Annotated in this window: 58 protein-coding genes, 2 other RNA genes, 3 pseudogenes, 1 riboswitch and 1 other annotated feature (1 of these 65 running past the window's edge); of the genes and pseudogenes, 44 read left to right on the top strand and 19 right to left on the bottom strand. The window is 40.9% G+C overall.

Translation table 11 applies throughout. From position 1 onward, the window contains the following. Nucleotides 1-227, bottom strand: the beginning of a protein-coding gene (gene mnmL, locus CU635_RS06625) for a tRNA modification radical SAM protein MnmL/YtqA (RefSeq protein WP_101576388.1). The gene continues 733 nt to the left of window position 1, outside the view; 227 of the gene's 960 nt are visible here — the first part of the coding sequence; it begins with the start codon at nucleotides 225-227; its stop codon lies off the left edge, out of view. A 313-nt stretch (nucleotides 228-540) separates the two neighbouring features. Between mnmL and CU635_RS06620 the strand changes: the two genes are divergently transcribed. From CU635_RS06620 to CU635_RS06615, 3 genes are read left to right on the top strand one after another with little or no spacing between them, the layout of a single operon-like run. Next, on the top strand, nucleotides 541-726 hold the full coding sequence (locus tag CU635_RS06620; protein ID WP_101576387.1) for a hypothetical protein: 186 nt from the start codon (nucleotides 541-543) through the stop codon (nucleotides 724-726). A gap of 54 nt (nucleotides 727-780) precedes the next feature. Further along, nucleotides 781-951: a hypothetical protein gene (locus CU635_RS23255; protein ID WP_180956477.1), complete on the top strand. Its 171-nt coding sequence runs from the start codon at nucleotides 781-783 to the stop codon at nucleotides 949-951. A gap of 54 nt (nucleotides 952-1,005) precedes the next feature. Continuing rightward, complete coding sequence (locus tag CU635_RS06615) at nucleotides 1,006-1,458, top strand: Hsp20/alpha crystallin family protein (RefSeq protein WP_101576386.1); 453 nt, start codon at nucleotides 1,006-1,008, stop codon at nucleotides 1,456-1,458. Nucleotides 1,459-1,551: 93 nt separating this feature from the next. On the opposite strand, the gene CU635_RS06610 is transcribed toward CU635_RS06615, so the two are convergent. After that, a complete protein-coding gene (locus tag CU635_RS06610) occupies nucleotides 1,552-1,818 on the bottom strand; it encodes an alpha/beta fold hydrolase (RefSeq protein WP_373270833.1) in 267 nt (88 codons plus the stop codon). Between the two features lie 346 nt (nucleotides 1,819-2,164). On the opposite strand from CU635_RS06610, the gene CU635_RS06605 reads away from it, so the two are divergent. The 8 genes from CU635_RS06605 (at nucleotide 2,165) to CU635_RS06570 (ending at nucleotide 13,329) form a co-directional block, all read left to right on the top strand. After that, a complete protein-coding gene (locus CU635_RS06605; protein ID WP_101576385.1) occupies nucleotides 2,165-3,352 on the top strand; it encodes an MDR family MFS transporter in 1,188 nt (395 codons plus the stop codon). A gap of 298 nt (nucleotides 3,353-3,650) precedes the next feature. Then, complete coding sequence (locus tag CU635_RS06600) at nucleotides 3,651-5,012, top strand: sigma-54 interaction domain-containing protein (protein ID WP_101576384.1); 1,362 nt, start codon at nucleotides 3,651-3,653, stop codon at nucleotides 5,010-5,012. Nucleotides 5,013-5,286: 274 nt separating this feature from the next. Beyond that, nucleotides 5,287-5,979, top strand: a complete 693-nt coding sequence (locus CU635_RS06595; protein WP_101576383.1) for a CoA transferase subunit A — start codon at nucleotides 5,287-5,289, stop codon at nucleotides 5,977-5,979. Nucleotides 5,980-5,992: 13 nt separating this feature from the next. Next, a complete protein-coding gene (locus CU635_RS06590; protein WP_101576382.1) occupies nucleotides 5,993-6,649 on the top strand; it encodes a 3-oxoacid CoA-transferase subunit B in 657 nt (218 codons plus the stop codon). Nucleotides 6,650-6,684: 35 nt separating this feature from the next. Then, nucleotides 6,685-8,004 (top strand): GntP family permease, encoded by a 1,320-nt coding sequence (locus CU635_RS06585; protein WP_101576381.1) that lies wholly within the window; start codon nucleotides 6,685-6,687, stop codon nucleotides 8,002-8,004. A 15-nt stretch (nucleotides 8,005-8,019) separates the two neighbouring features. Next, on the top strand, nucleotides 8,020-8,796 hold the full coding sequence (locus tag CU635_RS06580; RefSeq protein ID WP_101576380.1) for a 3-hydroxybutyrate dehydrogenase: 777 nt from the start codon (nucleotides 8,020-8,022) through the stop codon (nucleotides 8,794-8,796). Between the two features lie 538 nt (nucleotides 8,797-9,334). Next, nucleotides 9,335-9,558: a binding site (T-box leader), on the top strand. Nucleotides 9,559-9,632: 74 nt separating this feature from the next. Beyond that, on the top strand, nucleotides 9,633-12,050 hold the full coding sequence (gene leuS / locus CU635_RS06575; protein ID WP_101576379.1) for a leucine--tRNA ligase: 2,418 nt from the start codon (nucleotides 9,633-9,635) through the stop codon (nucleotides 12,048-12,050). A gap of 187 nt (nucleotides 12,051-12,237) precedes the next feature. After that, nucleotides 12,238-13,329 carry a metallophosphoesterase gene (locus CU635_RS06570; RefSeq protein WP_101576378.1) on the top strand — a complete coding sequence of 364 codons (1,092 nt, stop codon included), beginning with the start codon at nucleotides 12,238-12,240 and terminating at the stop codon, nucleotides 13,327-13,329. 66 nt (nucleotides 13,330-13,395) lie between these two features. On the opposite strand, the gene CU635_RS06565 is transcribed toward CU635_RS06570, so the two are convergent. Further along, the gene (locus tag CU635_RS06565) at nucleotides 13,396-14,907 is read right to left on the bottom strand and encodes an ATP-binding protein (protein ID WP_101576377.1); all 1,512 of its coding nucleotides are present in this window, start codon (nucleotides 14,905-14,907) and stop codon (nucleotides 13,396-13,398) included. A gap of 340 nt (nucleotides 14,908-15,247) precedes the next feature. Here CU635_RS06565 and CU635_RS06560 point away from each other — a divergent pair, with 340 nt between their 5' ends. The 7 genes from CU635_RS06560 to CU635_RS06530 all read left to right on the top strand — a co-directional run bounded on the left by CU635_RS06560 (nucleotide 15,248) and on the right by CU635_RS06530 (nucleotide 20,064). Then, the gene (locus CU635_RS06560) at nucleotides 15,248-15,670 is read left to right on the top strand and encodes a MarR family winged helix-turn-helix transcriptional regulator (RefSeq protein WP_101576376.1); all 423 of its coding nucleotides are present in this window, start codon (nucleotides 15,248-15,250) and stop codon (nucleotides 15,668-15,670) included. A gap of 3 nt (nucleotides 15,671-15,673) precedes the next feature. After that, entirely contained in the window at nucleotides 15,674-15,886 is a 213-nt protein-coding gene (locus tag CU635_RS06555; RefSeq protein WP_101576375.1) for a hypothetical protein, read from the top strand. A gap of 126 nt (nucleotides 15,887-16,012) precedes the next feature. Next, nucleotides 16,013-16,579: a signal peptidase I gene (gene lepB / locus CU635_RS06550; RefSeq protein ID WP_101576374.1), complete on the top strand. Its 567-nt coding sequence runs from the start codon at nucleotides 16,013-16,015 to the stop codon at nucleotides 16,577-16,579. A 201-nt stretch (nucleotides 16,580-16,780) separates the two neighbouring features. Then, complete coding sequence (locus CU635_RS06545; protein ID WP_101576373.1) at nucleotides 16,781-17,068, top strand: GRP family sugar transporter; 288 nt, start codon at nucleotides 16,781-16,783, stop codon at nucleotides 17,066-17,068. A 121-nt stretch (nucleotides 17,069-17,189) separates the two neighbouring features. Then, a complete protein-coding gene (desA, locus tag CU635_RS06540; protein WP_101576372.1) occupies nucleotides 17,190-18,209 on the top strand; it encodes a Delta(5) desaturase DesA in 1,020 nt (339 codons plus the stop codon). A gap of 122 nt (nucleotides 18,210-18,331) precedes the next feature. Continuing rightward, the gene (locus tag CU635_RS06535) at nucleotides 18,332-19,468 is read left to right on the top strand and encodes a sensor histidine kinase (protein WP_101576371.1); all 1,137 of its coding nucleotides are present in this window, start codon (nucleotides 18,332-18,334) and stop codon (nucleotides 19,466-19,468) included. Beyond that, nucleotides 19,465-20,064, top strand: a complete 600-nt coding sequence (locus CU635_RS06530; protein WP_101576370.1) for a response regulator transcription factor — start codon at nucleotides 19,465-19,467, stop codon at nucleotides 20,062-20,064. The genes CU635_RS06535 and CU635_RS06530 overlap by 4 nt, the downstream gene beginning before the upstream one ends. A 388-nt stretch (nucleotides 20,065-20,452) precedes the next feature. On the opposite strand, the gene CU635_RS06525 is transcribed toward CU635_RS06530, so the two are convergent. Further along, complete coding sequence (locus tag CU635_RS06525) at nucleotides 20,453-20,836, bottom strand: carboxymuconolactone decarboxylase family protein (RefSeq protein WP_180956478.1); 384 nt, start codon at nucleotides 20,834-20,836, stop codon at nucleotides 20,453-20,455. A 135-nt stretch (nucleotides 20,837-20,971) separates the two neighbouring features. On the opposite strand from CU635_RS06525, the gene CU635_RS06520 reads away from it, so the two are divergent. The 5 genes from CU635_RS06520 (at nucleotide 20,972) to CU635_RS06500 (ending at nucleotide 26,707) form a co-directional block, all read left to right on the top strand. Beyond that, complete coding sequence (locus tag CU635_RS06520) at nucleotides 20,972-21,343, top strand: MerR family transcriptional regulator (RefSeq protein ID WP_101576369.1); 372 nt, start codon at nucleotides 20,972-20,974, stop codon at nucleotides 21,341-21,343. 206 nt (nucleotides 21,344-21,549) lie between these two features. After that, a complete protein-coding gene (locus CU635_RS06515; protein WP_101576368.1) occupies nucleotides 21,550-24,966 on the top strand; it encodes a phosphodiester glycosidase family protein in 3,417 nt (1,138 codons plus the stop codon). Nucleotides 24,967-25,371: 405 nt separating this feature from the next. Beyond that, nucleotides 25,372-25,716 (top strand): cupin domain-containing protein, encoded by a 345-nt coding sequence (locus CU635_RS06510; protein ID WP_245917354.1) that lies wholly within the window; start codon nucleotides 25,372-25,374, stop codon nucleotides 25,714-25,716. Between the two features lie 46 nt (nucleotides 25,717-25,762). Beyond that, complete coding sequence (locus CU635_RS06505) at nucleotides 25,763-26,218, top strand: 2-thiouracil desulfurase family protein (protein WP_101576366.1); 456 nt, start codon at nucleotides 25,763-25,765, stop codon at nucleotides 26,216-26,218. Between the two features lie 48 nt (nucleotides 26,219-26,266). Beyond that, nucleotides 26,267-26,707 (top strand): NUDIX domain-containing protein, encoded by a 441-nt coding sequence (locus CU635_RS06500; RefSeq protein WP_101576365.1) that lies wholly within the window; start codon nucleotides 26,267-26,269, stop codon nucleotides 26,705-26,707. A gap of 106 nt (nucleotides 26,708-26,813) precedes the next feature. On the opposite strand, the gene CU635_RS06495 is transcribed toward CU635_RS06500, so the two are convergent. Next, on the bottom strand, nucleotides 26,814-27,152 hold the full coding sequence (locus CU635_RS06495; protein WP_219619909.1) for a MerR family transcriptional regulator: 339 nt from the start codon (nucleotides 27,150-27,152) through the stop codon (nucleotides 26,814-26,816). On the opposite strand from CU635_RS06495, the gene CU635_RS06490 reads away from it, so the two are divergent. From CU635_RS06490 to CU635_RS06475, 4 genes are all read left to right on the top strand, one after another. Next, nucleotides 27,145-27,357 carry a hypothetical protein gene (locus tag CU635_RS06490; RefSeq protein ID WP_101576364.1) on the top strand — a complete coding sequence of 71 codons (213 nt, stop codon included), beginning with the start codon at nucleotides 27,145-27,147 and terminating at the stop codon, nucleotides 27,355-27,357. The genes CU635_RS06495 and CU635_RS06490 overlap by 8 nt on opposite strands. Before the next feature lie 220 nt (nucleotides 27,358-27,577). Beyond that, nucleotides 27,578-28,468 carry a DMT family transporter gene (locus tag CU635_RS06485; RefSeq protein WP_101576363.1) on the top strand — a complete coding sequence of 297 codons (891 nt, stop codon included), beginning with the start codon at nucleotides 27,578-27,580 and terminating at the stop codon, nucleotides 28,466-28,468. Between the two features lie 261 nt (nucleotides 28,469-28,729). Next, nucleotides 28,730-29,101 (top strand): hypothetical protein, encoded by a 372-nt coding sequence (locus CU635_RS06480; RefSeq protein WP_101576362.1) that lies wholly within the window; start codon nucleotides 28,730-28,732, stop codon nucleotides 29,099-29,101. Continuing rightward, nucleotides 29,094-29,726, top strand: a complete 633-nt coding sequence (locus tag CU635_RS06475) for a Fic/DOC family protein (RefSeq protein WP_101576361.1) — start codon at nucleotides 29,094-29,096, stop codon at nucleotides 29,724-29,726. Before CU635_RS06480 ends, CU635_RS06475 begins: the two co-directional genes overlap by 8 nt. Nucleotides 29,727-29,884: 158 nt before the next feature. On the opposite strand, the gene CU635_RS06470 is transcribed toward CU635_RS06475, so the two are convergent. Further along, nucleotides 29,885-31,297 carry a glycoside hydrolase family 18 protein gene (locus tag CU635_RS06470; protein ID WP_101576360.1) on the bottom strand — a complete coding sequence of 471 codons (1,413 nt, stop codon included), beginning with the start codon at nucleotides 31,295-31,297 and terminating at the stop codon, nucleotides 29,885-29,887. A 291-nt stretch (nucleotides 31,298-31,588) separates the two neighbouring features. Between CU635_RS06470 and CU635_RS06465 the strand changes: the two genes are divergently transcribed. After that, nucleotides 31,589-32,980, top strand: coding sequence for an alkaline phosphatase (locus tag CU635_RS06465; RefSeq protein ID WP_101576359.1), 1,392 nt, complete (start codon nucleotides 31,589-31,591; stop codon nucleotides 32,978-32,980). An 80-nt stretch (nucleotides 32,981-33,060) separates the two neighbouring features. Beyond that, nucleotides 33,061-33,723, top strand: a complete 663-nt coding sequence (locus tag CU635_RS06460; protein ID WP_101576358.1) for a DUF4352 domain-containing protein — start codon at nucleotides 33,061-33,063, stop codon at nucleotides 33,721-33,723. A gap of 348 nt (nucleotides 33,724-34,071) precedes the next feature. On the opposite strand, the gene CU635_RS06455 is transcribed toward CU635_RS06460, so the two are convergent. Together CU635_RS06455 and CU635_RS06450 are read right to left on the bottom strand one after the other, a co-directional pair. Beyond that, nucleotides 34,072-34,434 carry an ArsR/SmtB family transcription factor gene (locus CU635_RS06455; protein ID WP_101576357.1) on the bottom strand — a complete coding sequence of 121 codons (363 nt, stop codon included), beginning with the start codon at nucleotides 34,432-34,434 and terminating at the stop codon, nucleotides 34,072-34,074. A 24-nt stretch (nucleotides 34,435-34,458) separates the two neighbouring features. Then, nucleotides 34,459-36,183, bottom strand: coding sequence for a SulP family inorganic anion transporter (locus CU635_RS06450; RefSeq protein ID WP_101576428.1), 1,725 nt, complete (start codon nucleotides 36,181-36,183; stop codon nucleotides 34,459-34,461). A 237-nt stretch (nucleotides 36,184-36,420) separates the two neighbouring features. Here CU635_RS06450 and CU635_RS23250 point away from each other — a divergent pair, with 237 nt between their 5' ends. Beyond that, nucleotides 36,421-36,564 carry a hypothetical protein gene (locus CU635_RS23250; protein ID WP_180955543.1) on the top strand — a complete coding sequence of 48 codons (144 nt, stop codon included), beginning with the start codon at nucleotides 36,421-36,423 and terminating at the stop codon, nucleotides 36,562-36,564. Between the two features lie 61 nt (nucleotides 36,565-36,625). On the opposite strand, the gene CU635_RS06445 is transcribed toward CU635_RS23250, so the two are convergent. Further along, complete coding sequence (locus CU635_RS06445; protein WP_101576356.1) at nucleotides 36,626-37,369, bottom strand: hypothetical protein; 744 nt, start codon at nucleotides 37,367-37,369, stop codon at nucleotides 36,626-36,628. A gap of 602 nt (nucleotides 37,370-37,971) precedes the next feature. Here CU635_RS06445 and CU635_RS06435 point away from each other — a divergent pair. Beyond that, a complete protein-coding gene (locus CU635_RS06435) occupies nucleotides 37,972-38,961 on the top strand; it encodes a sigma-70 family RNA polymerase sigma factor (RefSeq protein ID WP_101576354.1) in 990 nt (329 codons plus the stop codon). 66 nt (nucleotides 38,962-39,027) lie between these two features. Here CU635_RS06435 and CU635_RS06430 read toward each other — a convergent pair. After that, nucleotides 39,028-39,929: pseudogene (locus tag CU635_RS06430) on the bottom strand (LysR family transcriptional regulator). A gap of 142 nt (nucleotides 39,930-40,071) precedes the next feature. On the opposite strand from CU635_RS06430, the pseudogene CU635_RS06425 reads away from it, so the two are divergent. Further along, nucleotides 40,072-40,615, top strand: a pseudogene (locus tag CU635_RS06425) (flavodoxin family protein). Nucleotides 40,616-40,644: 29 nt separating this feature from the next. Then, entirely contained in the window at nucleotides 40,645-41,610 is a 966-nt protein-coding gene (locus CU635_RS06420) for a quinone oxidoreductase family protein (protein WP_101576353.1), read from the top strand. Between the two features lie 107 nt (nucleotides 41,611-41,717). On the opposite strand, the gene CU635_RS06415 is transcribed toward CU635_RS06420, so the two are convergent. Further along, the gene (locus CU635_RS06415; protein WP_101576352.1) at nucleotides 41,718-42,020 is read right to left on the bottom strand and encodes a spore coat protein; all 303 of its coding nucleotides are present in this window, start codon (nucleotides 42,018-42,020) and stop codon (nucleotides 41,718-41,720) included. A gap of 13 nt (nucleotides 42,021-42,033) precedes the next feature. Then, entirely contained in the window at nucleotides 42,034-42,222 is a 189-nt protein-coding gene (locus CU635_RS06410; protein WP_101576351.1) for a spore coat protein, read from the bottom strand. Nucleotides 42,223-42,424: 202 nt separating this feature from the next. Between CU635_RS06410 and CU635_RS06405 the strand changes: the two genes are divergently transcribed. After that, complete coding sequence (locus CU635_RS06405) at nucleotides 42,425-42,934, top strand: DUF1572 family protein (RefSeq protein WP_219620128.1); 510 nt, start codon at nucleotides 42,425-42,427, stop codon at nucleotides 42,932-42,934. Nucleotides 42,935-43,021: 87 nt separating this feature from the next. On the opposite strand, the gene CU635_RS06400 is transcribed toward CU635_RS06405, so the two are convergent. Next, the gene (locus CU635_RS06400) at nucleotides 43,022-43,537 is read right to left on the bottom strand and encodes a Dps family protein (protein ID WP_180955545.1); all 516 of its coding nucleotides are present in this window, start codon (nucleotides 43,535-43,537) and stop codon (nucleotides 43,022-43,024) included. Between the two features lie 153 nt (nucleotides 43,538-43,690). Here CU635_RS06400 and CU635_RS06395 point away from each other — a divergent pair, with 153 nt between their 5' ends. Next, nucleotides 43,691-43,870: a hypothetical protein gene (locus CU635_RS06395; RefSeq protein WP_101576349.1), complete on the top strand. Its 180-nt coding sequence runs from the start codon at nucleotides 43,691-43,693 to the stop codon at nucleotides 43,868-43,870. Between the two features lie 108 nt (nucleotides 43,871-43,978). Here the strand turns inward: CU635_RS06395 and ssrS (CU635_RS06390) are convergent. Beyond that, nucleotides 43,979-44,173, bottom strand: a non-coding RNA gene (gene ssrS, locus CU635_RS06390) — 6S RNA. 404 nt (nucleotides 44,174-44,577) lie between these two features. Between ssrS (CU635_RS06390) and sigH the strand changes: the two genes are divergently transcribed. From sigH to CU635_RS06370, 4 genes are all read left to right on the top strand, one after another. Then, complete coding sequence (gene sigH / locus CU635_RS06385; RefSeq protein WP_101576348.1) at nucleotides 44,578-45,231, top strand: RNA polymerase sporulation sigma factor SigH; 654 nt, start codon at nucleotides 44,578-44,580, stop codon at nucleotides 45,229-45,231. Nucleotides 45,232-45,369: 138 nt separating this feature from the next. Further along, on the top strand, nucleotides 45,370-45,987 hold the full coding sequence (locus CU635_RS06380) for an NUDIX hydrolase (RefSeq protein WP_101576426.1): 618 nt from the start codon (nucleotides 45,370-45,372) through the stop codon (nucleotides 45,985-45,987). Nucleotides 45,988-46,114: 127 nt separating this feature from the next. Further along, complete coding sequence (locus tag CU635_RS06375; RefSeq protein WP_101576347.1) at nucleotides 46,115-46,441, top strand: antibiotic biosynthesis monooxygenase family protein; 327 nt, start codon at nucleotides 46,115-46,117, stop codon at nucleotides 46,439-46,441. Nucleotides 46,442-46,559: 118 nt separating this feature from the next. Next, complete coding sequence (locus CU635_RS06370) at nucleotides 46,560-47,159, top strand: DUF502 domain-containing protein (RefSeq protein ID WP_101576346.1); 600 nt, start codon at nucleotides 46,560-46,562, stop codon at nucleotides 47,157-47,159. Nucleotides 47,160-47,226: 67 nt separating this feature from the next. Here the strand turns inward: CU635_RS06370 and CU635_RS06365 are convergent. Further along, a pseudogene (locus tag CU635_RS06365) lies at nucleotides 47,227-48,602 on the bottom strand (amino acid permease). 375 nt (nucleotides 48,603-48,977) lie between these two features. Here CU635_RS06365 and CU635_RS06360 point away from each other — a divergent pair. Then, on the top strand, nucleotides 48,978-49,202 hold the full coding sequence (locus CU635_RS06360; RefSeq protein ID WP_101576345.1) for an alpha/beta-type small acid-soluble spore protein: 225 nt from the start codon (nucleotides 48,978-48,980) through the stop codon (nucleotides 49,200-49,202). A gap of 256 nt (nucleotides 49,203-49,458) precedes the next feature. On the opposite strand, the gene ssrS (CU635_RS06355) is transcribed toward CU635_RS06360, so the two are convergent. Both ssrS (CU635_RS06355) and CU635_RS23245 read right to left on the bottom strand, forming a co-directional pair. Continuing rightward, a non-coding RNA gene (gene ssrS, locus CU635_RS06355) (6S RNA) lies at nucleotides 49,459-49,653 on the bottom strand. Between the two features lie 397 nt (nucleotides 49,654-50,050). Beyond that, complete coding sequence (locus CU635_RS23245; RefSeq protein WP_180955546.1) at nucleotides 50,051-50,218, bottom strand: hypothetical protein; 168 nt, start codon at nucleotides 50,216-50,218, stop codon at nucleotides 50,051-50,053. Between the two features lie 148 nt (nucleotides 50,219-50,366). Here CU635_RS23245 and CU635_RS06350 point away from each other — a divergent pair, with 148 nt between their 5' ends. The 4 genes from CU635_RS06350 to CU635_RS06325 all read left to right on the top strand — a co-directional run bounded on the left by CU635_RS06350 (nucleotide 50,367) and on the right by CU635_RS06325 (nucleotide 53,930). Next, the gene (locus CU635_RS06350; RefSeq protein WP_101576344.1) at nucleotides 50,367-51,104 is read left to right on the top strand and encodes a DUF2161 domain-containing phosphodiesterase; all 738 of its coding nucleotides are present in this window, start codon (nucleotides 50,367-50,369) and stop codon (nucleotides 51,102-51,104) included. A gap of 373 nt (nucleotides 51,105-51,477) precedes the next feature. Then, nucleotides 51,478-51,936 (top strand): phosphotransferase enzyme family protein, encoded by a 459-nt coding sequence (locus tag CU635_RS24320; RefSeq protein WP_101576342.1) that lies wholly within the window; start codon nucleotides 51,478-51,480, stop codon nucleotides 51,934-51,936. A 415-nt stretch (nucleotides 51,937-52,351) separates the two neighbouring features. Beyond that, nucleotides 52,352-52,567 carry a hypothetical protein gene (locus tag CU635_RS06335; RefSeq protein WP_101576341.1) on the top strand — a complete coding sequence of 72 codons (216 nt, stop codon included), beginning with the start codon at nucleotides 52,352-52,354 and terminating at the stop codon, nucleotides 52,565-52,567. An 880-nt stretch (nucleotides 52,568-53,447) separates the two neighbouring features. Beyond that, nucleotides 53,448-53,930 (top strand): hypothetical protein, encoded by a 483-nt coding sequence (locus CU635_RS06325; protein ID WP_101576340.1) that lies wholly within the window; start codon nucleotides 53,448-53,450, stop codon nucleotides 53,928-53,930. 107 nt (nucleotides 53,931-54,037) lie between these two features. On the opposite strand, the gene CU635_RS06320 is transcribed toward CU635_RS06325, so the two are convergent. Both CU635_RS06320 and CU635_RS06315 read right to left on the bottom strand, forming a co-directional pair. After that, nucleotides 54,038-56,308, bottom strand: a complete 2,271-nt coding sequence (locus CU635_RS06320; protein ID WP_101576339.1) for a YIP1 family protein — start codon at nucleotides 56,306-56,308, stop codon at nucleotides 54,038-54,040. A 12-nt stretch (nucleotides 56,309-56,320) separates the two neighbouring features. Beyond that, a complete protein-coding gene (locus CU635_RS06315) occupies nucleotides 56,321-57,082 on the bottom strand; it encodes a hypothetical protein (RefSeq protein WP_101576338.1) in 762 nt (253 codons plus the stop codon). A 497-nt stretch (nucleotides 57,083-57,579) separates the two neighbouring features. Beyond that, a riboswitch (cyclic di-GMP riboswitch) is annotated at nucleotides 57,580-57,662 on the top strand. Nucleotides 57,663-57,671 lie beyond the last annotated feature (9 nt).

Here is a 57,671-nt window from a genome sequence, read left to right as displayed (position 1 = left end):
TGTGTTTCAATATCCTCGGCCCTGTTTCCGGCAAAGTCACCGGAACCGGCTACACTGCAAAATGTGCAGCCTCCATGCGCAACCGTCCCGTCCCGATTCGGGCAATCAAAGCCAGCATCTAAAGCAACCTTGAAAACTTTATGTCCAAATGTTTGTCGTAAATGGTAATTCCAAGTATGGTAGCGTTTATCATCAGCTGAATAGAAAAATCGGCTATTCTGAATCAACCTTAGCTCAACCTCCGTCAAGTACAATATACATAAGAAAAATTGTAGCATGATGTCTTTCTTTATCCAAATGAAAATCCTGCTATTACGGAGTATTCTTCAAGATGGGACCGGCATAACAATGTTATGTAGCAGCTTAAAAACCGCTGAAAAACCAAGAAAATCTGAGAAATGAACCATTTTTATGGACAAAACGCGGAAAAATAAAAAGATAGACAGCATAATCGATTATTTTTGATGTTGAAAGCTGATTTGTCTTTTCTTATATTAAAAGTGTAAAAAGTTATTCCAATTCTGTTGGGAGGGGATAGGTATGACAGATGCGTGTATTTATTGCGGTAAAGAACTCGCTTTCTGGCAGAGAGACCGTCCTTACTGTACAACGTGCAGGGCAGCTGTGGAAGAGGCTTACATCGATTATCTATACATGAACGAATACGATTACGACCCCTATTTTTACGACAGAGATGATCTCAGAGAATATGAGGACAAGTTTTAAGTTGTAACAAAAACTGCTTATTTTTCATACGGATTCAAAAAGGAGGATTCAAAGATGGCTACAAAAGCAGGACGCAGACGCAGAGCAATCGAACGCTTCCTTCAAAAAGAATTTAAAAAGACGGGTCTCCAGGCAACCAGGACAATCAAGGTCGACAACAGAAACAATTTACCCGATCTGATGAAAAGAGCAGAATCAAGTGAAACACCAGTTAATCCTTTGTGATATCAATAAGGAAATCTACTTGTGAAAGATAGTTTCTTATCGGAGGCGATAACTATGTCGTTAATTCCATTTGAACCATTTCGGCATCTTAATAATATGAGAAGAGAATTAAATCACTTCTTCTCTTCCGATTTTCCTTCGCTTACAACTGGTTTCAATCATGACTTTGGCGTTCCGAAAATCGATGTGTATGAAACGGAACATGAAGTGGTTGCTACATGTGATATTCCGGGCCTGGAAAAGAAAGAAGATGTGAATATCAATATTGATACGAATGTTCTTTCGATTAGCGGCACAATAAGCCGGGAAAATGAAGTCAAGGAAGAGAATATCCACCGGAAAGAACGCTTTTCCGGACGCTTCCAGCGTACGATCAGTTTACCTTCCCGTGTTTCCACAGAAGGTGATGCGAAAGCAACGTACAAGAACGGTATCCTCGATATTCGCATGCCTAAATTAAATGACCAAAACGGAGATCAGAAAAAAATTGATGTTGAGTTCCATTAATTTTCCTATCGTAAAGGGCAAGCCAAAAAGTCACATTGGGTGACGTTTGGCTCGGCCCATTTTTTTGTTAATTTACATGCAAAATAAGGAGAATTATTGATTAAGCTTGAAAAGAAACTCATCGACCGTCTTGTTGAAAAGATCTGTCTCTTCAAGAAACGGGCAATGGCAGCTATTTTCAAAAATAATCAGCTCGGAATTCGCGATATGCTCATGTAAATACTCCCCGGCGGCAACAGGGATCAACTTTTCCTCTCTGCCAAAACAGAGGAGAACAGGTTTTTGTTTCGTTGCCAGCATCGGGCGGTAATTGACAATCGATTGGTCAAAGAGGATCGCGCTGGCGATTGATTCGGGCATCTTCGTGTTGTCCCTCATTACCTGGATGAAGGACACTTCCGAAGGTTAATCACCCAATGTTGTGCTTCATTACCTGGATGAAGGACTTTTCCTAAGGTAAATCAGCCAATGTTGTGCTTCATTACCTGGATGAAGCACATTTCCCAAGGTAAATTACACAGTTTTGTCGTTCATTACCTGGATGAAGGACATTTCCCAAGGTAAATCACCCAATGTTGTCCTTCATTACCTCGATGAAGGACATTGATATTTCAAAAATGGGTGCGAAAATGTATTGCTCAGTTTCCTAAAAAGCACTAGAATTATTCTGGTGTTCGAAATACTTTTATGAAAAGGAGCGTTTTTCATGCCGCGTCCATTATGGCTTCTTGTTATCGGAATGGCAGTGAATGTAACAGGCTCTTCTTTTTTATGGCCTTTAAATACCATCTATATTCATGACCATTTAGGCAAATCCCTGTCGGTTGCCGGAATTGTGCTGATGCTTAACGCAGCAGCAAGTGTGGTCGGGAATTTATACGGCGGCAGCCTTTTTGATAAAATTGGCGGCTATAAATCTATCCTTCTTGGAATTGTCATAACCGTTTTGTCTTTAATTGGCTTAACGTTTTTTCACAGCTGGATTTTCTATGTGTTCTTTCTAACCATAATAGGCTTTGGTTCGGGAATTGTCTTTCCATCGATGTATGCCATGGCTGGCTCAGTTTGGAAAGAAGGGGGAAGAAGGGCGTTTAATGCGATTTATGTTGCGCAAAACCTTGGTGTTGCAGTCGGGGCCGCTCTCGGCGGGCTCGTCGCAGCTTATTCGTTCCAATTAATTTTCCTCGCTAACGTACTGATGTATATCGTCTTTTTACTGATTGCTGTTTTTGGCTACAAAGGAATTAACGCTGATCCCGCAGCCCAAACAACAATTCTGAATGAAAATAGTCCAATTAAAAACCAGGCAAAACTTTATGCCTTGCTGATTCTGTGTGCGGGATATTTATTGTGCTGGGTCGGATACGTGCAATGGCAGTCGACGATTGCTGCCTATACGCAGGAAATCAATATTTCATTGGAGAAATACAGCTTGTTGTGGACGATCAATGGTGCGCTGATTGTCATTGCGCAACCGCTTATGAATAAAATGGTGAAGCATTTCGCAAAGACGTTAAAGTCGCAAATCATCATCGGTATCTTTATTTTTATTAGTTCTTTCATTGTCGCTTCCGGAGCAGATCAATTTACGGCATTTGCGGCTGCAATGGTGATCATGACAGTAGGTGAAATGCTGGTTTGGCCAGCCATCCCGACGATTGCCCATGACCTCGCACCAAAAGGGCGGGAAGGCTTTTATCAGGGAGTCGTCAACAGCACAGCAACCGGCGGCAGAATGATCGGTCCATTGCTTGGCGGAATTTTGGCGGACTTATACGGGATGCCGATCCTGTTTGCCGTCCTCATCGGATTATTTGTCATCGCCATTTTCACAACGATTATTTATGATCGCAAAATAAAGGAAACAAAACACTTGGCAGTACATGCCTCTTAATACTGTAGGATTAGCCACCTGTGCGGACTTCAGGTGGCTGATTTGATTTATCCGCGAAACAGATGATATATCCGCGAAAAGGACGATATCCGCGAAAAAGGATGATATATCCGTGAAAAAGGACGATATATCCGCGAAAAAGATGATATATCTGCGAAATAGGACGATATATCCGCGATAAGACCAGTATCCGCGAAAGAGGGGGCGCGGATGCCAGCCCAACTGCAGCGAATAGTGCAGATTTATATTCAGAAAAATGTGATAAAATATAGTCATCATTCATGATAGGGGGAGGCTAATGAAACAACCGTTGCTGGAGCTCCCGGTTGATATCATTGAGACGATAATTGAGAACGCTTTCGGTTCTCTTGTTGTGGTTGATCGGGACGGCAAGATTATATATATGAATAGAAAATATTGCGAGTTTTTAGAGGTGGATCGTGATGAAGTGATCGGTAGGCACGTCACTAACGTCATTGAAAACTCAAGGATGCATATTGTAGCAGAAACGGGTAAAGAGGAAATTGCTGATCTGCAGTACATTAGAGGTAATTATATGATTGCCAACCGTGTGCCGATCTTCTCAAATGGTGAAGTAATCGGCGCTTTTGGGACGGTTTTTTTTCAGGATACCTATGAATGGATGCAAATGAACAGCCATGTGAAGAGTTTGTTGACGAAAATTCATTCATATATTCAGGAAATCGACAGCGGTGTGAAATACAGCCTCGACGACATATTGGGAGAGTCGGAGCAGATTCGCAGTTTAAAAGAAAAAGTTAAAATGATTGCGTCAAGCGATATCTCGGTTCTAATTAGAGGTGAGAGCGGAACAGGGAAAGAATTATTTGCCCACAGTATCCACCGGCTTAGCGCCCGGAGCCACAAGCCGTTTGTCAAAATGAACTGTGCGGCAATTCCTGAACAATTGCTGGAATCGGAACTGTTCGGTTATGAAGAAGGGGCATTTACCGGCGCAAAAAAAGGTGGAAAAAAGGGAAAGTTCCAGCTCGCTGACGGGGGTACGCTGTTTCTTGATGAAATTGGCGACATGCCTGGAAATATGCAGGTAAAGCTGCTCCGAACCCTGCAGGAACAAGAAATTGAACCGGTCGGCTCCACAAAACCGTTGTCCGTCGATGTCAGAATTATTGCGGCAACCAATCGTCCGCTCGAAAAAATGCTCGGCGAAAAAAGGTTTCGTGATGACTTATTTTACCGGATAAATGTCATTCCATTTATGATTCCGCCACTGCGTGAAAGAATGGATGACCTTCCCGGATTAACCGATTTTTTTATAAAAAAGATCACCAGGAAATCCGGAAAAAGGATCACTGGAATCGACGCGCGGGTTGTCCGGCTGCTTAACAGCTACAGCTGGCCCGGCAATATCCGCGAGCTCGAAAATGTGATTGAAGCGTCAGTGTACTTGTCGAATAGTGAAACGATTACAATGGAAGCATTGCCGGATTATATAACAAACTCTTCTGTTTATCCGCTCGGTGAGAAAAAATTGAAGGAAATTCTCGAAGACACTGAAAAACTGGTTTTAGAGCAAAGCCTTGCAAAATATCAACAAGATAAGCTGCTTGCGGCCAAGGCACTTGGAATCAGTAAATCGACCTTTTATGAAAAATTGCATAAATACCGATTGTTGTAGTCCGAAAGTTCGGAAATGATTCCGGACTTTCGGACTTTTTTTCTTTCTAGTAAAACTGCCGCAAAGATAAGGACGAAACAGGTTACGAAATACTCTGGCTGTTTACTAGCAATTTAATGATCTATGAAGCTAGCAGGAATAACTTGCTTAAGAGTCCGAATTTCCGGAAAAAATGTTCACAAAAAATTCGAAAAATCAAAGAGGGTACAGTTCTTTCATTTTGGCATACTTCTTGCATCTATATTAATGACTATCTAGAAAAGGAGGGTGTCAATTGAAAAAAATCTACGCGAGTGCTGCCGAAGCAATATCGCAAATCCATGATGGTGCAACATTGATGGTCGGCGGTTTCGGGTTAGTCGGAATTCCTGAACAGCTGATTCTCGCACTCGTCGACAAAGGAACAAAGGAACTTACCGTTATTTCGAACAATTGCGGTACCGACGATTGGGGGTTGGGCTTACTTTTAAAAAACAGGCAAATCAAAAAAATGATCGGTTCATATGTCGGTGAAAACAAGGAGTTTGAGAGACAAGTTTTAGCCGGGGAAATTGAAGTTGAACTGAATCCGCAGGGAACGCTCGCAGAAAGAATTCGGGCTGGTGGAGCAGGGATTCCGGCATTCTTTACTCCGGCCGGAGTTGGAACAGTGATCGCAAGGAACAAAGAGGTCAGGGAATTTCAAGGGAAGGAATATGTGCTCGAAACAGCCTTGAAAGCTGACGTTAGCTTAGTCAGGGCGGCCTATGGAGACGAAGCAGGCAACCTGATCTACAATAAAACAGCCCGCAACTTCAATCCGATGATGGCTGCTGCCGGCAAGATCACGATTGCCGAGGTGGAAAATTTGCTGCCAATCGGTGAATTAAACCCCGATCATATCCACACGCCGGGGATTTATGTGCAGGGACTGTTAATGGCCCGCCAGGAAAAGCGGATTGAACGATTAACAACGAGATCGGTGTAAAGGAGGGAAAACGATGGAGCTGCGTGAAAGAATTGCACGAAGAGCAGAAATGGAAATTAACGATGGCGATTATGTAAATCTCGGGATCGGCATGCCGACGCTTGTCGCGAACTATATTAATAAAAGAAAGCAGGTTGTGCTTCAGTCGGAAAACGGGCTTCTCGGCATTGGTCCATATCCGGCCGAGGATGAAGTAGACCCTGACCTCATCAATGCAGGAAAAGAAACGGTTACCGCGATCAAGGGAGCTTCGTATTTTGATAGCGCTGAATCGTTCGCGATGATTCGTGGCGGCCATATTGATGTCGCGATTTTGGGAGGGATGCAAGTATCCGAAAATGGCGATCTCGCCAACTGGATGATTCCCGGCAAGATGATCAAAGGAATGGGCGGCGCAATGGATCTTGTCCATGGTGCCAAGAAAATCATCGTCATCATAGAGCATATTTCAAAAAATGGTGATCCGAAAATTGTAAACGCTTGCAGTTTACCGTTGACAGGAAAAGGGGTTGTTCAACGCATTATTACAGAACGTGCCGTAATCGATGTTACAGATAAAGGGCTAAAGCTTATTGAAGTGTTTGACGGCTTTACGATTGAAGAGGTTCAAGAATCAACAGAACCAAAGCTCATGATTGAAGAAGTAAAAACGGGGATAACACTGCAATAATTTGTGATCATTCACTTTTACAAGGGGGAAGAGAAATGCTTAGCATGATTGGACTAATTGGTGGTCTGGCTTTATTGATCTGGTTGACAATGCGCGGTATGAACCTGCTTGTCGTCGGTCCATTGTCTGCCTTGTTTGTCGCGGTTTTGAGCGGGATGCCATTGTTTCCACAGCTGGTCGAAGAAGGTGCCGCCAACTTCGTCAGTAATTATATGGCCGGCTTTTCTGGATTTGTTACATCGTGGTATTTAATGTTCCTGCTCGGGGCGATTTTCGGAAAAGTAATGGAGGATAGTGGCGCGGCAGACAGTGTATCGCGTTATATTGTCGATAAACTCGGCATGAAATATGCCGTCATCGCTGTGGTAGCAGCATGTGCTATTTTAACTTATGGCGGAGTAAGCCTGTTTGTTGTTGCCTTCTCAGTGTATCCGATGGCGCTTAGCTTATTTAAACAGGCTGATCTTCCAAGACGCTTTATTCCGGGAGCACTTGCGTTTGGATCCGTTACGTTCACGATGACTTCGGCAGGGTCACCGGAAATCCAAAACTGGATTCCGATTGAATTTTTAGGAACCTCTCCTTATGCAGGATGGGAAGTAAGTTTAATTGTAGCCATCTTTATGATTATTTTCGGCTATTGGTGGCTGAAGAGAATGATTACGAAAGCAGTTCAAAAAGGGGAGAAATTTGTCTCACGGGAAGGTGATCCTTTAGCAGTGGACAGGGATCTTCCGAATCCGATTATGGGACTTATACCATTGCTGGTTGTTCTGGTCATTTCATTCTTTTTCCATGAATCACTTCAGCAATCCGCCCTTATTATAGCGCTTCTAGGCGGTGTTATTGCTACTTATCTATTAAACCGCAAATATTTCAATAATTTCTGGGCAGCGGTTTCAGAGGGGACGTTGGGGGCTTTGATCGCGATAGGAAACACAGCGGCTGTAGTTGGTTTTGGTGGGGTAGCTAAAGCTGTTCCGGCTTTTGAAACCGCTGTCAACGCGATGACCAGCATTCCTGGCAGCCCACTTATTGGTGGTGCGGTTGCTGTCAGCGTTATTGCGGGTATGACCGGATCCGCATCGGGCGGTCAGGCAATTGCTTTGCCAATAATCGCGCCGCATTATATGGATTTGGGTGTTAATCCGGAAGCCCTTCACCGTGTTGCGGCGATTTCTTCAGGAGCCCTGGATTCTTTGCCTCATAACGGTTACGTTGTAACAACGATACGAGCGGTTTGTGGCGAGTCCCATCAGGATGCTTATAATGCCGTTGGCGCTTTGACCGTTATCGTTCCGGCAATCGGGGTAATTTTAGCGATCATTTTATTCTCTCTAGGTTTAGGCATTTAAGAAAGGAGCTTCGGAATGGTTGAACATAAAATAGTTTTCATCACCGGCGCAGCACAGGGCATCGGTTATGAAATCGGCAAACGGTTTGCTTCGCAGCATGCAAAAGTAGTGCTGACCGATATACAAGAGGATGCTGTTCAAAAGGCCGCCACGCAGCTGCAAGGCGAAGGTTACAACGCAATTGGTATTAAATGCGATGTTACTTCAGAAGCAGACATCGAGCAGGCTTTGAACAAAACAGTTAACCATTTTGGATCGCTCGATATTTTAATCAATAATGCCGGACTGCAACATGTCTCATTGATCGAAGATTTTCCGACTGAAAAGTTTGAGTTCATGATAAAAGTGATGCTGACTGCACCTTTTGTTGCAATCAAACATGCACTGCCCGTAATGAAGCGGCAAAAATTTGGCAGGATCATTAATATGGCATCGATTAACGGGCTTGTGGGTTTTGCCGGAAAAGCAGCTTACAACAGTGCCAAACATGGCGTAATCGGCTTAACAAAGGTAGCCGCGTTGGAAGCGGCCGAACACGGCATTACCGTAAACGCGATATGCCCGGGTTACGTCGACACGCCGCTCGTCCGCAATCAGCTGGCCGATCTGGCGAAAACAAGAAATGTACCTTTGGAAAAAGCGCTGGAGGAAGTCATCTATCCGCTCGTCCCGCAAAAGAGATTATTGGAAGTAGAAGAGATAGCCGATTATGCAATCTTCCTGGCGGGGGATCAGGCCAAAGGAGTTACAGGTCAGGCTGTTGTCATTGATGGGGGATACACAGTACAGTAAAAACATGGAGAGGCTGAGCGATCAGTCTCTCTTTCTACAGTGCAAGTAAGTTGGCCTTTACTGAGTTTCGCGGATAAAATGGAATTTTCGCGGATATATGTTTTGGTTTCGCGGATAAAATAGAATTTTCGCGGATATATTGCTTACTTTCGCGGATAAAATGAGATTTTCGCGGATAAAATGCAAAGTCAACTCCGATATGTCACGAAAATTGCAAATTGACCAAAACAAATTAGTAGCGGAACACCACAGGCGCACAAATACCTATTTATGTATTTGGGGAAAGTACAGCACCAGATGTTAAGTTGATTTTAATTTGAAAATACCGTTACTTGGTCAGTTTTGACAGAAAATTAATTATTGGTCAGTTTTGACAGGAAATTATTTATTCTATAAGTCTCGTTCTTTCCATCTGAGCAAAAATATGTATGCACTTCGCCACATCTTGTGCATAATATACATATTACATTCCTTTCAGGATGAGCCTGCTTGCATCCTGGGGGGAAATTGTTTACAATATCTCTATAGTCTGATATGAGAAATGACAATGAGAAGGAATAGTAATGATGCAGGAGCCCGTTTTAGAGAGTTGACGGATGGTGCAAGTCAACCGGGCACATCATGAACTCGCCTTTCGAGTCGCAAGCATGAAATCGCAGTAATGCTTGCCGTTTACCGCGTTAAGGATGAATGAAGCGAGTGACATGTTCACTAATGTGGGTGGTACCGCGGGAGATTATACATAATCCTCTCGTCCCTTTTGGGATGAGGGGTTTTTTATTTTAAAAAGCTCAATTAGACCAATTAATATATATGAAAATCAGGAGGAAAACACGATGAGCTTTAATCACCGGGAAATCGAAAAGAAATGGCAACGAGTTTGGGAGGAAAATAAGACCTTTAAAACACGTGAAGCTGTCGGTAAGCGGAACTTTTACGCGCTTGATATGTTCCCGTATCCATCCGGCTCCGGACTCCACGTTGGCCATCCGGAAGGCTATACAGCAACAGATATTTTATCCCGCCTAAAGCGGATGCAGGGATACAATGTATTGCATCCGATGGGCTGGGATGCTTTCGGGCTTCCGGCGGAGCAGTACGCTCTTGATACCGGGAATGACCCGGCTGAATTTACGAAAAAGAATATTGATAATTTCCGCCGCCAAATTAAGGCACTGGGATTCTCTTATGACTGGGACCGGGAAATTAATACGACAGACCCGGAATATTACAAATGGACACAGTGGATTTTCATCAAGCTTTTTGAGCACGGGCTCGCTTATATTGACGAAGTAGCTGTTAACTGGTGTCCGGCCCTTGGTACGGTTTTAGCGAATGAAGAAGTCATCGACGGAAAAAGTGAACGCGGCGGCCATCCGGTCGAACGCCGCCCAATGAAACAGTGGATGTTGAGAATTACCGCCTATGCGGATCGTCTACTTGAGGACCTTGAGGAAGTAGACTGGCCTGAAAGTATCAAAGACATGCAGCGCAACTGGATCGGCCGTTCAGAAGGTGCGGAGGTTACCTTCCAGATCGATGGACATGATGAAGCCTTTACAGTATTTACAACAAGGCCTGATACATTATTCGGGGCCACATATGCGGTATTGGCGCCGGAGCATGCATTGGTCAGTAAAATAACAACCGCCGCGCAACGTGACGCAGTTGAGCAATATATAGACCAAATTAAAAGCAAGAGTGACTTGGAACGAACAGACCTTGCCAAAGAAAAAACCGGCGTTTTCACAGGAGCATACGCCATCAATCCGGTAAACGATGAAAAAATGCCAATCTGGATTGCCGACTATGTGCTCGCGAGCTACGGAACCGGCGCCATTATGGCCGTACCGGGCCATGATGAACGCGACTACGAATTTGCGAAAAAGTTCGAGCTTCCAATTGTAGAGGTTGTCGCCGGCGGCGATATCACGAAAGAAGCTTATACAGGTGATGGAGAGCATGTTAATTCCGGGTTCGTAAATGGATTGAACAAAGAAGATGCGATCCGAAAAATGATTGCCTGGCTGGAGGACAAAGGAATTGGAACGAAGAAAGTAACTTACCGACTGCGCGACTGGCTGTTCAGCCGCCAGCGTTATTGGGGCGAGCCGATTCCGGTCATTCACTGGGAAGACGGTACGATGTCAACGGTTCCTGAAGACCAGCTCCCATTGATGCTTCCGAAGACAACAGAAATCAAGCCTTCCGGCACGGGCGAATCACCGCTTGCCAATATTCATGACTGGGTGCACGTCGTGGATCCGAACACAGGCAAAAAGGGTCGGCGGGAAACGAATACGATGCCGCAATGGGCGGGCAGCTGTTGGTATTATCTTCGCTACACTGATCCAAACAACAGCGAAGCGCTGGCAGATCCAGACAAGCTAAAGGAATGGATTCCGGTTGATATTTATATCGGCGGTGCCGAACATGCCGTACTTCACTTGCTTTATGCCCGTTTCTGGCATAAGTTCCTTTATGACATCGGTGTCGTCCATACGAAAGAGCCTTTCCAAAAGCTTTTTAACCAGGGGATGATTCTTGGTGAAAATAATGAAAAAATGAGCAAATCAAAAGGCAATGTCGTCAATCCTGATGAGATTATCCACAGTCATGGTGCCGATACACTTCGCCTTTACGAAATGTTCATGGGCCCGCTTGACGCATCCATTGCCTGGTCAACACAAGGACTTGATGGCGCCCGCCGCTTCCTTGACCGCATCTGGCGTTTGTTCATTGAAGAGGATGGCACGTTAAGCGCAAAAGTGCAGGATGTTGAAGGTGCACAAAGCTTGGAAAAGGTATACCACCAAACAGTGAAAAAAGTCACTGAGGACTATGAGGGCTTACGTTTTAACACGGCGATTTCCCAGCTTATGGTGTTCATCAATGAGGCCTACAAAGCTGAGGTTCTTCCAAACGCGTATATCGAAGGCTTTGTGAAGCTGCTTGGACCGATCGCTCCGCACCTTGCCGAGGAGCTTTGGCATAAGCTTGGCCACGATGAAACGATTGCTTACGAATCATGGCCTGCCTACGACGAAGCAAAGCTCGTCGATGACGAAGTGGAAATCGTTATTCAAGTAAATGGAAAAGTGAAGGCAAAATTAATGGTTCCGTCAGGAGCTAATAAACAGGCTCTTGAACAAATTGCAATGGGCGCCGACAAGGTAAAAGAGCAAATTGGCGGCAAAACTGTCCGCAAAGTGATTGCCGTTCCAGGAAAGCTTGTAAACATAGTGGCAAACTAACCAATAAAATCCTCCGGGTCTTCCCGGGGGATTTTTTTTGTATAAACATTTTCTAATCAGTGTTTCGCATTTCTTCATCAAGCAATTTAGTGGATTAGATGAAAAAACTAGGATTTAATAAAGTTAGTCCAAAAGAATCACCATCGTTGATCTATCACTATGTTAGAAGGAAAGGTTACAGTAAAAAATGTCTATTTCAACAATCCTCATGATTATAACTACTATTTTAGCATACAGCCTGATTTGTTTTTACGTCGGGTATAATGGCTGGGTTTGGCTCAGGGCAACATTTTCTTTTCCATATAAAAAGGCATATATTGCTGTGATTGTCTTATTTTCTGCTTCAATTTTTCTTGGGCAATTTTCTTCTATGCTGCCTTTAATATTGATGGGCCACACTTGGCTCGTTGTTATCGGATACAGTGTGATCCTGCTGCCGCTCGCGAATCTATTGGTCTATATATTGAAGAAGAGGGGGATTTTTTGGATAGGAATCGGGGTCATTTCCATCTTCATGTTCATTTTTGTCTATGGCTCATTCAACGCGTGGAACCCCGTTGTTCGCAGCTATCATCTTGAGATCGATAAACAGTCGGGCGAGCAAAACGTGAAGATACTTATGGTGTCTGACCTTCATTTAGGTTCAATTGTCGGGGAGAGGCATTTACAACGTTTAGTAGATGTAGTGGATGAAGAAAAGCCGGATATTATTTTAATCCCCGGAGACATCATCGATGACCACATCGATCCATTTCTCGAAAAAAATATGAGTGAGACGATGAAAAAAATCAGCGCACCTCTAGGCGTATATGCCGTGCTGGGCAACCATGATTATTACGGTGATGATACGGCATTGATTTTAGACGAAATGGAGAAGCTCGGAATCCGGGTGTTAATGGACGAGTCTGTAAGTATTGATGAACAGTTTTACCTGATTGGCAGAAAAGACCTTACCGACGAAAATAGAAATGAAGCAAGCGCGCTTTTAAGAAATTTGGATAAAACAAAACCGCTTATTATGATGGACCATCAGCCGGTTGAGCTTAATGAAGCAAAGGAAAACGGAATTGATGTTCTGTTGTCAGGCCATACGCACAGGGGCCAACTAGCCCCGGCCAATTTAATCACTAGCAAAATGTATGAAAATGATTGGGGCTATCTGCAAAAAGAAAATCTCCACTCCTTCGTTTCATCCGGATTTGGAATATGGGGGCCTCCGCTCAGAATCGGAAGCCGATCAGAAGTCATGGTCATCGATGTTAAGTTTGCTTCTAACTAAGCGCAGGTATTAACGCTGGAGTTTATGATGGGGAATTTTATCATAAGTGAAAAAGAGAATGTTCAGTTAAACAACATTCTCTTTTTTGGAACTACTTTCTCCTCCGCGCGTTAACGGAAAAGTAATCGTAAATGTTGTACCCACTCCCAGCGAACTGTGGACTAAAATGGTTCCATTATGTTTTTGGACAATTTTATAGCTCACCATCAGTCCTAACCCATTCCCTTTTTCTTTAGTTGTGTAGAATGGTTCGCCGATTTTTTTCAGTTCTTCTGGTGTCATGCCGACTCCGTTGTCTTGAACTGAAATGGATAATTCCTGGCTGTTTATTTCGGTGGTAATAAAAATTTGCCCACCGTTAGGCAAAGCCTCCACCGCATTCTTAATAATATTTAGAAATACTTGTTTCAGTTGATTTTTTTCTCCAAAAATATGAACTTCGTACTGCGGCAGTGTGTAATTAATTGCAACATTTTTCAAAAGTGCTTCCGGTTGCAAAAAATTAATAACGCTCCGGAGAATTTCGATTACATTGCATTCGCTAAGATAATAAGTATGAGGCTTTGAAAAAACCATAAATTCACTTACGATGAAGTTAATTCGATCGATCTCCTCTAAAATAATATCAGTGAACACTTTTCCTTTTTCGGTTTCATTCATTAACTGGACAAACCCTTTTATAGACGTTAATGGATTGCGTATTTCATGGGCAATCCCGGCTGCCAAGTCACCCACCATTGATAACTGTTCAGCTTTTCGAAGAGTTTCTTCCGTTTTCTTTTTTTCTGTGATGTCGTACTGAATATAAAAGAATTGATAAATTTCCCCGTTTTTATTAACAAAAGGCACAATCGTCGTATCCACCCAAAATTTAGTCCCGTCTTTCGCCTGGTTGAGGATTTCTCCTTTCCAAGTATCTCCTTTTTCGATCGTTCCGCAGAGATTATTAAAGAAGTTTTCAGTATGAAACTGGGAATTTAAAATGTGATGATTATGCCCCATCAGTTCTGCTTTTGTGTATTTAGAAATCTCACAAAACTGGTCATTCACATATGTAGTGTAGTTATCTTTATCCGTAATCGAGAAAATCGTTGCTTCAATGAGAGCTTTTTTAAAATCGGATAGTTCCTTTAAAGCGGCATTTACATCATTGTTAGATTCTTGAAGTGGACAAGGTGATAAAGATAGATTGTCATCATCTTGATTTGTGATTGTATTCAAAAAAAGCTGATAGAAATGGTCGAGTAGTTTAGTAACTTGCATGAGAATATCAGCAGCGAGCTGGCATTTGTCCACTTCTGCTTCTAAAAACTCTAAAATTCTCGCACGGGAAATGGTCATAAACTTTATACACTGATCGAGTAACGCCGCTCTGTTATCGGGGTTTTGTTCAAATGAATTTACTAACGGAATGATTTTAGTCCTTATGGATTCATTTTTGTGGCATAAAAAATCGCCAAGAAGATTAAATACATATTCATGAAGATATTGCTGCGCAGGTATTTCTGAAGTTTTCATCGCTAACTCGTAACTTAACGCCTGAGTTTTTCTGCCTAATAACTCCAATTGATTTTCCATAAGGATCCCTCACTGAATGTATAAATCTCCATAATAAAAATTTGACATAAATGCCGGAAACCCTTCTTTTATATTCTGAAGACTATTTTAAGTGAGAAATATAACAGCAATTAAAGAAAAAGGAATTCCCCTATTATAGAAGAATTTCAAAATTCTACGGCAAAATTTAAATAGTTTACAAATTTTTCAACCTTTTGTATACCGGCATACTCTGTCTTTAATTTATAATCATCCATGTTAAATAGGCGGGGAGAAAAAAACAAATGGAAAACTTTACAATGATAAAATAATCAGTTATACTGATTATCATAACAAGTGATTATTTGAGGGGGTGTAAAAAATAAGTATCATCCTGGAGTCGTATGGATTTTTAGCGGGAAAAGTAGTTCAACTATTAGAATTAGACTTTATTGACAAGCTGAAGACTTACGAAATTAATGCAAGGCAATATGGAGTACTGATCAAAGTAAACGAAATGCCTAACTCTTCCCAGAAAGAAATTGCCGAAGAACTAAAAATAGACCGAACCACTATGGTAGACCATGTTGACCATCTAGAATCGCTAAAATATATAGCTAGAGTGAAAAATCCAGAAGATAGGAGGTCCTACTGCCTGAGTATTACTGAAAAAGGGAAACAGACTTTGGACAAATGTTGGGAAATTTTGCAGCAATCAGAACAGAATGTTTTAGCAGCACTCGATAATGAAGAAAAAGCTCTATTTAAACGGTACTTAAAAAAGATTCTAAAAGGGGTAGTGTAAAAAATGAATCAAATAGATTATTTCAAAAGCCGTGTACAATCTACGTTTAGCCCAATGGATTATATGATGTCAATTCAAGCAAATCCTGACGCATATTTACTTATTGATGTGAGAAACGGAGATCCATCTTTAAAACTTCTATCCGGAACAGAAGTTGTTACGAAAATTCAAAAGCAAATGGATTATCCATACTATAAAGCTGGAAGTATCAGCTGAATGGACATTAAAGAAAAGGCGCTATTTCTAGCGCCTTAATAGGAAACTGCTATGGTTGAATGTATTCAATAAAGCCATAAAACCATTAAAAAATTATTTTTATCTCATAATTTAGCCTTGATATGCATGCGATTTTTTACCAAAAGGAGTGGCGAGATTTTGGAAAAACAAGATACAAAGAAAGAAATAATGTCCTGGATAAAGTCGCTGTTGTTTGCGTTCTTAATTGCCTTCATTTGCAGACATTTTTTATTCTCACCTGTAACGGTTTTTGGGGAGTCTATGCGGCCTACTTTTGAGGACCGGAACAAGGTGATCGTCAGCAAAATCAGTCACATTGACCACTTTGATAATATAGTTTTCAATGCACCAGATGCAAATGAAAAATATATTAAGAGGGTGATCGGGCTTCCTGGGGACACGATCGAAGTAAAAGACGATGTTTTATATATTAACGAAACAGCTGTTTCGGAACCGTACCTCGAAAAAGCCAAACAAACTATGTTGCCTAATCAAAAGCTGACAGAAGATTTTACATTACAAGAATATACTGGAAAAACAAAGGTGCCAAAAGGCTATCTGTTTGTCATGGGAGACAATCGCTCAGTTAGCAAGGATAGTCGGAGATTCGGATTCATTTCATATGAATCTGTCATCGGGGAAGTTAAGTTTCGGTATTTTCCTCTAAAATAACGATACTACCGAAGCATAGCATGAAAATCAATGTTCGGGCTGCCAATTTGGCAGTTTTTTTGTTTCTGAAAGATTGAAACCAAACGGGGTTCAGTTGACCACGTTCTGAAAAAACTAAATATTCCTTCTATCACAATATATGTTTCATTTTTCACTAAAGTAGGGAAAAGCAATGAAACAGAGAGAAAGGGGTATTTAAGAATGTCTGGAATATTGCTTGCATTAATTGCGGCTGTTAGTTGGGGAAGCATTGTATTGGTTAGCAACAAATTAGGCGGCGATGAAAATAGCCAAACAATTGGTACAACATTGGGGGCTTTGCTCTTTTCTATTTTCATATTTATTTTTGTACAACCGGATCTATCACTCCTTGTTTGTAGTGTCGGATTCATTTCAGGATTATTCTGGTCCATCTACTATTGTTTTGTATATAGGATGAAAAAAAGTGCATCTTTTATAGAAGATGTACTTTTTGTAAGTCCAGTTTAAAACGACTAGCATTTCCTTTTATATGATATTTGTCATGCTTTGTACATGACAGTTATGACTGCAAAGAACAGTTTAATACCTTTATAATGTGATTATCTATTGTGGAAGGGAAATAACGAAAATGACAAAACAAAAACAACTCACTTTAAGAAAACAAGTTGCCCCATATGAGAAATCTAATTTGAGAGACAGTATATGGCAGCTTATCAATACGTTTGCGCCTTTTTTTCTGCTATGGTTCCTTGCATATCAGAGCCTGTCCATTTCTTATTTCCTATCTCTAGGATTGTCAGTAATTGCCGCCGGATTTTTAGTGCGGATGTTTATTATATTTCATGATTGTTGTCATCACTCTTTCTTTAAAAATCGGCGCGCTAACAAGATTCTTGGCACAATCACAGGAATTTTGACATTATTTCCATACAGTCAATGGCAGCACGACCATTCCGTCCATCACGCAACAAGCAGCAACCTCGATAAACGCGGTACCGGGGATATATGGGTGCTCACGGTCGATGAATACTTGCAAGCTCCTTTTTGGAGCCGTATAGCTTACCGGTTATATAGGAATCCATTTGTCATGTTCGGCTTAGGACCCATCTATGCCTTCCTCATAAAGAACAGGTTCAACAGAAAAGGTGCAAGGTTGAAAGAACGCTTGAACACTTATATTACAAATCTTTCCGTACTTGCTTTGGCCGGCCTGCTTTGCTGGACACTCGGCTGGGAGTCTTTCCTGCTCATACAGGGTCCAATTTTCTTTATTTCAGGATCTCTCGGAATTTGGCTGTTTTACGTGCAACATACATTTGAAGATTCTTATTTCGAGGAAGACAAAGACTGGGAATATGTGAAAGCAGCCGTTGAAGGGAGTTCTTTTTATAGGCTGCCGAAGCTTCTGCAATGGCTGACAGGTAACATCGGATATCATCATGTTCACCATTTAAGCCCGAGGGTACCGAACTATAAACTTGAAGCGGTGCACGAAAACACTGCCCCGTTGCAGAACGTGCCGACGATCACTTTGGCTACGAGTCTGAGTTCATTGAAATTCCGCTTATGGGACGAACAAAACAAACAATTTGTAGGGTTTAAGCACATCAAATCGCTATCTAAATTCAATGGTGCTGAATCCAATTAAGACTTGGCTGTACAAATGGTGCACTAAACATATATCATAATAGAAAGGGCTTAAAACTTTTCATTTGGATAAGTTAACAAGCCCTTTTTTAGTATCAAAATGTCGGAAAAGTAGGTTCAGTCATGAAAAATAAGTATAAGATCTTCCAAAAAACCAATGGCATTTCCCCTTATTTTTGGGCCGTTCTTAGCATATTGCCGTTTTATTTTATTTTCCAATCATCGTCGACGACCGAAATTATTGTTGGGATTTTGTTGACGATTTTATTCTTTATCACCTTTCGTATTGCTTTTATTTCGAAGGGATGGTCCGTTTATTTATGGTCATGTATCTTGATCGGTATTTCCGTTTCATCAACATACCTTTTTAATTATGTCTATTTTTCTTTTTACATTGCGTATTTTATAGGCAATATAAAAACGCGTGGGGCTTTTATCGCGATCTACATTATCCATTTAGTCAGCTATACCGTTGCGATAAACTCTAAATTTGTCCTGCAGGAGCAGTTGTTTGTACAGCAATTGCCATTTGTGATTATCATTTGGATTAGTGTGATCCTTCTCCCATTCAGTCTTTATAATCGAAAAGAGCGGGGACAGCTTGAAGAAAAACTTGAAGATGCCAATAAACGGATTGCCGAATTAGGAAAAATTGAAGAGCGGCAGCGAATTGCCCGTGACCTTCATGATACGCTGGGACAAAGGCTCTCACTGATTGGCCTTAAGAGCGATTTGGCGCGCAAACTAATTCATAAAGACCCTGAACAAGCCCGGAATGAATTAAAGGACATTCAACAAACCGCCAGAACGGCGTTGAATGAAGTAAGGAAGATGGTCTCGGAAATGCGCGGTATAAGATTGAATGAGGAAATAACCCGCGTCAAACAAATACTAAAAGCAGCGCAAATTAATATTGTATGCGAAGAAGATTTCGCGCTTACGAATGTTTCGCTGCTGACTGAGAATATGTTAAGCATGTGTTTGAAAGAAGCAATCAACAATGTTGTTAAACATAGCGGCGCTTCAAATTGTTATATTTCGATTGAACAATCATTAAATGAGATCGTCATGAAAGTGCGGGATGATGGCATTGGCGATATGAGCGAAGCGGCCTTTTCAAAAGGGTATGGGCTGATTGGCATGAGAGAAAGATTGGAATTTGTAAATGGAAGCCTTGAAATTTTCACACAGGACGGAACAACTCTTATCATAAAGGTACCAAATGTTGTTAAGCGGATAGAAAAGGAGGAGCTTGGATGATTCAAATTGTCATTGCCGAAGATCAGCGCATGGTATTGGGCGCTTTAGGATTGTTGCTTAATTTGGAAGATGATATGGAAGTGGTCGGCAAGGCCGGTAATGGAAAAGAAGCCCTGACTCTTGTGCAGCAATACGAACCGGATGTCTGCATTATGGATATTGAAATGCCAGAAATGAGCGGGCTTGAGGCAGCTGAACAGCTAAAAGGAACAGGCGTCAAAGTGATCATTCTTACAACATTTGCCCGCACTGGCTATTTCCAACGGGCGTTGAAAGCGGGGGTTAGCGCCTATTTATTAAAAGACAGCCCGAGCGAGGAATTGGCGAGCTCAATCCGCAGTGTGATGGCTGGAAGGCGCGTTTATGCCCCGGAGCTGATGGATGATGTATATAGTGAGGAAAACCCTCTTACCGAGCGGGAGAAGGAAGTTCTCGAACTCGTCGCAGATGGGAAAAATACGAAAGAAATCGCTGATCAGCTCAGCATTAAAGCAGGAACCGTCCGAAACTATATTTCAACGATTTTAGAAAAACTGGAAGTAACGAATCGAATCGAAGCCATTTCGCAGTCAAAAGAAAAGGGCTGGTTTAAATAAATTTGCGATGGCTGATCCGCATGTGCTTTCCTGTTTCGCGGATATATTAATTTTTTCGCGGATAAAATGCTCACTTTCGCGGATATATAGATTTTTTCGCGGATAAACGGTCCAAAACCGCGGATAAAAAGTATAAAACCGCGGATAAAATAATTTGCGAAACAGGGAGACCCCCGTGGAAGGACAATCAAACGTTCATTGTCCACCATGAAAAAACATCTTCACTGAATGCGGACATACGAAACATTATTTGTTGAAAAACTGCGGAATAAAATAAGAAATTATTGCGTTTAAATCATTAAAGCGCACAAAGCTCATCACCTAAAATGGCAATGAGCTTCTTTTAGATTCATCTTTGCTTCGAAGTAAATGATTTTGAGAAAAAAAGCTAAATTCCTAAATTACGCTCCTCAAAAATTTGTTTTGCGACAAAGATTGCATTGAGCACACGTGGAAATCCAGTATAAGGAGCACAGTGCATAATCGCTTCTACTATCGCATCAGGCGAAAGGCCAACATTGAGTGCAGCATTGATATGGACATTAAGTTGTGGTTCGCAGCCGCCCTGGGTAGTGAGTGATGCGATTGTAACCAGTTGACGTTGTTGCACATCCAGTCCTTCCCGTGAATAAATATCACCAAAGGCAAATTCAACAACATATTGACCAAGATCAGGAGCAATATCTTTTAGCGATTCTATTACACGTTTTCCCCCTTCCCCGTCTATTTCCATAAGCTTCTGCCAACCACGCTCATAACGTTCATTAATCATTTCTTTTTCCTCCTCGCAGTAAAAATCCTGGGTAGAACGGCGCCCCTCTATTTGTCCAGCACCAATTCATGATTAATGCTACACTTTAGAGTGCACTCTAAAGCAATACCTTTTTTCATCTGCTATAATCAATACATGGAAAAATCATTTACGATTCAGCAAGTTTCAATGATCACCGGGCTAAGTGGACATACGTTACGGTATTATGAAAAAATTGGGCTGCTTAAGGGAGTAGATCGAAATGAACATGGATATCGCCAGTATTCGGAAACTGATATATCGTGGATTCATTTTTTAATCCGTTTGCGAATCACAGGGATGACAGTTAACGACATGAAAAGTTTTTCAGACCTGCGAAGTCAGGGAGAATCTACAATAACGGCAAGACGAGAATTGTTGGAGCTCCATCAAAGAAAAGTTTTGGATGAAATGAAAGCACTGGCGGAAAACCTTGAGAAGATAGAAGAAAAGATCGGGCATTACAAGAAACTGGAGGGACAAAATTAAAGCTGAGGAAAACTATGAAATGTTAAAAAGGAGTCAATCACGTAATTCATTCGGGATTGAAGCCTTTTTTCTTTTTTTTACTTATGAATGGGTATTATGGACTGTTTTTGTAATACTGAAAATATTTACATGAAACTCATTGCAGATTAAATAATAGTTGCTAGTTTAATAGAGAAAGATGATCTCATTATACTAGGAGGAGTACTGTGTCTAAACTGCGATTTTTATTCATTTGGGGTCTTGTTATCTCATTAATGGCGGGTACTGTATCACCGACTCTGGCGAATTCAGCTAAAAATGCTGAATGGTCCCCTGTTCTTGACAAGCGCCCTGCGCAATCTTCAAAACGAGATGAACCGCAAACAGTTATTGAAAACCCGGACAGTGCAACGCTTGTAACAAATAAGCATACAGAACGTATCGGAACGGGTGTTGAAATAACAACCTTTGAACGGTTTGATGCTCGCGGTTGGATCAATGGAGAAATGTTGAAAGTAGACCTGGGGAACAAAGCTGTAACCGCTGATCTTCTTCAACCGGGTGTAGTATCAAAAGCTGAGCGTTTATCGGAAACAGCCAGGCGCAATGGTGCAATAGCCGGCGTTAATGGTGACTTTTTTGATATTAACGGTACGAAAGCCCCGCTTGGTGCAGAAATTCAGAGTGGAAATCTTGTAAAAGGACCGGAACCAGGATGGCAGCAGGCAGCTGGAATCAATGCTGACGGAATTGGGCAGCTTGCACAAATTTTCCTCGAAGGTGTCATCACTTTTCATGGGAACGAGCATCCCCTCGCGTCATTAAACCAAAGCAGCATCCCGGCAAATGGTATTGGCCTGTATTCTTCGCTTTGGGGAGAAGCTTCCAGAAGCGGAGCAGTAAGCAATAGCGGGTCAGTACATGAAGTAATTGTTGAAAACGGTAAAGTGATTGACAGCCATGATCATATTGGGAGCGGCAAAATCACTGAAAACTCTTTTGTATTGGTAGGCCGTGAATCAGGCGCATCCATCTTAAAGCAGCTTAAATCAGGGGACGAGATATCGGTTCAATATTCTCCAAAGGTTCCAAATGGGAAACCATTCGAATTTGCGATTGGCGGAAATCCGATTCTTGTTAAAGAGGGACAAGTTCAATCCCTGGATGATAAAGTAACAGCTCCTCGTACGGCAGTAGGATACTCTGCTGACGGAAAACAGATGTATTTAGTAACAGTTGATGGCCGTCAAGCAAGCAGCCGTGGTATGACTCTGCGCGAAATGGGCGCACTTATGAAGGAGTTCGGAGCACATCATGCCCTTAATTTAGATGGTGGCGGCTCCACAACCATGGTGGCACGGACTCCCGGCAAAGACGATGCGGAAGTGGTCAATAGTCCTTCTGACGGAACGGAACGGGCAGTACCTAATGGAATTGGTATCTTTACAGCGAAGGGCAATGGCATCTTGACAGGCTTTAAAGTGTTTACGCAATCAAACTTGGAAAATTCCAATCGTGTATTTCCCGGATTGACGCGGAATTTTTCTGCTGCTGGTTTCGATAATGCTTACGATCCTGTTGAAACTGGACAAATAAAGTGGGATACCAAACCCGGTTCCGTTGGAAAGTTTGAAAAAGACGGGATTTTCCGTGCCAAAAAGCCAGGTAAAGCGGATGTAGAAGCTCAAGCCACAGGCATAAAAGGAACAAGTCCAGTTTATGTGCTAAGTGAACTGGAACGAATAGAAGCAAATATTCCAAGACTTGGACTTGCAGAAGGGGCGACTGGCCAATTTTCGATCATTGGATATGACAAGAATGGCTACTCAGCACCTATTGAACCTCAAGATGTTAGCCTGGATTACGACCAATCAATCATTGATATTCAAATGACGGCGGAAGGCACGTTTTCCGTCAGTACAAAGGTTAATGAAGGATCTTCCCTGGTGACCCTTACAGTAAATGAAAAAAAGGCATATCTTCCTGTCACAGTCGGATTAAAAACAGAGTACGTCTCGAAAATGGAAGATTTGTCAGAATGGCGCTTTTCCTCCGCCCGCGGAACGGGAACGATTGAAAAAGGGGAGGGCTTAAGCGGGAGCGGAATCAAAGTTAATTTTGACTTTGCGAAATCAACGGGAACGCGGACGGCTAATTTTCATCCGGTTAAACCGATTATCCTTCCGGGTGAGCCGCAATCGATCAGTATGTGGGTCAAAGGTGACGGAAAAGGGGAATGGATGTCATTTACGACGCGCGGCGCTGATGGAAGCAATCATTACCTTTACGGCCCGTATGTCACATGGACAGGTTGGAAACAAATTGAAATTCCAGTGCCTGCAGGTGTTTCTTATCCGCTTGAGTTAAGAACGATTGGCGCCATTGAAACAAACAAGGCGAAACAATACACCGGTCAGCTCGTCTATGATGATTTGGCAGTCAAAGTGAGTCCGACTGTTGAGGTGCCAGTAGTTTCGGAAAAAGCGGATCCTCTTGTGCTGCAAAACGCAAATCTTGCGGAGGATCGCTGGAAGTTTGCTGTAATGGCTGACAGCCAATTTGTCGGGAAGTCACCCGACAGTCAGCAAGTACGGCTCGCCAGGGAAAGTTTACAGCAAATAATTAAGGAAAAACCTGAATTTTTAATCATTGGCGGTGACCTCGTTGATACTGCCTACCCTGAGGACTTTGCGCTTGCTAAGAGGATATTGGAAGAAGAAGTCGGCGATCAGCTGCCAATTTATTATGTTCCCGGAAATCATGAAATAATGGGTACCGGCAATTTGGACAACTTTTTGCAAACTTTTAAAGAAAATAGGTTCACTTTTGAACATAAGGGTACGCAATTTGTTCTCCTGGATTCAGCAACCGGAAGCTTCCGTACCTCCGATTTCAACCAATTAATAGAATTAAAAAGAACATTGGAGACTGCAGCGAGTGATCCAAATATTAAGAATCTCGTCGTTTTCGGGCATCATCCAACCCGGGATCCACTATCGACGAAAAACAGTCAATTAACTGACCGAAAAGAAGCAGAACTGATTGAAACCTGGTTGACGAAATTTAGAGAAGAGTCGAATGGAAAAGGGGCTCTTTATATATCCGGTCACGCCCATAATGTAAATGTAGAGCGAGTGGACGGAGTTCCTTATATGGTTGTTGGCCCTGCCGGAAAAGCACCATACGGTTCGGCTGATAAAGGCGGGTTTTATGCATGGACGATGTTTGGCATCGACCCGACACCTGTTCCTTCAAAAGCAAGAGGACCGGAAAAATCGAGTGAACAGAGTCCGATTCATGACACAGAATGGGTACGTGCCAAGGTAAATCCACTGCTTGAAGGTGTAACAATGGAGGCGCCAGAATCGGTTACGACCGGTGAGACAGTCGAAGTAAAGGCTACCGGACATCAAGCAGGAAGCTTGAATTTTCCGCTCCGATACCCGGCAAGTGTCAATTGGACCGGAAGCGAAAATGTCTTTATTGGTACAGGTGAAGCCCTGATTAAGGCCAAAGAATCAAAGAAATACATTGCTGTTTTTGACACTGCAACCGGACAACTGACTGGATTGGAAAAAGGCCAGATTATATTAAAGGTAGAAGCAAATGGCGTAATAGCCGAAAAATCGATTACTATTTCCTAATTAAAGGGGGGCAGGCTCATGAAAAACTGAGTTGCCCCCTTTTAAAGTGTATTCCCGTGTTCATAAATTAATTGGCATCAAAAAGATTGTATGAACCAACTCTCCAGATATATCATCAAGTTCGACTGTTTTATCATCAACTTTGCAGATATATCATCAAGTTCGACCGTTTTATCGTCAACTTTCAGATATATCATCAAGTTCGACCGTTTTATCGTCAACTTTGCAGATATATCGTCAAGTTCGGCCAATTTATCATCAACTTTTCAGACATATCGTCAACTTCGCCATTTTTGGGCCTTATCTCTGCCATTTTATTATGCTAACTTATAAAGAGAGAGTAATACATAGTTATATGATCTAAGTCGTTATGCTTATGAATATATGACACAAGGAGAAAAGAAAGTGGACAAAAAAGGGCAATTAAAAGTTTTGAATCTATTGGATTTGGTCAAAGACCAACGTGATTATGCGAATTTCATTGTCAGTGAAATAAATGATCACGCTCTGAGAATTGCAGTAATTGACGGAGAATATCACTGGCATAAACATGAAGACTGCGATGAATTATTCTATGTTTTAGAAGGTGAACTTTTTATAGATCTAGAAGGCGGTGAGACAGTTTCATTGAAGCCCGGCGAAATGTTCACTGTTCCAGCCAATAAAATGCATCGTACCCGATCCAATGAACGCACAGTTAACTTGTGCTTTGAGAAAACAAGCAATAACATCACCGGAAGCAGCAAATAGTACTGTTTTTCGAAAAAATTACAGCTATTTAAAGGAGTCATAACAGATGATTCTTGTCAGTTCTTGTCTTGCAGGTTTGAAATGCCGTTACAATGGGACCGACAGTCTTGAAAAGAAGATTCAGGAATTGGTCGACCAGGATAAAGCAGTGATGGTTTGCCCTGAACTTTTAGGAGGCTTTTCAACTCCGAGGGAGCCGGCAGAGATTATTGGTGGAACGGGAAAAGAAGTGTTAGCTGGTACAGCAAGGGTTGTTGAGAGATCGGGCGAAGATGTGACAGATCTTTATATTAAAGGGGCCTATCAAACTTTGGAATTAGCAAAAAAGTTAAATGCGACTTACATCGTTTTAAAAGAATTCAGCCCTTCCTGCGGATCGCAAATAATCTATGATGGCAGCTTCCGGAACAAGAAAACTTCCGGTGAAGGTGTTACCACAGCATTGCTTAAACAGGAAGGATTTAAAGTGATTTCAGAACGTGAACTTTTAGATGTATGTTAAATGAATGCATGCGAAATTGGGATTTTGATATGAACGGAGGAATTTGCCATGGAACGAATTGATGAAATTCACCCGGGAATTGCTGTTATTATTTTGGATGAAGAGAATCGGGTTTTGTTGCAAAAACGTGCTGATGTAGGGCTTTGGGGGATTCCGTCCGGACATGTGGAGCCAGGTGAAACAGTAACTGAAGCTGCTGTGCGGGAAGTCCAGGAAGAAACCAACTTACAAATCAGCATCAAAAAATTAATTGGCGTTTATTCTGACCCTGCTTCTCAAGTATTTCAATATCCAGATGGAAAAAACGTCCATTTTGTGACCACCTGTTTTCTCGCTGAGATTGTCGGTGGTAAACTGCAGTGTAATTCTCCAGAATCTTTGGCTGTGCAGTTTTTTCATAAAGATGCTTTGCCAGCCGATTTAATAAAAATGCATCCTCGTTGGCTCGATGACGCACTTGCTAATGTAGAATCTTCATTCATTCGTTAAGTCTTTCACAAGTCGATTTTCCCATTGTTAATTCCCGGAGCATATTTAAGACATAAAAAAGGCCGATCACCGTGCAATGACGGGGATCGGCTTTTCTTTTATTAAATTAGTCAGTATCGGTTTGATTAGAAGCAGTGTTCGCTAGCTTAAGGAATACATCATTAATATTTTTCATGCGGTCTTCGACTTTTTTGGCTGCCGCATCAAGAGTGTATCCTTCTTCAATTAATTCCTGGATTAAGAGGATTTTTTTTATGTTTAAGTAATTATATCTCCGGGTTGTTCCTTCGCCTTCATTTTCAGACTCAATAAGTCCTTTTTTCCCCAGTAGCGGATTTTTCGCGATACAAGGGTTAGTCGCAGCAACGTTTGCTCCAGCTGCGTTAGTATACGTAGTGGAAATGTTCCCGGTTGAAAGGAGAGTAACGGTACCAACATTGATCATGCTTGTTGGCCAATTGGGTGGGCAGGCAAGCGGAATTGCTGTCACACTTTACACGTTTATTTTATTTATCGGTGCAACTCTGGGGCCGATCATTGCCGTTTCCTTATTAAAAACAGGCAGCTATCTTTTAACATTTGAATCACTGGCATTACTCCTTGGTATCGGGCTCCTTGTATCACTTGCGATTAGACCTGAAAAGGTTTGAGAGGAAAGTATTTGATAAAAAAATCAGTAATGATGTTATAAGCATGAGTAATACAGTAACTAATATCAAAGCCGGGAGGAGCAGCCTCATCCCGGCTTTGATAAGACAGCATAAAGATTCATTTCACCATTGTTAATGATAATATTTATGTAGCGTAAACTATTTCTTAATCTATTATTATTTGTGTGTGAGTGAATTTTTCGTAAAGGGGAGCCTAACCATGATGTTAGAACAAATTAAGAGGGTACCTAATTTAAAACCTGAGTTGAAAAATAGTTTAATACCAGTATTATTTGTTCTATTATGGAGCAGCGGAGCAATATTCGTTGAACTTGGTTTGCATGATTCAACCCCTTTCGCTTTTGTATCACTTCGTTTTGTTTTATCGATGCTGATCATGTGGCTAATCTGTTTATTGATAAAATCTCCCATCCCAAAAAGTTTTGCGGAATGGCGAAATATATTGATTACGGGCTTGTTTTTACAAGCGGGATACCAGGTCTTTTTCTTTCTGGCGCTAGCGTACGAAGTTTCCCCGGGAATCTTATCTATCATACTTGGGGCACAGCCAATTTTAACTACTATTGCAACCAGGCAAAAAACAAGTTTCGGCAAATGGGCAGGGTTAATATTGGGGATAGCTGGCTTGGTTTTAGTTGTCGGTGATAGTATTTTCGCCGGAACTCTTTCAGTTTTAGGAATAAGCAGTACGCTTCTATCGCTTGCTTTTATTACTGCCGGGACCATTTTGCAGAAGCGCGTCACAGTAAGCATGCCAACTAATTTGGCGATTCAATATACAGGAGGATCCGTCGTATTACTCCTGTTAACGCCGATTTTCGAGTCGTCGTCCGTCAACTGGACAATAACGTTCTGGATTGCCCTTGCATGGATGGTGTTGGTTATCTCAATCGGTGCTTCGATGCTCCTGTTCTATTTGATTCGGATCGGCAATCTTACAAATGTAACAAGTTTACTGTATTGTGTACCGCCAGTAACTGCTTTGCTGGATTACTTCATCTTTGGACATACGCTGAGCATCATCGCTATTTTAGGTATGCTGCTGATTATCGCGGGGCTAATTTTGATAAATAGAAAAGGGCTAACCTAGATGTTAATTTGAAATGCGCGTTCTTATATTTTTAATAGAGCGAGAATAGAAGATTTTTTATCATATTTTGGCGAAATTTCGGTATTGAATTAAAATCTACACAAAATAAATATCGCTGCTCTGCCACCAGCAACAGTTTTGTAAACAAGGGTTTTATGTCGGTTTCTGAATTTTTTTGCGAAAAATGTTATAATACAAATAACAATTTATGACTGACATTCCATTGAAAGAACTAAATAATAGTTGGGAACGTTGAATTTTATGCCTGCAAATGGATTTGAGTTAAAAACTCCTGTTGCGAATGTTAAAGTGCGAAAGACAAAAGGGTTATTAAACAAAAGGAACAAAAGAGTTAGTCAGACATTCACCAGAAACAAGGTAATGTTAAATGAGATCAAGACTATTAACAGGAATTCTCAGAACGGACAAATAAATAAGAAGGGGGGCAATGATCCGTTGTCAAATAGACCTGTTTTTGATATAGAATACGGGATGAGACAGGTAAAAGGTACATTATCAATTGAAGGATTTAATTTAGAACAGAGAGAAGAAGAATTAATAAAGGCGAAAGTTTTAGGGATCCTCTCAGAAGAAGAATTTCTAAGAAAGGTTCTAGAACTTGCAAATGAGTGATCCATATCTATATCCTGGAACAGCAATTCTAAAAAATAAGTTGAATATTAGAGAACTAGATAAACTCAATAACGTAGAACGTATCCTTACTGGACGCAGACTCTTAGAACTTATGGAAAAACCTATTACAGGCAATTTCGATTTAGGTCATTTACAAGCCATTCACAAGCATATATTTCAAGATCTTTTCGATTGGGATGGTCAAATTAGAACTGTTGATATATCCAAAGGTAATTTTTTTGCACGGCATAGTGTAATAAGTACGTATTTTAAAGAGAGCGTGACGGCTCCCTTAAGGGCAGAAGGTTATTTGAAAAACGAAAAGAATAAAGAACAATTGTCAGTTAGATTAGCATACTATTTCGATCATGTAAATGCAGCTCATCCATTTAGGGAAGGAAACGGACGAACGCAACGAGAGTTTTTCAGAACTCTGGCTCTGATGAATGGATTCAAATTGGAATGGACAGTAGTGAGTGAAGAAGAGATGATACAAGGCTCCATTAAATCGCTAGTTCATTGTGATTTAATCGAAATTGAAAAATTAATGCTAAAAGCAATTCAAAATGATACTCCTGATATGCATTTAATTCATTATTATAAGTCATTAAAGTCGAGAAACTGAAAAGCTGGTTCAATTTTCTGGGAAATACTAATTGAATCAGCTTTTGTTATTTGATGGAGTAAAGTCTTAGCGTTAAGTTGTGAACCTTGATTGCGAAATTAAATTGGCTTGGAAGGACTTCTGTTCCACTAATTCGGAGCGTGAAGCTCATTTTGTCCCTACCGTAATTTCCGGATCGTAAAATTGTCTTCAAGAAGCAGCCAATTTTGCGGGAACGGATAGCCAAGTACCCAGTAGCTGATTCCGGGCAAGCGATAGTCTTTGACTGTATCAAATTTTGCCTGGGCGCTGCGGGCATCCTCGAACCAGACTTCGTGGCCGCGGCCCTGGGCGTCGGTGTAGCGGAAAAATGGTGACTGAGCGACAGGATCGTATTGAATGGTGGCTCCGTATTGAATCGCTCGACGGACGGCTTCCTGCGGGCTGAAGGTTTCTGCTTCTTGTCCCTGGACATGGGGAAGAACCCAGTCGCGCGCGTAAATTTGAAAGCCAAAGAAAATCTTGTTTCTTGGAATGACGGACACAGCATAATCGAGAACCCGCTTTATTTGGTTGAGCGGCGAAATCGCCTGTGGCGGCCCCAACCTGTAGCCCCATTCATAAGTCATCAATATCACAAAATCAACGATTCGGCCATGTGCAGGATAATCATGTGCTTCATACAACAAGCCTTGTTGTTCACCGCTCGTTTTTGGAGCAACCGCTGTTGAAACAAGGTATCCTTCAGGATGCAGGCGGTCAACCGTACGCTGTAAAAATTGATTGTATAACTCACGGTCAGCCGGATAAACGTTTTCAAAATCAACGTTTAGTGCCCGGTATCCTTTTTCTCTCATTATGTTTAAAATATTGGTTAATAAACGGTCCTGGATTTCGGTGTTTGATAGGATGGTGTGCGCGAGCCGGGATCCCGGATCTGTCGCCGTGAAGTTGGTGATGCAGAGCATCGGAACAACCCGTTCAGCCACAGCAGCCTGAATAATCGGCACATCATTAATGGCATCCAATCCGCCGTCTTCCCGCATTCTATAAGCAAAAGGCGTCCAATAAGTTAAATATCGGCCTACCTCGCGAACTTCCCTGGCTCCTGTTTCTCCTGTATTGATCGTATAAGCGTTGACGTCAATGACAGGCTTTCTAAAAGGGATCGTTAAAACAGTTCCAGGGAATATCGCATTCGGATCTTGAATTTGATTTGCCCTGATGATCTCTTGAACCGTCGTCCCATATCGCTGTGCAATTTGCCATAAGGTTTCTCCGCGTTGGACAGTATGTGTTCTTGCCGGTATGACTAACACCATTCCCGGGCTGATTCGTGAGGGATCACTAATCCGGTTTGCCTGGACAATCGCCTGAACCGTCGTTCCGTATCTTTGCGCGATCATCCACAATGTCTCACCGGACCGGACCACATGCGACCGGTAAGCAACAGGAATGACAAGCGCGAGCCCGACCACCAATCTGTCCGGATTTTCCAACTGATTTGCTGATACAATTTGACTAATCGCGACACCATACCGCCGGGAAATCGCCCACAATGTTTCCCCCCGTTGTACCACATGAATAACCATTAGCTTTCCCCCCTTAAAATAGATCTCTCTCCCCCACTATATTCCTGGAGATAGGATAATATAATATATAGCGGTCGCTGATGGCGAAAACTTTCGATAAAAAAGAGTAAAGCCGGTAGGCAGAAACCGCTGATAAAATTAGAGTTAATCTTCCAATCGTTTTCGAAATATATGTCATTAAGACTTAATGCATTATTAACATAAATTTACGTTATCTTAAATAATGATTAACACAATGGCAGTATAGTTATAACTGTTGGTTTTATTAATTTAATTAGGGGGGTTTTATAATTGTTTAAAGGCAAATTCACAAAAAAGATTCTCCCGATTGCTGTTCTTTCTACAGTGGCAATTGGAAGCTTAATCGGAACAGTTTCTCATACAGATGTACAAGCTGATGGAAATTATAACAGGGCAAAAGCCAAAAACGTTATTTTCCTGATCGGGGACGGGATGGGAGTATCTTATACTTCTGCTCACCGCTATTTAAAAGATGATCCAAATACACCTGTTGCCGAAAAAACAGAATTTGATAAATACCTTGTAGGGCAGCAAATGACTTATCCTGAAGACCACGCTCAAAACGTAACTGATTCCGCTTCGGCAGCGACTGCGATGTCAGCCGGTGTCAAAACTTACAATGCAGCGATCGCGGTTGATAACGACAAATCTGAAGTGAAAACAGTGTTGGAAGCAGCAAAAGAAACAGGTAAGGCAACAGGTCTTGTTGCTACGTCCGAAATTACCCATGCAACACCTGCATCATTCGGTGCTCACGATGAAAATCGTAAAAATATGAATGCTATTGCCGACGACTATTATAATGAATTAGTTAATGGGAAACATAAAATAGATGTTCTCCTTGGCGGCGGCACTTCAAACTTTGTACGTCCTGACCGTAATCTGACTGAAGAATTCAAAAAAGACGGCTTCAGCTATGTTACCAACAAAGAGCAGCTTTTAGCAGATAAAAACGCACAAATTCTCGGATTATTTGCTCCTGGCGGCCTTCCAAAAATGATTGACCGTACAGAAGAAATACCATCACTTGAAGATATGACGAAATCAGCAATTGATCGCTTAAGCAAAGATAAAGACGGTTTCTTCTTAATGATCGAAGGAAGCCAGATTGACTGGGCAGGGCATGACAATGATATCGTTAGTGCCATGAGTGAAATGGAGGACTTTGAAAAAGCTTATAAAGCAGCAATTGAGTTTGCGAAAAAGGACAAGAACACTTTAGTTGTGGCAACTGCTGACCATTCAACTGGCGGTTATTCCATTGGTGCAGATGGAATTTATAACTGGTTCGGCGAACCGATCAGAGCTGCGAAAAAAACACCTGATTTTATGGCGACCGAAATTGCTAATGGTGCCGATGTAGAGCAAACACTGAAAACTCATATCGACCAAAATCTAGTAGCATTAACACCAGAAGAAATTCAATCTGTAAAAGATGCTGCAGCGACTAAGAAAGTTATTCCTATTGACGATGCCATCGAAAAAATCTTTAACAAACGTTCTCATACAGGCTGGACAACTGGCGGGCATACTGGTGAAGACGTTCCGGTTTATGCATTTGGTCCATACAAAGAGCGTTTTGCAGGGCAAGTCGATAACACAGACCATGCGAAAATTATCTTTGACATCTTAGGAAATAAAAATAAACATCACGATGATTAAGCCGAATACGATAAAAAAGTCCCGTTGCTTTAAATAGCAGCGGGTGCTTTTCTTAATAGTGAAATATTAGGGGGATTCCATTGAAAAAACTGTTTTTCGTCCTTATTTTATTATTCTCTCTTACTGGTTGTGCTCCAGAAGACAATACAGAGAATCAAGCTGCTGAAAACAAAACAGATAAAAGTGAACAAACAGAAAAAACCGCCCCAAAAACAAATGAGGATATCTACGTTCCCAATCCGCAAGTAACGGATGATATTAATCTTGTAACAGTGGGGGAAACAATTACAGACGCAAAAGGCGAACTTACTTTAAAAGCTTATGATCAAGTTAATGAGACTGTTAAAATTGGCCCTGTTGAAATGGTCATTAAAGATATAAAAGTGTTGCACTTCGTTCCCGATTACAGCATGATCGATTTTTTCCATGCTTATACCCATGAAGAAGAGTTTGATTTTGTAAAGGTCGCCGTTGAAGTGAAAAATACATCGAATCATGCGGTGAAATTTAATCCGATTGCCGCTCTTGAGATGAACAGCGGCGAACACAAAACTTATGAAGATGATATTTACCTCGAAGAATTAACCGGTGAGATTGAAAGTAACGGCGTCAAGAAAGGAAATATGGGTTTCATTCTTCAAGAAACTGATGATATTCAATCGGTTGAACTGTTAACAAGCGATGCCGTGGATAAATCCGACAAGATTATCGAAAAAGGGAAAAATATTAAATTGGATTTATGATCTGCAAAAAAAGCTGTCTGAAACAGGCAGCTTTTTTTGCGCATCTAGGGAGAATAATCGTTTCGCTTAATTAAATCGCATTTTCGCTTAATTCTCGATTTTTTCGCTTAATTCCTGGGGAGTTTCGCTTAATTCCCTCCATTTTCCGCTTAAATAATTTTATAAGATATCTCAGCTAGTGATTTTTGGAAATAAATAGATTTAATTGTAATTATTTAGGATATTAAAATCGCTTAACCGACTGATTTGATCATATTTCTTCTCGAGAGAGCGATTTTTTTAATGAGAAGAAAACTTTTATGTTGGTTTCTCATTTATCCTTCAGTGATTCATTCCAATATTGGTATTTTAAGATTCTCTTTGTAATTCTTCATCTCCACTATTATCCGTATCACTAAACTTATCCAGCATGGTTATAGCATCCACTAAATGATTGTTAAAAATTTGCCGTGCAACAGAAAGAAGCTCAACAATCATTGGGTCACGGAGTGAATAGATTACACGGTTGCCATCCTTAGTACCCACTACAATATTTTTCCCGCGCAAAATGGTTAGTTGTTGTGAAACGGCAGAGCCTTCACTTCCAACAAGGCTTTGAATTTCATTAACGCTTCTGTCTCCTTCTGACAACAACTCAAGAATTCTTATCCTCAGGGGATGGGCAAGTGCTTTAAAAAATTCCGCTTTAAATCGTTGCATTTCTAGATTCAATTTTTTATTCCCCTCTTCAATAAATTAAGTGGTAAAGACTTCCTTTCTTTCCTTGACTTGTTGTTTAGCGCCTGATAAGGAAGCACATTCCCTAAAAGCGAAATGTCTGCAACCCAGGCATTTATTTTGATTTAATTGTTTAATAGCATAATTGATTGCTTCACCTGTGTGCTCAAAAAAATGTTCTTCTCCAATTGAATCGTATAAGCCAGTTTTGATTAGCAAATTTTTAGGCTGTGGTCTTATTCCGGATATTAAAACGATGCCGTGCTTTGAAACATTCTTAACGATGCTTGAGAAGTAAGATTCGCCAGTGGTATCCATAAATGGAACTTTTCCCATTCTTAAAAGTAAGACCGTTGGCTTCATATTTATTGAACTCATAATGGTCTGTTCAAATGTTTGGGCTGCACCGAAAAATAGCGGACCTTCTACATTATAAATGCTAAATTGTGGACAATCGTGTGTATTCGTAACAACTTGGCTTTCTACTTTTTCGTGTTTATGGCTGGGATTGGGCAATGCCTTTGCAGTTACCATTATATCACTCATTCGTTTCGCAAACATAATGACTGCTAAAACAAGCCCTACTTCTACCGCAACTGTTAAATTAAGAAAAACGGTTAATAAGAATGTTACAACTAAGATAAGTGAATCTGTTGTTTTAGTTTTCAATACATTATAAAAAACGTGTCTCTCACTCATATTCCAAGCAACTATCATTAAGATTGGCGCCATACTTGCCAATGGAATTTTTGAGGCGTAAGGAGCAAAAAGCAATAACACCAAGAGTACAACTATACCGTGTATTACTCCAGATAATGGAGATGCAGCTCCATTTTTTATATTTGTAGCAGTTCGTGCTATAGCACCTGTTGCTGGAATACCACTGAACAACGGGGTTATCATGTTCGCTATACCTTGACCTATTAGTTCCTTATTACTGTTATGCTTGCTATCTGTCATGCCATCTGCCACTACTGCCGACAACAGGGATTCTATTGCACCCAGTATTGCTATAACAAAAGCTGGTTGAATCAATTGCTGAATACGTTCAAACGTTATTTCAGGTACATGAAATTGTGGCAGATTGTTTGGAATCTCGCCAAATGCTGAACCGATGGTTGCTATGTGATCAGGGTAAAGAAAAGTTGCAACCAATGTTGAAAAAATAATGCCGATAAGAGGTCCAGGTATGTTCGGAAATATTTTAGGCGTTAATAAAACAGATATTAAACAAATGACAGCTGTTATCACACTGTAGACGCTGATGCTCTGAATATGTATGATGATCTCGTTCAAATTACTAAGAAACGATTCGTGTTTCTCTACGCCAATAAGTCCAAGGAAATTTGGAATTTGACCAACAAATATGATGATGGCAATACCCGAAGTAAAGCCGACCGTTACGGGTTTTGGAATGAATTTAATTAATGATCCTAGCCTTAAAATTCCCATTAAGATAAGAATAACTCCTGCCAAGAACCCAGCAAGCAATAAATTTTCAAACCCATATGTTGTAACAACTCCGAATAAGATCGGAATAAATGCCCCTGTTGGTCCTCCTATCTGATATCTTGATCCTCCAAATAAGGATATTAATATACCTGCAACAATAGTGGTGTATATACCGAATTCAGGTTTAACCCCCGACGCAATAGCAAACGCCATCCCCAGCGGTATAGAGATAACACCAACTACAAGCCCGGATACAAGATCCTTCTGAAAAGAGTGAACAGAGTATTCCATATATCTTCCGCTTAAAAGCCACTTCTGCAGCACAAAAACACTTCCCTGTTACCATATTTGTATATCTGAATATTTGAATATACGATAACTTGAATTTATACCCCATCAATATTTATGTCAACTGTTAATAAGTTAGAATGTGCAAAAATGGGAAAGTAACAAAAGTCTTAATCTTACGTTTAGAATTAGCGAAATATGGAACTCTAAGGGTAAGACTACTTAAGGAGGAACTTGTTGATGGATGATAAAAAAAATAAAATAAAATATGATGATCAGGGAAATGTGATTGCGAATAGACCAAATGCCAAGGAGGCAGAGCTAGACACAAAACAGGGGATCATGGAAGAAAAGAACCCTGATGACTTTGACATTTATGAATAGAGGTTCGCTGGTGAAAAAAGGGGACGATAGCACAGGCTGCTACCGTTCCCTTTGTATGTTCTCATGATTGTTTCGTAATTTTAGAAGGATTATTAATTTTATAACGTATATCTTTGTTCAGTTTTTTATCGACGATCTTTGCATTAAACGTGATAGAGTCACCTGTTTCCAGCTCCGATTTTTTCAATGTATTACTGTAGCCGCACCATGCCTCACCGATTTCCAACGCATTATCCCCAACGATTTTAACCTTCTCTAATACTAAAATTTCATCTTCGCTCTCAGTGAAGTGGTTGTACTTGGTGGTAAACTCTTTTACGACCGCTTCAAAGGACACTTTATCAGCTGGTAGATCCAAAACTGCCTTTTGCTTTTTTTCCTTAGCGTCTTTTTTGTTGTTAGCTTTTTTACTGTTGCTTTGTTGTGCGTCCCCTGAGATTGGAACCTCCACAGCAGGTGGTACAGCTGCCCCTGAAACAGGCACCTCGTTTGCGGTTGGTTCTGCCTCTGAATTGAATACAGAGTCCTTTCCAAAAGAAGGGCTTTGCATTTCTTTCAAATAAGCGGGATGCACGCAATGTAGGGCACCATTGGCAAACGAGACGATCGCAGTTTCATGAGATCCGTTGGTGTCATACCCCTCAATGATCACCTTGTAAGTCGCGTTTTCTCGCTTGTATAGAAACTCATGCTTGGCCGATTTAGCGGAAGCCGAGATAAGGCCCCAAGCTTTCGTTTTCGAGATATATTCATCTTCACTGTTGAATGCAGTGTAATCGCCTTTTGGCGGGATCGTAGTAAACATACATGGACTCCTCCGTTATTTCTTTTACTTTAATTGTACTAGAAAATGTGTGAAAGAAAAAATGGTGAGCGGAATTGTCGGTTCTGCAAAAATGGTTCCGGACTTTCGCGGATATATTTGAAGTTTCGCGGATATATGAGATTTTTCGCGGATAAAGTGAGCTAAATCGCGGATATATTTAATTTTTCGCGGATAAAGTAAGCAAAATCGCGGATAACCGATTTCCGCAAATGGCACAAGCTGTAAACCTGCTACTATATTGGCTGCAGTTGTGAGAAAATGCGGATCTTCCCGGGATGGATGGATTATAGTTTCATTAAAAATGATAAAATTAATACATACTGTTGCCTTTTTAAGAGGGAATAGAAGGTTTTTATACTGATCGCAGTCAGATTAGTTAGACATCGCACACAGTTTGCAAGACGTATATTCCAATTGTCTTCTGCACCTCCTGTATAGGAAGAATTAGGACAGAGAAGATTTTATAGCCTATATGCCAAGAAACTATATGAGCATTCCATTAATGAGAGCGCATATGATTTTCAAATGATTTGACCGTTTTCATGCTAAATTAACGTCTATATTTACGAGGAGGTGAACAGGTGGACCTTTCAGACGAGGAACTTGTAAAAATGTCTGCGCAAGGCAGCTATGATGCTTACGCAGAGTTGGTAAACCGGTATTCAAACTTGGTTTATTCAATCGCTTTAAATAAGATTAGGGACTTTCAGCATTCAGAAGATATCTCCCAGGAAGTATTCGTCAAAGCATGGTCAAAGATCGCTGATATGAACGAAGGAGACAAATTCTCTGCGTGGATTTCTGCGATAACGAGAAACCAATGTATTGATTGGTTTAGGAAAAATTCCAAGGAAGAAGTAGTGTATTCAGAAAATCATAATGACGTCTCAACCGAGTTCATTAAGCAACACGAAATAAAGATCACAATATGGGATGCTCTTAATCGGCTGGATGAAAAATACCGTCTGGTCACTATTTTGTATTTTATAACCGGATTCAGAGGGAAGGAAATTAGTGAACAGCTAAATTTAACCTTGAGCGCTGTGGAGAGCAGGCTAAGAAGGGCGAAAGAAAAACTTAAAGAGGAGCTGTTCGATCTTATGGCTGAAACATTTAGCGAACATAAAGTGGGCAAGGAATTCGAGGAAGAAGTTATGTGGCGAATTATCCCCAGAATTGCGACAATCGAAATACCTGTATCTAATGTAAAAACGTCAATAGACTGGTACAACAAAATTTTAGGAACGAAAATGATCTCTGAAACTGATAATACGGCTATGCTGCGCCTTCAAGGCGGTAACAGAGTAGGGGTTCCCACCATTTATCTTGTGCAAACCGCTGATTCCAGCCGGCTGTCATTTAAGAACACGAACACCAATATCACTCATAGTATTATTGATTTTTTTATTCACGACCTGAACAGATTCCACACTTTCTTAACGGAGCAGGGTGTTACCGTAACCGGTATTAACTATATTCCGGGAATGCCGGGCTTCGGAGGTTTTGGCTTCCTCGATCCTGATGGTAATTCACTATCTGCCTGTAATGTAACCTTTTCTGGCCAGGAATGAGATGTTATGTGTGCAAATGAGCTGCAAACAGGCAGCTCATTTTTTCATACAAGAGTAGAAGCGGTTTTAAGCATTCTGATATGTGTTAAAAGTTTTCCGCGTCAACTCTACAAAAGCCGAAATCGGGGGTGTGATCCATTTATCTTTATGCCAGGCTATTTGCGTAAAAATTGGCGCTGTTGAGGTATTCCAAGCCAGTTTTTCCAATCGTCCCATTTTAAGATCTGCTTCTACTGCCATTGCCGGCAATAAGGCAATGCCAAGCCCGGCGATGACACATTGTTTGATCGCTTCGATGCTGACAAATTCGAACTTAGTTAACGGGAAAACTCCAGCTGAACGGAAATTTTCTTCCAAAATGGTGCGATATGAGCATCCGGTTTCCATAAGCAAAAGTGTTTCGTGTTCAAGGTCTTTAGCATAAACTTCCACTTTAGCAAGCAGAGGATGATCGGAGGAGGCGACCATGTGAGCTGCTCCTGAATAAGTGGCTCAACTGTCAGGAAATCCCCGGGTTTCGGTTTGTCCATAATGAAGGCAATATCGAGCTTTCCCTTCAATAACTGCTGCCTTACCATTTCATCAGAATGGGCTGGTTTAAAAATGAGCTTCACTTTCGGAAACTGGGCCTTAAACTCTTTCAAGATCGGCGGGAGCCGGTAAGTGCACTGGCTTTCCTGTGCCCCAATCGTTAGCGTGCCTGCTGTTTTTTCCTCTCCGTTCACCGCCAGTTTTGCTTCCTTGGCTAGCATGATCATTTTATCAGCATACAATTTAAACTCGCGTCCGGCTTCGGTTAAAATCAGCCGTTTACCCAGGCGCTCAAACAAAGGTGTCCCAAGTTCGGCTTCGAGCGCTTTTATTTGCGCGGTTACGCTTGATTGAGCAAAATTCAGCATTTTCGCTGTCTGGGTAAAATTAAGAGTTTCTCCAGCTATTTTAAAAGTAATCAGTTGTTTAATCTCCACATTGTCACCTGCTTAAATCGCTATTCTCGATTGATACAATCGAAATAATCTGCTTTTTTGATTAATGGGTTTATTATAAGATATGAGTGACCCGGCAACAAGCTAATCGAATCGTACAGTCGAAAAAGGAGGAAGTGCCCGCATGACAATTGCAGTTATTTATGGAGGAACCCGAAAAAAATGGTAATACCGAGATTCTTACCGAGCAGGCAGTCCAGGGGTTAACCGTGGAAAAAATATTCCTGAAGGACAACGAAATCAGGCCAGTTGAAGATCTTCGCCATACGGAAGCGGGGTTTCAGGAAATAAATGACGATTACAACTCAATCATTGAGCGGATCTTGTTGCATGACATACTTATATTTTCGACTCCTATCTACTGGTATAGCATGTCGGGAATTATGAAAAACTTTATTGATCGCTGGTCACAAACATTGAGAGATGCTAACTATCCCGATTTTAAAAGCAGGATGACATCGAAAAAAGCGTATGTGATTGCGGTTGGCGGAGATGAGCCGCACCTCAAGGGCCTGCCGATGATCCAGCAATTTCAGTACATTTTTAATTTTATTGGTGTTCAATTTGAAGGCTATATACTTGGTAAATTAAACAAACCGGGCGATATTGATCAGGACAAGAACGCATTATTTGCCGCTGCTGAACTGAACAAGAAAATCACATCTTAACAACTTATCGATTACAAGGAGGATAAATAGTGAAAGCACTAGTCTTTAACGAATTTGGAAATGCTGAGGTATTAACATATCAAGAAGTACCAGATCCCTCACTGGCTCGAGGGGAAATTCTTGTTCGCACCAAAGCGATTGGCGTTAACTTTGCTGATATTTACAGGCGCAGAGGCGATTACTATCTTGCTGGAAAACCACCTTACATATTGGGGTATGAAGGCTCTGGGATTGTCGAGCAAATCGGTGCTGGAGTGACAAAAGTCAAAGTTGGAGACCGCATTGGATTTGCGGATGTCCCGTTTGCCAATGCAGAACTGGTTGCCGTTCCGGTGGAAAAAGCGATTCCGCTACCCGAACAGATTTCCTTTGAAACAGCGGCTACCGTTTTACTACAAGGCTTAACGGCGCAATATTTAACGAGAGACAGTTATGAACTAAAGGCAGGTAATACGATTCTTGTCCACGCAGCAGCCGGTGGAGTTGGCCGGCTTCTCATCCAGATTGCCAAGCTGCTCGGAGCTAGAGTCATTGGCCTCACCTCCTCCGAAGACAAGGCTGACGCTGCGTATTCAGCTGGAGCAGACGCAGTATTTTTATACGATGCGTCATGGCCTGAACAAGTTTTCGATGTGACAAATGGCCGTGGTGTTGATGTTGTCTATGAGTCAGTAGGTTCCACTTTAGCAGAAAGTTTTCAAGTGACCAGAATTGGCGGGACAGTCGTATTTTATGGAATGGCGGGTGGCGACCCTCCCCCGGTCGATCCGCGCATGCTTATGGATACGTCTAAAACAATAACAGGAGGCGACCTCTGGAATGTTTTAACTTCATTTCAGGAACGAACAACACGCTCACAGCAAATGTTTGACTGGATCACCGAAGGGAAAATAAAAATAGCAGCCCCGATTACTTTTGCGCTAAAAGATGGATCGGATGCGCACAGATTGCTGGAAAGCAGGAAAAGTATCGGAAAGATTTTATTGATACCATAATCCAAATCTAAATTGATAAAAAGCATGTGCTTAGTGATGATAAGAACAGGTCATTCAGATAGTCAAACGAATGACCTGTTCCTATATGACATAGGTTGAAATAATATCTATTTGTTTTCAGTAAATTGTAAAGCAGTGCGTGCGGCAGTCAAGTCAATATTTAATTGTTCAACCACATTCGCCGGATGATAATATTGATTTGAAATCATGTAGGCGGAGATTCGTTCATGAAGTTCAAGCGCATCATCAAGCTGGCCTCTCAGGACTTGCCTAACTTCTGGATTTGCGGATTCAGTCAAGGCGATTGCATAGCTTTTCACACCCGTTTTTGCAGCGATTAATAAGTCAGTAGCAATTACCTGGTCAGTCATTCCGTCTGTTCCCGTCACATTTTGCATAAACTCATTCATGTATTACCCTCCGTTAAGATAAAATATTTTGTAGCTGCTCAATATGATGTCTGGACTTATTAACGTCCTCGTTTAAGATCCTCTTCAGCTCGTCGTCCTGAGCCAAAGTGCTCATGGTAGCCGATTTTGTTGCACAAACATTTTTAAACATCAGCAATTCATGCAGTTCAAGCGTTTCATGAACTCCAATTGGTGTAGCCATATCATGACCTCCTTTTTTATATCAAACATCAGTTATTATGATTGAAACGCCATTTTTTTATGTACGTTATTTTTTCCTTGCGAGTTGAATTCAGCTTTCCTTTTTTAATATTTGTATTGGTGAACAAGGAGATTCGAGTATGGACAGAGAAGTTGAAAGGACCAACAATATTGACAATGATTAACGAGGGGGAGATTTAAACGTGACAACTGTTCAAAAGGATATATCTTCAGAATATTTAAGGGTTATCAAGCTGCAATTTCAAGAAATGAAAAAGACCACCGAAAAGACATTTGAACAGTTGGATGATGAAGCATTTTTTTGGTATCCAAATGACGACTCCAACAGTATCGCTGTAATCGTGAAACATGTGAGCGGAAATATGGTGTCCCGCTGGACAGATTTTCTACACTCTGATGGTGAAAAACCGGATCGCGACCGGGATGGAGAATTTGAAAATACAATTTCAAACCGGGAACAATTGTACGAGGTGTGGGATAGAGGATGGAATGTATTTTTTCATGCATTAGCAACGCTTAACGAGGAACATCTTCTGAAGAACATAGTGATCAGAAACGAGCCACATTCTGTGATTGAGGCCATAGAGAGGCAGATGTATCATTATTCGTACCACATCGGTCAAATCATTTATATCGCTAAACAGCTTAAAGGGGAGAGTTGGAGAAGCTTAACGATACCGAGGAAAAAATAATTAAAAATCCTTGATTCTTTTGTATTAAAGAAGGAGGCGTATCACCGAGATTGGCCTCCACCGTACAGTTTTTTTGCAGATTGTGAATCAAGATCCTTTAGGATTAGCATAACCCATTGTTTCTAAGTAGGCTGTGAAGAACCAGACATGTTTCTCCAAAAAGCCGAGTGCTGCTGCAATCAGGTCGATTGTAAATTCATCGGTTGTCTCTCTCACGAATTGATCGACTTCACGCAAGTAGCGTGCAGTTGCAGCGAAATCATGGGCAACCGCGTAAGCGATAGTCGCCGTGTCGTACGGTGCACTTGGGACTTCCGCGAGAGTTGCGTAACATACGAATTCACGCATAGAGGCAAGCGGAAAAAACCCCAGCATTTTGATGCGTTCAGCAATTCGATCAATTTCAAGAGCAACTTCCTCGTAGAGCTCAGCCAGTTTTTCGTGGAAATCAATAAAATCAACACCCACGACATTCCAGTGAAAATTGCGTAATTTAATGTACACGACATGCAGATTGGCTAAGTATCTGTTAAGGGCATTAGCCAATTTTCTGGCGTATTCTGGATCCAGACCAGTCAAGGTGGCACGAAGTTCACGCGACACAATATCATCCTCTCTCAGTTGATTTCATAAATAATATATGTTTTGGGCTTGTATGGAGTTCTGATATCATTAGCGGTGTTGTCTTTGCTCGTTGAAGGGTCGTAAGCCCGGAAATATCTGCACCAAACCGGACCAAACGAAGGGACTATTGTTATGGATACGTTATTGCTTACACGATCTGCGGTTCAGGGGCTTCTTAATCCCGCTGAATTATTGCCGGAGTTAATAGAGAATGATGAAGCCCTCGGCAGAATAAGTAATCATCAAATAACAATTTATGGTTCAGTCGGACTAGCTTTTTCAAGACTTGGCCGCGGCATGGCAAGTATATAGAAAAGCGAAAGAGCTTAATATAGGGGAGAACATAAATTTTTTAGAGTGAACTGAAAAATGAGCGTAAAAAAACCAGCTCCCGATAGGAAACTGGTTTGGTATCGTTATTATGTAGCCGCCTTTGCCGTATTTAATATAAGAAAGTTTTAAACCACCACTCCTCAAAGTGGGTGTTCGCAAAAACCTTCCTGCACGTCCTCCTTGTCGTATAGACAGAGGCTTATCATTTCGGCTTCAATTAAAACTCCCTATTACAGCTTAAAGGTTAAAACTTTATTATCGTTACGTACAATGCAGCTTGTATTAATATATTACAATAATTTTTTAGTGTGTTCAATGGTAGATTATGACTTTTCTTTATGATAAATCGATCCTAAGGCGTATTAGTAAAACACACTTTGTTAAAATCAGTCCTAGAACAAGCTTTTTTATTAGTAATCAGAATTTTTAGCAAAATCACCAAATAATTCATTAAAAAATTCGACAAATACCTTCTTTGTTGGACAAACATAAGGGATAAACAATTCGGACCAGAAGTTTTTCCCTTATTTATGACAGAGAATGTAGAGAATAGTCGTTATTTGTGAATATCTTTCAAAGCCTATCTGCGTTAATATTATATCTGTAATTTCTGGTAGTTACCTTAAACAAGAGGCGACGTGTCAGTTTAAACATCAAACTCAGGCAGATGCAGCGGAGGGATATGAGTGAGTGTAAGCTTCGGAGTAAAGCTGATTGAAAATTATGCGAATTTAGAAGATGACGTTTTGGTAGTGTTGGTACATAATGGGGATGAAGAGGCATTGAATTTTTTAATTCAAAAATACCGTAATTTTGTGCGGGCCAAGGCAAGCAGGTACTTCCTGTGCGGCGGAGACCGGGAAGATATTATTCAAGAGGGAATGATTGGCCTTTATAAAGCGGTACGTGATTTTAAAGAAGACAAGTTGAGTTCTTTTAAGGCGTTTGCCGAACTTTGTATCACCAGGCAAATCATAACCGCGGTAAAAACAGCAACCCGGCAAAAGCATTCGCCCCTCAATTCGTATGTGTCTTTGGACAAGCCCATTTATGAGGAAGAATCAAACCATACACTGATGGACGTAATATCCGGTACAAAAGAAATGGATCCGGCAGCATTAATCATTATCCAGGAAAAGGCCGACGATATTGAACTGAAAATGGCAGAAAAGCTTAGTGATTTAGAAAGAAGAGTCTTGGCTTTATATATAAACGGGCACTCATATGTGGAAATCTCCCGGGAATTAAACAAGCACGTAAAGTCGATTGATAATGCCCTGCAGCGAATAAAAAGAAAACTGGAAAGATATCTCGAGATGAGGGAAGTCATTTTGTATTAAAAAACAATCGCTGCCACAGCCGTCGGATTTCAGAGAGTTTTCATTGTGCGAACTATCGTCACATCAACAATCTTATCCAGCGTTATCAAGCATATGCTGGATGCTGATCAAGATTTTAAAAGAGTGGGTGTTCTCGAGGTGAGTCATAAATGGCTGGAATGGGCAAAGCGGCTTCAATCAATCTCCCAAGCAGGGTTAACTTTTTCAAAAGATGTCTTTGATATCGAAAGGTATGAGGAGCTGCGAAAGATCAGTGCTGAAATCATTGCCGAACACACTGATCTGGACATGGAAAAAGTTAAAGAATTATTTACGAACGAAACAGGCTATCAAACGCCAAAAGTTGATGTGCGCGGAGTTGTTTTTAAGGATGATAAGATCCTGATGGTACATGAAAAGCTGGATAACAAATGGTCCTTGCCAGGCGGCTTTTGTGAGATAGGCTTATCACCGTCTGAAAATATCGTGAAAGAAATAAAAGAGGAGTCTGGTTATGAGGTAATTCCAAAGAAGTTACTTGCTTTATTGGATATGAATAAACATCCGCATCCTCCGCAGCCATATCATTATTATAAAATGTTTATTCAATGTGAGATAGTCGGCGGCACGGCAAGTATCGGGGTCGAAACATCCGGGATCGATTTTTTTCCAGAACATAAGCTGCCGAGTATTTCTGTTAAAAGGAATACGGAGTCCCAGCTAAAAATGCTTTTTGACTTTTTAAGAAATCCACACAGAGAGACGATGTTTGACTAGCTGCAAGCGAACAGCTGGTCTTTTTTTTATTGGCTGCCGCCAAATGTATGTGTCCTCTTTATGGTATCGGTTATAATAAAGTGTTCATACAAGAAACTATGTTATTTTTTTGGGGGGATACAAAATTATGACTTTAATTGCTAAAACTCCACAGCCACCGTATTATGCGGTCATTTTCGTTTCCCAAAGAACTGAAGTGGACAACGGATACGGGAAAATGGCAGAGGAAATGGTAGAATTGGCTTCGCAACAGTCTGGATTCTTAGGGGTAGAAAGTGCACGCGATGAGGGATTGGGCATTACGGTTTCTTACTGGGATTCGTTAGAAGCTATCAAAGGCTGGAAGGAGAATTCCGCCCATAAAGTGGCCCAGGACAAGGGAAAGGCGGAGTGGTACAAAAACTTTGCATTAAGAGTTTGCAAAGTGGAGCGAAACACATTTTTCGAAATGTAGTCGACTGCTTTTCCGACACAATGCCGACCTAACGCGGATAAAATTCGGTCCAACGGTGGATATATCCACCAACATTCCAATCGCAAAGAATGACATAAAACCGCTGGGAGCTAGAAAAATGAAAATCATTTTACGAAATTTTATTAATGGGATTTTGACAATTGTTCCGATTATTCTTGTTGTGTACGTTGTTTATAAAACGTTTATGTTTTTGGATGGCATTCTTGGGAATGTGCTGAAACCTTATTTGAAGGATGATTATATTCCCGGGATTGGGTTGCTTGCGACGATTGTCCTGATTACGGTTTTAGGCTGGTTGTCTACGAAATTTTTAACGGGAACGATTTTTCGGCTCATTGACAGGTTGCTTGAAAATATTCCGATTGTCAAAACTCTCTACTCAGTTATCAAAGATACAATCCATTCTTTTCTCGGGGACAAAAAGTCATTTTCAAAGGTAGCCTTAATCACAATCCCCGGCACAGAAATCAAAAGCATCGGATTTATTACAACAGAAGAACTGGCAAGTTTTTATGATCCTTTAAAAGATTATGTAGCAGTTTACGTTCAGCAAACGTTCCAGGTGGCTGGTTTCACGTTTTTGATTCCGAAAGACGAAGTGGAAATTATTGATGTGAAACCGGAAGATGCCATGAAGTTTATCCTGTCTGGCGGAATGACTTCACAAAGTAAAAATAAAAAAGCAGAAGCTAAATAACGTTCTAAAAACAGACCCGGAGCTCGCGATTCCGGGTCTGTTTGTATTATTCATGTCCCATACGAATTTATCCGGTTTGCGTTTTTTCCTTATCCCAGACTTTGCGCATCTTAAGAGCAATTAAACCGATAATTATAATAAAGAATATGCTGACAAAAAATCCAGGACGAATCTTTTCTTCGAAAACTGTGCCGCTGATCGCTGCCAAAATTAAAGTCAGCCCCAAAAAAGCAATCGTTTTCCCTAAAAATTTAAATTCCAGGATTCGAAGCGATGAAATAATAATAAAAAACCAGTTGTACAACAATAAAATCCCGGCTGCAGTTGTGATATACTCATAAATTTTTCCAGGCAAAAGCAAGGCTGTGATAATGGATAACAACAGGCCAACAGCTGCCAGGCCTAGTGAAGGAAGTGGGAAATTTTTTATTTTTTTTACCTTTTTGGCAAAAAAAGAAGGCGCATCGCGTCTTCAGCGAGGGTGACAAGCAGGTTTGTCAACCCGAATAATGACGCGGTCATCGTTGAGAAACCCGCTACAATAATCGCCCCATTAAAAACGTGTGGAAAAAAGGGGAGATTATAGTTGGCTAAAGCCGTTACAAAAGGGCTTTCTTTTTCATGGAATGCTCCATGTGTAACCATAATCACCGCAAGTGCAAGCGATACGACATAGATTACCGCCAGTGTGAATATCATAACTGTCCCTGCTTTTGGGGCGTCCTTCTTGTTTTTAAGACGCATCGCCATTAGTCCGAGAACTTCAATCCCCCCGTAGGCATAGAAAGCATAGATTAGGGACGACCAGAACCCTTTAAACCCTTCAGCAAACAGCTCGTTTGCTGAAGTTGGAAGGCCGGGACTGTTGGCATCCCCATCTATCCAGCCAAGCAGGGCCGCAGCAGCAAGAATAATAAACATGATAATGGCCGCAACCTTCACAACGGCCAGAAGGTCTTCAACTTTATCAAAGCTATTGGTGCCCATTAATACGACAATAATTGATAATAGTGCATATCCAGCAGCAAAAATCCATAGAGGGATCTGATGAAACCAAAAACGTGACAGGATCGAAAGCGCGGTTAATTGGCTTCCCATGATGAGAATGTTGGAACACCAATAGTTCCATCCGCAGGAAAAGCCGGCCCACTGCCCGTAGGCTTTCTTTGCGTAATAGCAAAATGATCCTTCCTGCGGATCTTTGGCTGTCATTTTTGCCAGTACATTGAATACGATATAGGTTCCGATTGCCGCCAACATGAAGGAGAAGACAATCGAAGGACCAGTTATGCTTATCCCTATGCTCGAGCCAAGGAAATATCCTGTTCCGATCGTGCAGCCAACCCCCATCAATGAAAGCTGCCACCATGTCAATCGTCCTTCATTATTCTTTTTGTTTGAATCTTTATTTGAACGATCCGGGTTGCAGCCAGCAGTACTCATACAATACCTCCAATGTTAGGTACTAGTATTATTCGATATAAATGAATTGATTATGTTGTTAGGAAAGTTTCTTTATTTAGGCAAAATAGAGTTGCAAAGGACTGCAGTCATGTTGGAGTTCTTGAAATGGATGTTACTAATAGGTAATTTTCGGAAAATTAAAAAGGGAATTGCAAGCCGTCAATTCCCTTTTTAACATAATCAAAATAAGAAAAAGGAGATGAAGTGAGGAAGAGCTTGACAGCTCGCCAATTATGTCAGGTCTTCCTCTCAACAATCATATTATTGAATTTCTCCTTATTTATATTCAATCCAAAATTTACAATGTAATAACTGAAACAAATTAGAGACAATAACCTTAAAGGAGGTGATAATATGTCACGTCGTGGTGGTAACCGTGATAAATTGGTACCAGGTGCTCAACAAGCAATCGACCAAATGAAGTATGAAATCGCAACTGAGTTTGGAATCCAGCTTGGAGCAGATCAAATTTCTCGTGCTAATGGTTCTGTTGGTGGAGAGATTACAAAGCGTCTTGTTGCTACAGCTCAATCTCAGTTAGCAGGACAATTTGGACAACCAGGTGCGCCTACTCGCTAATCTGTGTAACTTAAAACAAAATATTTAAATGGCTAGGGCTACCTACCTTGCGTGGGTAGCCCTTTTATGTACTGAAAAGGCAAGTAATTGTTTGACGAATCTAACTTTCATTGATAAATGAAAAGCTCTCCATAAATATGGAGCATAAGTAGTTCACATGGATAAGGTGACCATTCAAAGGCTTAAATATGCAGGCTATCCCAATTAAACACAAAAAAACCAGTTCCCGATAGGAAACTGGTTTGGTATGCGTTATTATGTAGCCGCCTTTGCCGTATTTAATATAAGAAAGTTTTAAACCACCACTCCTCAAAGTGGGTGTTCGCAGAAACCTTCCTGCTTGTCCTCCTTGTCATATAGACAGAGGCTCGTCATTTCAGCTTCAATTAAAACTCCCTATTACAGCTTAAAGGTTAAAACTTTATTATCCTTACGTACAATGCAGCTTGTATTTATATAGTACAATAATTACTTGTTGTTTTCAATGGCAGTTGTTTCCTTAAAAAAAAGCACCCATGATCCATGAGTGCTTAATGACTCCCAAACCAGATAAATACAAGAATTTACTCTAAAGGTGTGAGTTCAGATAGTTTCACCAATTTTATCACGTGGCCATATTTGATTTCACAATATCCACTATCGTAAATCCAATGGATAATATAGATCTCTGATTCGTATTCCACCTTGCTTCCTTTAACTAACTTCAAAACACTCCCCCTATCACTCTGGATGGGAGCCTTGTTTAAAGTAACAGTGTATGCGTTTTCTGGTCAACGTTCATTTTATGGATAGAATACGATGGCAGTTTGTTTTAATTAAAAAAAACGCCAAAAAATGGCGTTGCGAAATCAATGGTTGTTTTTGTTATTATTATGGCGTTGTTTATTGCCATTGCCTGTAATATTATTTACCACTTTGGAAATCGCGTTGGCGAATTGATCAAACATGCCGCCACCGCCATTCTGTTGTTGGTTGGTCCCCTTGTTGTTGCGCTGGTTGTTATTTTGGTTTTCCATCTTTTCACCTCCTCATTTTAGGATGTGTAAACACGAAAAAATCATCCCTCTATGAGCATTGAATTTGTTGGTGCCCATGCTAAATTGCAAAGGTTATTTGTTACAAATAATGTTATACTTACGTCCAAAAGGATTAAAGGGGATATAAATGCCGAGCAAAAAGGATAAAATATTCGAAATGGACTTGTACAAACCGGTCCAAAAATACTTTACCCAACAGGGATATGAAGTTTACGGCGAGGTGAACCACTGCGATCTGGCCGCAGTTAAGGGGGAAGATTTAATCGTTGTAGAAATGAAGTTACGATTGAACGTCGAATTGCTGATCCAGGCGACGAAAAGACAGCGGTTTGCCGACAGCGTTTATATAGCAATACCAAAGCCGAAACAAAGCTTATTTTCTAAAAAATGGCGCGACATTTGTCATCTGATCAGAAGGCTGGAATTAGGATTGATCCTGGTTTCATTTCAGCGGAACAACGTAAAACTGGACATTCCTTTTTCACCCGCGTCCTTCGATCGATTGAAGAGCATGAAGCTCAACAAGAAAAGAAGGGCTAACATCCTGACAGAAATCAAGGGAAGGAACGGTGACTATAATGTAGGCGGAAGCAACAAAACAAAAATTATGACTGCCTATAAAGAAAATTGCATCCACATCGCTACTTGCCTTGACTGCTTCGGACCGCTATCCCCAAAATCGCTGCGGGAAATGGGAACAGGTGATAAAACCTTATCAATTCTTAATAAAAACTATTATGGATGGTTTGATAAGATCAAGAGGGGAACGTACACGATTAGCAACATTGGAAAAAGCGAAATACAGGAATACCCTGAGGTTGCTGACTATTATTATAAATTAAAGCGGGATGAAGGTCAGATATAGCGTTATTCCTTCAATTTTTTAGATAATACATGTTAAGAGCAAACAAATCCGCGTCGGGAGCCATATATCTGTGCTCACTCAGGTAAGATGTATGAACGATTCTTTCCCGCAACGGGAACATAATAGAGATCATTGCTGCCGAGGGAGAAAATTTTATCGTTATTGCTTTGAAAAAGCGGAAGGACAATTTGTGACTGATTTGGAAGCTAATCCTGATGTTGTGCAAAACTGGGGTCGAACCATGGGCAAAATGCATGCCTTAGCGAAAACCTATCAACCCCTGGATCCGGCAATCAGACATCTGTAATGGAATGAAGGAAGAGTTTTTTCCGGATTTCCAGAATCCGCCGGACAACATGTTTATGATAAATGGATCAGTTTCATCAATGAATTACAACAACTCCCGAAGGACAAGGATTTATACGGATTAATTCACAATGACCTCCATCAGAAAAACTTCTATATAAATGGTGATAAGATTATCCTCTTTGATTTCGGCGATTGCGAGCATAACTGGTTTGTTTACGATATTGCAATATCAGTGTATCATGCCATTCAGCTTATTCCAGAGACTGAAAAAGAAAGAAGAGAAAAATTCGCCCTGAATTTTTTGGATGCATTTTTGACCGGTTATAATCAAGAAAACAATCTTGATAAAAGTTGGCTATCCAGGCTTCAATTCTTTTTAAATTATCGACAGGTTTATTCGTTTGTTTATCTATCAAAATTTTTGAATATTGAAGAATATAATTTGAATGTTAAAACAGTGTTGGCAAGAATGAGAGGAAGAATTGAAAACGATATTCCGTATATCGAATTGAATATTTCGTAAGATAACGGCTGATTTTCAGTATGTTTTTATATATAAAGTAGCGAGTATCAGTTCGATACTCGCATTTTTCGTCTTTTCGCTTTCAGTTTAGGTTCGATTAAAAAACGCTTGTAGCCATCTCGGTATTTCCATTTTTACTTCAAAAATTAAATCTAAATTGAAAATCAAACATGTGAAAGCCAAAGTAATTGCAAAGACTTAGCCAACTCACTTTGTAGTTTGTTCGCCCCCCTTCTGAAAATTAAACGGGGCGAAAGTCTTGAACTTTCTAAATAATTCAATAAAATCGTTAAGCGTATATAAAGAATCAGTTAACATTGGTTAAGAGTGCTGAAAACATATTTTCATTTTGCTGAAATCCTTCTATGATATATCTTGTAACTCAAATTGCAACATTCAAGGAGGCAAAAAAACTATGAAAAATCTTAAACAATGGTTATTAGTGTTAATGGCATCGTTCATGTTAGTAGGTATTGCCACAGGTTGCAGCAACGAAGAATCTGACACAGAAGGAACAGAAACTGAAGAAAACACAAATACTGAAGAAGGCACTGAAGAAGGTGCTGAAGAAGGTACAGAAGAAGAAGCTGAAACAGGTACCGAAGAAGAAACTACTGAAGAAGAAAAATAAACACACAAGGGGGCTGAACCGGACAAGGTTCAGCCCTCTATTATATGAACGACATAAACGATTAGGGGAGACATCTTCCGGTCGAATGCACATATTTATCTATATAAATTGAACTAAACAATTTCTGTTTGAATGGAGCGGAAGGCGCGAAGACTCCTGCGGGATGACGGGGCAGGGGAGACCCCACAGGCGCTTCTAGCGCCGAGGAGGCTCCCCGGCACGCCCGCGGAAAGCGAAGAGCCTGGAGCGGAAATTAAAGAAAAACTTATGTTCAATTTATATAGTTCGGAACAATGTTTGTTATGTTAAAGTATCGCTGATCATAACAGATACCATCAAGCCCATATAAATCAGCTTCGTAAGTAGTATAAAACCAGTTTCAAAAGTGAACTTAAATAGGTTCTTAGCCTTACATATAATGGTATCGCTTAAATAAAGCTGAGTTTCGCTTGATTCTTGATTTTTTCGCTTAAATCACCGGGCTTTTCGCTTAATTCCTCTCATTTTTCGCTTAATTCCTCTGCCTAAATACTCTAAAAAGTAATTTTATGTAAATTTATGGTTTTAATTGTAAGTTATTTTATTAAAACCTAAATTATTCGACCAAATTTGTTAGTCTTCTCCTGAAAAATACGCAAAAAGAGTTTTTTTAACAAGTTTTAAGCAAAAAAACATAAAATTTCTGAGAGTTGTAGTGTTTCGAGGTCCAGGTGCATAGCTTAGTCCTTGAATCACAGAAACTTTTAATGCCGGAATCCTATTATTTGTTAAATTGGTGTCTTTATAGTGAACCTTTATGTCACAAGAAAGGATTGCAGTAAACATTCCCCGAAGTCTTTCCATGCAATGATCGTAAAAAAATGTGGAAAGGTGGCATAACATGGGTGAATTTTTTAGAAGCAGTCCTATTGCAAGCAAACTTCTTGTTATTGTTCATATGCTTTTGGGCGTTGGTGCTGTATTTGGAGGTTTTTCTCTCATCATTGATACGAGCGGCAATTTGTTAAAGATGCCGATCTCATTGCTTAAACAATCTCCGTTTAATGATTATCTCATTCCCGGCATCATTCTACTTTCTTTGTTTGGGGTTGTTCCATTAATCCTGGCTGTTGCACTGATGAAAAAGTGGCAATGGAAGGCAGCCAACAAGCTTAATGTGTTTGCTGAAAAACATTGGTCCTGGACATATTCGTTATATATCGGGTTCGCATTGATAATTTGGATTACGCTGCAGGTTTACTTTATAAATGATGTTCATACCGTTCATTTAGTCTATATGGCTGTTGGGCTGGCTATTCAAATCCTTACCTTGTTGCCGGGCGTACAAAACTATTATGTAAATGAACAAACACCAGCTTTCTGATATAAGAGTCCCTCGATATAGCACATCTGCTTGACCTGGATAAGAAATTGATTTTCACAAATCAAAAGCACCCTCTTTAAAAATCAAGGAGGGCGCTTTTTAACTGCTTAATTGGTAATTTCCCGCCCGTTATGATCAATTGTTTTGATAAGATTTTTGTTATCGTCATAAATATAGCGGGTCTTCCTATCTTGGGCATCATACTGGACAACTTCATTTTCTAAATACTTATAACTGAACAAATGGTGGCCATTTCTCTTGATCCCGGCAACACGGTTGCGGGTCTTTTCGTAAGAGTATTCGTAAGTTGTCCCATCAACCGCGTGCACGACCTTCAGCCGATGAAAAGCATCATATTCATAGGTCTCGCTGGCACCGTCAGGAAAACGCACGGTTCGCAGCTCATTATTCAAATATTCGTAGCGAATTTCATTTCCCGTTTCATCGACAACCGAAGTGATCAATTCCCCGGTATAATGAAATTCGGCAAAGGTTCCATCCTGTTTCGCCGCACGTGTCAGCCTGCCTTTGTCGTCATACTCCAAGGATACTGCGCTTCCCTGCTGATGATGAATAGACATCAGCCGGCCGCCGTCAGGATCCGTTTCTGATTTGACGCCGTTAAAAGTATACTGGAATCCGGATGGAAGGTCGATCCTGTACGCATTTTCGGCCAGCTTGGTTAGCTTGTAATCAGGAGAAGCTGGCAGTATATATTCTTCTTTGCTTGCCAGGGATTGGTTTTGAAGCTCATAAACATATAAATAATAATCACCCCGGATTTCCCCAATACTTTGTTCATCCTGTTGCTCCAGGTAATGATAGTAACTAAAATACCATCCATACCCAAAAGGTGAGATCCAATTATGGGCATCACTGATATAAGTTCTTGCCAAATCGACTGATAATAAGTCCGAACTACCCAAATAGTCAATTTTATTATAAGCAAGATAACCGTAAGGAAGACGGACCAGATCTTCTTCTTCATACAAACCAATGCCTTCGCTGTTGAGTCCAGCTTCTTCCTCTTCAAAATAAATATCTTCCCCGTTAGAACCAACATCTTCGCCGACACTTGATACAGCAGTTATAATCCCAATCAAAATGAACGGAATAGCAGCGATCAAGATATTCAAAATTGCCTTCCAGATCGAAAAGCGCTGCACTTCGCTCAAGCCAATCATTAACAGCACAATCGACCAGCATAGTCCAACAGAATAAAAAAGACTTGCACACAACAAAATGAGCGTAAGGAAGATATTGCTTTCCTGTGTAAGCAATTGGCCAGTGAACAGTTGCTCAGGGAAAAAAGCGATAGCTGGCAGCCATGCAAAAAACGCCCAAAAACTTGGAATGTTCATCCAGGCGTAAGCCGTGCGAATTTCTTTTTGTGAAGCTTTTCCTTTAATCGGTTTTCCGGCAATAAAAAATAAAAATCCATAAATATAGAGCAAAGCTATACCCGCCAAAGCACCCAGCAGCACGATCATCATCAATGTAGGGAACCAAGACCATGGACTAGGGTATTCGGAAGAGATAAGCGAAGTGAAAAGTGTAATAATTCCATTCAACATCGCGATCGGTAACACACGTGATTTTTGTTCGCCAGAAGTAAGCTGCCGAATGGTGAGCCTTGCCTTTACCAATATACTTAAGAACGGATATTTTACAACCTGAATGGATTGCTCCTCCACGGGCCCTTCTTTGACATCCAATTCTTCACCAGTATCAACTCGCGCTGTTGACTGCTCAGCTGCAGACTCCAAAGCAGCGGCCGCTTCTGCTTCTAATCTCTTTATCCGCGCCAGTTCCTCCTCATTGCTGGCAAGCACGATAATTCCTTTTTGCACGACCCTCGTTACAATTAAATAAACCGAGCATGACAAAATCATTAACAGGCCGCTAATCGCAAAAGAAATATTATCCTCATAAAATCTGATTATCGAATTTGCCGCAATTAAACCGTAAATAGAACCAGTAAGCCAAAGTAATTTGCGGCCCGCTTTTCCGGTGAGGATCTCATACTTTTTAAAAAATCTTGCCACCTTTATATAAGTGTAGGCTAGCCCTGCAATGGAAAGCGGCGGGATCATAATCATAGCAGCGTCCTTTGGGGCCAGTGGATAGGCGGAATCAAGCTGTCTCAAATCCTGATGGACCCGATAAATCCATATAAAAAATAGAACCGCTATGACAAAAAAAAGCATCAAATAGAAAGCATATGTAAATGAACCAATCGAGTATGCATAGTCCATATAAAAATGTTCATTAATTAGAAAGATAATCTGGCTAACGGTATAAATTCCCGCCATGATTGCATTTGCCCGCAGCAAAAAAACCAATAAATTACTCAGGCGGTTCGAACGTAATTCAAGCAACCTTTTTCCCCCTTACTGCAGCGTCTCTAAAAACTTCAAGGCATCATCCAATGTATCGACATACACGATTTCAAACAGGAAGTTTTCTTCCGCGTCCAGTTTTTTCGCTTCTTCTTCATTGCTGAGCCCTTCATACTCAAAGCGGTCCTTATCCTTCGGAACAAAGAAATAATCGACGTTATTCAGCTCGGCTGTGAACAGCTTGGCTTTGACGTACCCGATCGACCCAACCGTGTTGTCAGCTTCGAGCGTGCCAGTCCCGGCTATCTTATATTTGCCCCCCTTTGAAAAATCCAGACCGTGCCATTGCTCTGTCAAGCCTAATGCCAGCATGAGCCCGAACGACTCTCCGTAATATTCCTCCGTTTTGGTGACGATCTCGTTCAGCTCCGCTTCTAAATCATCCGCTGCTTCCCCGGCACCGTCGCTGGCACTGTCAACTGCATTTTGAATCGTTTCTTCTTTATAAACTTGATCCATCTCCATGTAGAAATTGTTCATCTCGATAACGTTCCGATCAACCGGAATAAATTCGGCATGGACAGCAGTTTTGGCAACAAGCAGCTTATCTGCCAGGTTTTCTGTGTAGCCGCCTTCCACATATGTAAAATAAACACTGCCATCGACCCCAATGTCCTCAACAGGGACAATATCGCCAATCGCGCTATATTCATAGTAGACGGGTAAAGAAAGCAAACCTGAACAAAAGAAAGTGGCTGCAAGAATCCCCCAGCCTGCTATTCTTTCTTTCCGTGACATTTTAGTAAGGCTCACCCTGTATTCCTCCATTCCCTTAAACACAAAACAAGCACTCCATTAGGATTAAATGGAATACCAGACTGTTCTTATATAAAACCGTGAATTTAAAATTTGGTTTTCTATTCCGCCTTTTCAAGCGGTCAACCTTTATTTCTATTTTCTTCCTAGCATTATAGACTAATAGTCTATTATTTCAAGTCCGAAATTGAAATAATTAGATGAATGGCTTAGAAAAACTTAAATATTTACCTTTTCTCTGATAACAGTCCTTGATGTTTTTGCCGAAAATTTTAAGAGTTTATTTTCTCTTTTCTTTCAGGTAAAGATCAATACTGTGAAGCCTGATAGGGAAATGTTTATCTTTTTCAAGGTCTAATTAAAATGGATTGCAGGCTCTACAGAAACTTGTTCTACAAGGGAATATTTAATTTTAATAGAAAAATATTGAAATGTTTTACTTAAAATAGTAATATATGATCAGGAAAAAAGTTACATAATTCAACAATATTAACCAATGATAAAGGCAAATCCGACGAAAGTTGGAGACGCAAAGCCACGGGTCTAAAGCAGATGCCATGACAGCCGGGTTACCGAATGGATTAAA

Origin of the sequence: Bacillus canaveralius (assembly GCF_002860125.1) — a bacterium.
Taxonomy (GTDB): Bacteria; Bacillota; Bacilli; order Bacillales; family Cytobacillaceae; genus Bacillus_BJ; species Bacillus_BJ canaveralius.
Note: the sequence above shows the minus strand (reverse complement) of the source record. Positions and strands in the feature narration are given on the sequence as shown.

Bases quoted from the DNA above. Each gene is read 5' to 3' on its own strand.
- CU635_RS06485 (WP_101576363.1), top strand. From the start codon at position 27,578: ATGATGTTAGAACAAATTAAGAGGGTACCTAATTTAAAACCTGAGTTG.
- CU635_RS06525 (WP_180956478.1), bottom strand. From the start codon at position 20,836: ATGATTAATGAACGTTATGAGCGTGGTTGGCAGAAGCTTATGGAAATA.
- CU635_RS06395 (WP_101576349.1), top strand. From the start codon at position 43,691: ATGGATACGTTATTGCTTACACGATCTGCGGTTCAGGGGCTTCTTAAT.
- CU635_RS06520 (WP_101576369.1), top strand. From the start codon at position 20,972: ATGGAAAAATCATTTACGATTCAGCAAGTTTCAATGATCACCGGGCTA.
- CU635_RS06375 (WP_101576347.1), top strand. From the start codon at position 46,115: ATGACTTTAATTGCTAAAACTCCACAGCCACCGTATTATGCGGTCATT.
- CU635_RS06530 (WP_101576370.1), top strand. From the start codon at position 19,465: ATGATTCAAATTGTCATTGCCGAAGATCAGCGCATGGTATTGGGCGCT.
- CU635_RS06415 (WP_101576352.1), bottom strand. From the start codon at position 42,020: ATGAATGAGTTTATGCAAAATGTGACGGGAACAGACGGAATGACTGAC.
- CU635_RS06500 (WP_101576365.1), top strand. From the start codon at position 26,267: ATGGAACGAATTGATGAAATTCACCCGGGAATTGCTGTTATTATTTTG.
- CU635_RS06580 (WP_101576380.1), top strand. From the start codon at position 8,020: ATGGTTGAACATAAAATAGTTTTCATCACCGGCGCAGCACAGGGCATC.
- CU635_RS06370 (WP_101576346.1), top strand. From the start codon at position 46,560: ATGAAAATCATTTTACGAAATTTTATTAATGGGATTTTGACAATTGTT.
- CU635_RS23250 (WP_180955543.1), top strand. From the start codon at position 36,421: ATGGATGATAAAAAAAATAAAATAAAATATGATGATCAGGGAAATGTG.
- CU635_RS06535 (WP_101576371.1), top strand. From the start codon at position 18,332: ATGAAAAATAAGTATAAGATCTTCCAAAAAACCAATGGCATTTCCCCT.
- CU635_RS06480 (WP_101576362.1), top strand. From the start codon at position 28,730: ATGCCTGCAAATGGATTTGAGTTAAAAACTCCTGTTGCGAATGTTAAA.
- CU635_RS06410 (WP_101576351.1), bottom strand. From the start codon at position 42,222: ATGGCTACACCAATTGGAGTTCATGAAACGCTTGAACTGCATGAATTG.
- desA (WP_101576372.1), top strand. From the start codon at position 17,190: ATGACAAAACAAAAACAACTCACTTTAAGAAAACAAGTTGCCCCATAT.
- CU635_RS06565 (WP_101576377.1), bottom strand. From the start codon at position 14,907: ATGGAAAATCAATTGGAGTTATTAGGCAGAAAAACTCAGGCGTTAAGT.
- CU635_RS06350 (WP_101576344.1), top strand. From the start codon at position 50,367: ATGCCGAGCAAAAAGGATAAAATATTCGAAATGGACTTGTACAAACCG.
- CU635_RS06475 (WP_101576361.1), top strand. From the start codon at position 29,094: ATGAGTGATCCATATCTATATCCTGGAACAGCAATTCTAAAAAATAAG.
- CU635_RS06600 (WP_101576384.1), top strand. From the start codon at position 3,651: ATGAAACAACCGTTGCTGGAGCTCCCGGTTGATATCATTGAGACGATA.
- CU635_RS06545 (WP_101576373.1), top strand. From the start codon at position 16,781: ATGTCTGGAATATTGCTTGCATTAATTGCGGCTGTTAGTTGGGGAAGC.
- CU635_RS23255 (WP_180956477.1), top strand. From the start codon at position 781: ATGGCTACAAAAGCAGGACGCAGACGCAGAGCAATCGAACGCTTCCTT.
- leuS (WP_101576379.1), top strand. From the start codon at position 9,633: ATGAGCTTTAATCACCGGGAAATCGAAAAGAAATGGCAACGAGTTTGG.
- CU635_RS06445 (WP_101576356.1), bottom strand. From the start codon at position 37,369: ATGTTTACTACGATCCCGCCAAAAGGCGATTACACTGCATTCAACAGT.
- CU635_RS06470 (WP_101576360.1), bottom strand. From the start codon at position 31,297: ATGGTTATTCATGTGGTACAACGGGGGGAAACATTGTGGGCGATTTCC.
- lepB (WP_101576374.1), top strand. From the start codon at position 16,013: ATGCGATTTTTTACCAAAAGGAGTGGCGAGATTTTGGAAAAACAAGAT.
- CU635_RS06585 (WP_101576381.1), top strand. From the start codon at position 6,685: ATGCTTAGCATGATTGGACTAATTGGTGGTCTGGCTTTATTGATCTGG.
- CU635_RS06610 (WP_373270833.1), bottom strand. From the start codon at position 1,818: ATGCCCGAATCAATCGCCAGCGCGATCCTCTTTGACCAATCGATTGTC.
- CU635_RS23245 (WP_180955546.1), bottom strand. From the start codon at position 50,218: ATGGAAAACCAAAATAACAACCAGCGCAACAACAAGGGGACCAACCAA.
- CU635_RS06505 (WP_101576366.1), top strand. From the start codon at position 25,763: ATGATTCTTGTCAGTTCTTGTCTTGCAGGTTTGAAATGCCGTTACAAT.
- CU635_RS06555 (WP_101576375.1), top strand. From the start codon at position 15,674: ATGAATCAAATAGATTATTTCAAAAGCCGTGTACAATCTACGTTTAGC.
- CU635_RS06495 (WP_219619909.1), bottom strand. From the start codon at position 27,152: ATGATCAATGTTGGTACCGTTACTCTCCTTTCAACCGGGAACATTTCC.
- CU635_RS06620 (WP_101576387.1), top strand. From the start codon at position 541: ATGACAGATGCGTGTATTTATTGCGGTAAAGAACTCGCTTTCTGGCAG.
- CU635_RS06360 (WP_101576345.1), top strand. From the start codon at position 48,978: ATGTCACGTCGTGGTGGTAACCGTGATAAATTGGTACCAGGTGCTCAA.
- CU635_RS06605 (WP_101576385.1), top strand. From the start codon at position 2,165: ATGCCGCGTCCATTATGGCTTCTTGTTATCGGAATGGCAGTGAATGTA.
- CU635_RS06615 (WP_101576386.1), top strand. From the start codon at position 1,006: ATGTCGTTAATTCCATTTGAACCATTTCGGCATCTTAATAATATGAGA.
- CU635_RS06570 (WP_101576378.1), top strand. From the start codon at position 12,238: ATGTCTATTTCAACAATCCTCATGATTATAACTACTATTTTAGCATAC.
- CU635_RS06450 (WP_101576428.1), bottom strand. From the start codon at position 36,183: ATGGAATACTCTGTTCACTCTTTTCAGAAGGATCTTGTATCCGGGCTT.
- CU635_RS06335 (WP_101576341.1), top strand. From the start codon at position 52,352: ATGAAAAATCTTAAACAATGGTTATTAGTGTTAATGGCATCGTTCATG.
- CU635_RS06590 (WP_101576382.1), top strand. From the start codon at position 5,993: ATGGAGCTGCGTGAAAGAATTGCACGAAGAGCAGAAATGGAAATTAAC.
- CU635_RS06325 (WP_101576340.1), top strand. From the start codon at position 53,448: ATGGGTGAATTTTTTAGAAGCAGTCCTATTGCAAGCAAACTTCTTGTT.